The organism is Hymenobacter elongatus, from assembly GCF_004745955.1.
Taxonomy (GTDB): domain Bacteria; phylum Bacteroidota; class Bacteroidia; order Cytophagales; family Hymenobacteraceae; genus Hymenobacter; species Hymenobacter elongatus.
The window spans coordinates 57,672-115,342 of record NZ_SRLD01000009.1; the positions used below are offsets into that span (position 1 = coordinate 57,672).

Sequence of the window (57,671 nt, forward strand, 5' to 3'; positions counted from 1 at the left end):
TTAAGCTAGTAGCTTCGTCGTCACTCGACTAATGTCGATGAAATTGCACTGTGTAAACAGTACTGTAAAATATATTTTCACTAATATTGTTGTTAAATATTCGTAGCTTCATGGAGGGGAGACAGAATTGGATATAGGATTTTATATGTGTTGAAAACTGCCACTCACCATCGGGGCTCCTACATTGGAGGTTTTTAAACAAACTGGACTTTGCCGTCTTTGCTATCACATAATCATGTAGCAGCTGCTAAGTACTGGTCGTGCGAAGGCTAACCGACGAAATCAGGTCCGTATATTGGATCATAGTTACCTTAGCACCCACAAATGCCACTCTCTCTCTTACCTACCCTGATTGCACACCCCTCGCATTAAAGCTTTTTTGTATGAACCAGATGAATAGCCCACTGATAAGGATAGGCGTCTTCTACGACGGTAATTATTTCCTTAAGATCAGTGATTACTACTACTTTCAGCACGAGCGCAAGGCCCGTATCAGCCTAGAAGGCCTGCACGAGTATATCCGGCACCAGGTCGCTGAAGAAGAAGATGTAGACGTCCGCCTGAGTCAGATTACGGATTCGCACTTCTTCCGGGGCCGCCTCTCGGCTACCGAAGCCCGCGACAAAGACCGGCTTTTTCATGACCGCCTCCTCGATGACATTCTGATGAACCTGGGCGTTGCCACGCACTACATGCCGCTCAAAACGCGGGATGGACGGCTGCAGGAAAAAGGCATCGATGTCTGGTTGGCACTCGAAGCCCTGGAGCTGGCCCTGCACAAGAGCTTCGACGTTATCGTGCTCATCGCCGGCGACTCTGACTATGTACCCCTCATCAAGAAGCTCAACACCATCGGTACCCGTGTGATGCTGCTGAACTGGGACTTCAAGTATGTTGACTTCAAAGGCGAAAACCGCGTAACCCGCGCTTCGCAGCTATTGTTGGAGCACGTCACTTACCCGGTGGCCATGCACGAGGTTATCGATAATGGCCTTTCCAGCAGCGACGAGCTGATCGAGAGTCTGTTCGTGAGCCAGCCCGAGCCCGTAGCCTTTCCTTCCGTGAAGCCGATTCGCCCTTCGGGCCCGACGGCGGCTGGGCCGGTTGGTACGGTGGGCATTAGCACCATCAAAAACCTCAAGAACGGCTTTGGCTTCGTCGTGATGCCGCCAAACAACCTGTTTTTCAGCTACGCTGATATGGCCGAAGGCGACTTCAACGACCTGGCCGAGGGCGACTGGGTTGAGTTCACGGTGGGCCGCAACCACCGCGACGAAGACTGTGCCCGCAACGTGCGCAAAGTGCAGCCGCCCCAGGAAGGCGACGAGTACGAAGAGCACGAGCAGCACGAATCAGCTTCCTCTGACCTGGTGTAGGCCTCCCGCCTGACGACAGGTTACCTGAAAAAGCCGGATGCCCCACTGTTGGGAGCATCCGGCTTTCGTGTTTTGTAGTGCGGGTCGCTGCTGCTCTGGCGCACGGGGCTAGATATCGGCCGGAGCATCATCGGCATCGGGAAACAGCAGGCGGTGAAAGTCGCGCTTATCGGCCGGGTAGCGGTTGAAGGTGCCCATGCCCCGGGCTACCACCAGCTCGCGGGTGAGGCAGCTGATTTCGGCGCTGCTGACTATCAATGTCTTGCCCGAGTGGTCGACGCGGGCCCGCGCCACCAGGTAGTCGTTGAGCCGGACGGGGTGCAGGTAGTTGATCTTAAACTCGACCGTCGATACCAGCTCTCCGCTTTGGAAGGAAAGCGTGAGGGCCGCCGCGCCCAGCGCTGAATCCATGAGTCCGGCAATGACGCCGCCGTGGCAGGTGCCGGGCGAGGAGAGGTGCTCGGGCCGAACGGTCATGCTGTACTCGACCTGGCCGGGCGTGGCCACCGTGAGCTGCATGCCATTGGTGCGGCCGTAGTGGTTTATTTGGTTGTAGATGCCTACTAGCGTGGCAACGTCAAAGGATTGCTCCATAGAAAAAAGAGGCTGGACTGAGAAGCACTGGATATTGGCTGAAAAGTTAGGTTTCTTTACCCAATAACCCCACCGCCATGTCTGCCGCGCCTCTTTCCTTCGCCGATTTTTACCCGCGCTACCTGCGTGAGCACAGGAAGCGGGGTACGCGGGTGCTGCATTTTATCGGCACCACGCTATTCCTGGCAGCGGCCATACTCGCCCTTCTCTGGCAGCGGCCGGGCTTGCTGGCCGTGGGCATCGTGGCCGCCTACGGCTGTGCCTGGATTGGCCACTTCTTTGTGGAGCACAACCGGCCTGCCACGTTTCAGCATCCCTGGTTTTCGCTGCTCGGCGACTTCCGCCTGTATTTCGACCTGCTGCGCGGCCGGGAGCGTTTCTGACGTGCTGCCGCTGCGCCTGGTTTTTTACGCCTATCACCTGCAGCCACCAGCTGGTGCGGAAGTGGGCGGTGCTACAACTCTTTGCGCATGAGGAAGTGCGGAATACTGCCGAACAGCGTGTGCGACGAAGCCACAAGGTGGTAGCCCTGGCGCTGATAGAAGGCCACCGCCGACTCGCGGGCGTGCAGCACACACTCGGTGAGGCCCAACTGGCGGGCTGCCTGCTCCAGATAGTCCAGCAGCTGCCGCCCCACGCCCTGGCCCTGATACGTCGGATCGACGGCCATGTAGCGCACCTGGGCCTGGCCGGGAGCTGCCGGATGCAGGCGGGCCACCCCGGCTACCTGGCCATCGGGCGCGGTGAACAGGGCGTGAATGGTGGCCGGATGGTCGTCGTCGTCGGCACGCTCGGAGCCGGGCGGCTGCTGCCAGGGCTGGCGCAATACTTGGTAGCGCAGCTGGTAGTAGGCCGCAAAGTCGGTGGGGGAGTGGGGCGGGCGAACGGGCATAGCGCAAGGTACGCAACGAATAGCGCCGGGGAAGGCTGAAAATCTGCGCGGGTTGCGCCCGGCATTTGGTACTTTTGCCCTTCGCTCCCGTACGCATACGTCTACTCGTAGCCGTCGGCTCATCTGTGAGGCCAGTACCCCGCATGCGGCGCACACCATCTACCCCAACCCAACGCATATGCCTTCTTTCGACATCGTCAGCAAAGTAGACCCCCAAACTCTGGAAAACGCGGTGAATACCGCCATTAAGGAACTGCAGACGCGCTACGACCTGCGCGATACCAAGGGTGGTATCGAACTGGACAAGAAAGCCAATACCATCCAGCTCAGCTCCGAGAACTCTATGCGGGTGAAGGCGCTGGAGGATATTCTGCTGGGCCGGGTAGTGAAGCAGGGACTCGACGGAACCTGCCTCGACTTTTCGGCCGATGAGCAGGCGTCCGGGTCCTTGGTCAAAAAAACGGTGAAGGTGCGCGCCGGCATCGATAAGGATACGAGCCGCAAGATCATGAAGCTCATCAAGGACAGCAAAATCAAAGTTGATGCCCAGGGTCAGGATGAGCAGGTGCGGGTATCGGCCAAGAAAATCGATGACCTCCAGCAGATCATTGCCTTATTGCGGCAGAACGCCACCGACATTGGGCAGCCCCTGCAGTTCGTAAACATGAAATAAGCCGGCCCCGACAAGCTGGTTTTACTCAGCTTTGCTGGCCGCTCGCTCATTCCCGATTTCTCATCTTTACCCCCAGCTCTGTGTTCGATATTTCTGCCTTTTCCAGTCCGCAAACATGGATCAGTTTGCTCACGCTGACGTTCATGGAAATCGTGCTGGGCATTGACAACATCATCTTCATTTCCATCGTCGTCAACCGGCTGCCGCGCGAACAGCACAAGCGAGGCCGCACCATTGGCCTGATGCTGGCCTTGCTGTTCCGCATCGGGCTGTTGCTCAGTATTTCCTGGATTGTGAGCCTGAAAGAGCCGCTATTCACGCTGAATTTGCCCTTCCTGGAGCCCAATTTCGGTATATCGGGCCGGGACATTATTCTGCTGCTGGGGGGCTTGTTTCTGCTGGGCAAGAGCACCACTGAAATTCATACCAAGCTGCAAGGCGAAGAAGATGGCGGCGGCACCGGCAAGTACGACAGTCTGCTGCGCGTCATCGTGCAGATCATCATCATCGATATCGTCTTCTCCTTCGATTCCATTCTGACCGCCGTGGGCCTGGTCGATAACGTCCTGGTGATGATTCTGGCCGTTATTCTGGCTATGGGCGTCATGCTGGCTTTCTCGGGCTACATTGCCGACTTCGTCAACAAAAACCCGACAATCAAAATGCTGGCGCTGTCGTTCCTGATTATGATCGGTATTATGCTGGTAATGGAGGCTTTCCACAAGGAGATTCCGAAGGGCTACGTTTACTTCGCCATGTTCTTCTCCCTGCTCGTGGAAACCCTCAATATGCGCCTGCGCAAGAAGACGACCCCCGTACATCTGCGCGACTCTCAGTTCGACTAAACAAGTCCGATGGCTGGCCGCCAAAACGGCCAATGCTAGTAAAAAAAGCCTGCTTCCACTATCGGAAGCAGGCTTTTTTGTGGGTTCTTCGGGCCGCCCAGTTACTTTCAAAGCACAATGATGGCTACCAGCGCTCCGACCACCGTGGCTATGAGGGCGACATTGACGCGGGCGGCGTCGCTGAGCAATTGCCCCTGGGTGAGCCCGGCTAGCAGGAGCAGCAGGCCGGTAAGGACGAATAAGGTATGGTACCTGAACAGCACCGCTACCTCGGTGCCATCGGGTAGGCGCGCACTCCGGATAAAGCCAAAAAGCCGGGATACGTGCACGTATAGGGGCGAGGTAGTTAGCTCCTGCGGCGTCCGGAAGCGGCCCTCGCTAGTCACGATGGTATAGATGTCGTCGCGGGCATCATAGACGACTGCTCCACTGGTGAAAGTGGCTGTCGCTTCATGTTGAAATCCGTAGTAATCGAGCACTACCAGCACTGCCAGCAGCAGCAGCACCTTGCCCCAAAGTCTGATCGGAGCCTGATAGGGCCGAAAGTCGATGGCCGTAGCGCGCTGCCGCTGAAACGGGGCCCGCGCCTGGGGCCGCGGCGACACGGGCGGTAGTGGACTAGCTAGTACCGCCCGGCGCGGCGGGTTTCGAGTAGCCCAGAGCAGCGCATCGTAGCCCTGTCGCCGGGTGGGGTTGCTCAATACATCGTAGGCCTCGTTCACGACCAGAAACTGCTGGTGAGCCTGTGGGTCGGTGGTGCGGTCGGGGTGGGTGCGCAACACCAGCCGGCGGTAGGCTCGTCGAATCTCGTCGGCAGTAGCCTGCTCCCCTACGCCCAGCGCCTGGTAATGAGTGCGCATCATCAGGCGGGGCCGCCCGCCGTGGTCAGGATTTCAGCCAGCGCGGCCAGCTGGCTCTGTACGCGTTGGGTGGCCAGCTCCAGAATGCGGCGGTTCAACTCGGAGCGATGCTGCCGGTAAAAATCCTGCTCTGCCCGTGTGAACAGCCCCATGATGCTGCCTATAATGGTGTAGCGGAGCTTCACGTTGCGGCCCAGCAGTTCGGCCACCGTGCGGTGCTGCTCGGTCGCGTCGCGGGCAATGAAAGCCATGTGGTGTTCCTGTATAAAATCAGCCACTATGGTCAGCAGCAGCTCATTTTGCAGCTTAAGCACGGGCCGTAGCGTACGGTGCTGAAAGTCACCGGTGGTTGAGTCCGGCTCAGTCGGTAGCGGGGTTGTCAGGTGCGGGCGCAGGGCCAGTAGGGCTTCGTCGGGAGATGCGGACGTCATCATAGAAGGACAGGAGATAGTAAAGAACCGAAAAACCCGCCCGGCGCGGGGCCAGACGGGTTTTGTATACGCACGTAGCAAGAAGCAGGACTTAGTGCTGCACCATTACCTTTTTGGTAATTGTGCCTTCTGAGGTAGTCAGGCGCACCACGTAGATGCCGTTGGCCAGCTCGGTGGTGCTCAGGCGAATTCCTTCGGCCTGAATACGCGCCGCCGAAGCCGAGGCCGTCAGAACGGTGCGGCCGAGCAGCGTCAGCAGCTCCACCTTCACTGGCACAGAGCTGCTTACCTGCGTGCGCACGGTCAGCTGATTCTGAGCCGGGTTAGGATACACCTCTACCAGCTTTTCGTTCAGGGCTTTCTGCGTGCTTAGCACAGTTGGCAGCTGGAAGCCGGCGGCGTTGTCGGTGAGCGAGCTGCTGCTGCCCTGCACAGCGTTTGCGCCCATGCCCCGACGGGCAAATACCTGCCAGATCAGAGCGGAGTTAGCGGCCCCGTTGTTAATGGTATCGGCCTTTAGGATGGCGTTGCGGCCGTCCAGGAAGCCGGGACTGCACTTCTGCAGCTTGCAGCCGTCGAGCACCAGTTGCAGCGCAATGTTGTTGCCGCCGGTAGCCGCCGTCAGATCATTATTGTAGCCGTGGCGGTTGATGAGAGCCCAGTTCAGGTCCCACAGGGTGGAGGCCCATACATACCCGATGCTGTGTACCGCCGTGTAGCCCGTAGTGCCCACCAAGCCATACGTGGCCGGGTTGACGCTCATATCGGTGCTGTAGCGGGTAGGCCGGATGCCCCGGCCGGTAACGGGCTCGGAAGAAGCATAGGTGCCGATGCCCCGGCCGGTAGTGCCCACATCGCCGGGTTTAGTTGTCATCCACAGGCCAAAAAAGTCGCTCCAGCCTTCCCCCATCTGCTCGGCATTGCCGAGGCAGCTGGAGTTACCGGGGCCGCCAGTGAGGCGGATAGAGATGCCGTGGCCGTATTCGTGGGCAATAATGCCGTTGTCGAAGTCGCCGTCACGGTAGTACACAACTCCGGAAGCCGAAATCGATACCGTCTGGCCTCCGCGCGCGGCTGTTTTCAACCGCTCACCGTCCGCCTTCGTGACGAACACCGACGGAATACGCAGGCCCACAGTATCGGGAGCAGTACCGCTCATACGGATCAGCGTGGTAGTGTTCGGGACGCTGTCCATCATGATAACCATGCGGGCACCGGCATCTTGCGCATTCTTGATTTTACTGGCGAAGCCGCATTTGCCCCGCTCAATCAGCGCGATGCTGCCATTCACTGCGGCTGCATTCACCAGCGGTACGTTGCAGCCCCGCTCCGGCTTCGCCGAGCCATCATTTACCACCACCAGGTTGGCCGTGATGGGGCCGGTTGCCTGGAGCTTGCGGCCCAGTGAGCTTTCCAGCGCCGTTAGCGGGCCCGCCAGGGTAGCCGGTGCCGTTACGTTAATGGTCAGCTCCGACTTTTCCCACAGGTACATCTGCATGCGGGGAGCGGTGCCATCTACTGGGGCCGAGAAATTGGCGTTGTTCAGGTTTGGTACCGGCAACGCAGCACCATCCTGGGCCTCAGCCCGCACGGCGTCGTTGGCCAGGCCGGCGGTGCCGTAGTTTTTCAGCTGGAAATTCCCGCTCGCCTCGTTGAAGCCTTTCAGGCCCATTACGTCGTGAATCAGGTTGTTCCAGTAGAACAGATTCACCACGGCCGCGTTGAGGTTGCTGATGGGCAATGCCGCCTGAACCGCGTTGAAGGGGAAGTCAAATTCCAGGTTTGCCCCGCCGTCGGGGCTTACGCTGGTACCGGCCGTGTACACGTTCCGGTTCGAGCGGTCGTCGTAGGCGTGCACGTTGTTGCCGCGCGTGATGGTAAACTCCGCGCCGGCTACTCCATCGGTATCGTGCCAGCCGAAGGGCGAGGCCACGGCATTAGCCGGGTTCACTACCACTGCGCGGTTGCCATGGCTGGGGCTTTCTATCGTGAGGGGCCACACATTGTAGCTATTGGCTACGCTGGGGCGGCTACCCGTGCCGGTAGCAGGCTGGGCGCGCGCGGCGGCGGCCATCTGCGCCACCGGCTGCGTCAGCGCTGATATACCGAAGCTCTCACTGATCGTGTAATCGGTTTTATCGAGGAGTGCTCCATTGGCCGCATCCACGCGGGCGTTCCAGTAGTGCTCAGCCGATAGGGGAGCTATGGTCACGTCCCACACCAGGCGCAACGAACCATCGGGCAGGGGCAAATACATCAGCTTTACCTGAATGTTGTCCAGCGAGATACCACCATCGTTGAACTCGATTCCTTCGGCGGCCGCGCCGGCTTTCACCACCCGTAAGCTGCGCGGGGCGGGCATATTCAGGCCTCGGGCTGCTGCCGCTACGGCTTGCTCAGCCGTGAGGGTAGGAGCGGCAGTGCGGGCTATTTCCGTGACGTTGGGCAAGAAGCTGCTGTGCAGGCTGGCCAGCTTTCCGGCGCGGTCCACGTGCACGTCGGCTACGGCACCATATATTTCGACGCCTTGGTGGCGCTGGCGCAGATAACTATGCGTCACGCCGTTGTGCGCATCCGTGTACTGGCTCGTAACCGCCGGGTTCAGGAGGTCGGCCTCACTGAGACCCAAGCGGCTGCGCTGGGCGGTGAGTTGGCTAAGCGCCCGGTTGGATTGAGGACTCTGAGCCGAAGCCAGGGCTGGAATAGCCAATAAAGCGGCGGCGGCTAGTGCCCGTACCGCAGACGTAGTAGAAGTTGACTTCATAGAAAGAGGTTGGAGAAAAAAGGAAAAAGCTGCCAGATGTTACCAATCTTCTCAGCTTATGCTCAAATCTACACAGGTTTCGTTATAAAACCTTGCCTTCTGTTGTCAACTCTACTAGTTTAGCTGTTTTTGCCCACTGGAAGGAGTATTGGGGTATAAATGCTCAAATACTGTACTATTTATCAGCCCCTCGCCGTTTCCAGCTTGCTGATAAAGTCCCACAATACGACCCCCGCCGCTACCGATACATTCAACGAGTGTTTGGTTCCAAACTGCGGAATCTCCACCGCCGCGTCGCACAGGGCCAGCACCTCATCATCCACCCCGAATACTTCGTTGCCCATCACCAGCGCGTAGGGCTGGCCCGGTGCGGGCCGGAAGGCGGGCAGCAGCTGGCTGTCGTCGGTTTGCTCCACGGCCACCACCACGTAGCCGGCCGCTTTCAACTGCTGAATAGCCTCTACCGTGGTGGCCGCGTATTCCCACGCTACCGACTCGGTGCTGCCCAGGGCCGTCTTGGTGATTTCGCGCTGGGGCGGGCGGCCCGTGATGCCGCAGAGCCAGATTTTTTCGATGGCAAACGCGTCGGCGGTGCGGAAGGCGGAGCCCACGTTGTGCAGGCTGCGCACATTGTCGAGCACCAGGGTCAGGGGGAATTTTTGCGTACTTTTGAAGTCTGCCACCGAGAGCCGGTTCAGCTCTTCCATTGTTCTTTTGCGCATTGCCGACAAGGTATTTTGCCCAAAGGTAGCCCACCCCGCCCGTTGTGCCGCCGGCGTGGAACCGGGGCGGCGGCGACGGTTGTTGGCAGGTGTTTTTGTATTCACCGCTCACGCGCTTCCGGGTGCGTTCTATTCTCTTATCGAATATCCTTTGCGTACTGCCTCCACTCCGAAGAAGCCGGTGCCTATGCACGGCACGCTGGGGCCTGCCCCGGTGATTGATACGCCGCTGATGAAGCAGTATTATCAGCTCAAAGAGCAGCACCCCGGCGCGTTGCTGCTGTTCCGCGTCGGCGACTTCTACGAAACCTTCGGCGAGGATGCCGTGACCAGCTCCCGCATCCTGGATATCACGCTCACCAAGCGCGGGGCCGGCACCGCCTCCGAAACTCCGCTGGCCGGCTTCCCCCACCACGCCCTCGATACGTACCTGCCCAAGCTGGTGCGGGCCGGGCAGCGCGTCGCCATCTGCGACCAGCTCGAAGACCCCAAACAGGCCAAAGGTCTCGTCAAGCGTGGTATCACGGAGCTGGTTACGCCTGGCGTGTCGTTCAATGACAACGTGCTGGAGCGCCGCTCCAACAACTATCTGGCCGCTGTGCACTTCGGCAAGCAGGAGGCCGGCATTGCCTTCCTCGATATTAGCACCGGCGAGTTTCTGGTGGCCCAGGGCGACCATAACTACCTGGGCAAGCTGCTGCAGAATTTCTCGCCGGCCGAAGTACTGTTTTGCAAAAAGAGCCGCCAGGAGTTTGAGCAGCACTACGGCCCCGACTATTGCCACTATGCCTTGGACGAGTGGGTTTTTGGGGCCGACTACACCTACGAAACCCTGACGCGCCATTTCAACACGGCCTCGCTCAAAGGCTTTGGCATCGACGGGCTGCGCGAAGGCATCACGGCGGCGGGCTGCATCATGCACTACCTGGCCGAAACCAAGCACACCGATATTGGCCACATTGCCAGCATCGGGCGGCTGGAAGAGGATAAATACGTGTGGCTCGACCGGTTCACGGTCCGCAACCTGGAGTTGGTCCACGCCCAGCATCCCGGCGGCGTGCCGCTGATTGATATTCTGGACCAAACCGTGACGCCGATGGGCGCGCGCCTGCTACGCAAATGGGTGGTGCTGCCCCTCAAGGAGCCCGTCCAGATTCAGCGCCGCCTCGATACGGTGGAAGGCCTGCTCGATAACCCCGAATTGCTGGGCGAACTGGTGCAGCAGCTCAAGCAGATCAACGACCTGGAGCGCCTGATTTCTAAGGTGGCCGTGCGCCGTATCAATCCCCGGGAGTTGATTCAGCTGAGCCGGGCGCTAGACGCCGTCGGCCCGATCCGGGAGCTGCTGGCGGCTTCCGGCATGCGGGCCTTGCAGAAGCTGGCCGACCAGCTTAATCCCTGCGAAACGCTGCGGGAGGAAATCAAGACCAAAATCCGCCCCGACGCGCCCATTCTTACCAACCAGGGCAACGTGCTGAACGAAGGCATCGACGCGGAGTTGGATGAGCTGCGCAGCATTGCCTTTTCGGGCAAAGACTACCTGTTTCAACTCCAGCAGCGCGAAATTCAGAACACGGGTATTTCGTCGCTGAAAGTGGCTTACAACCGGGTTTTTGGTTACTATCTCGAAGTTACGAACTCCCACAAAGACAAGGTGCCCGCCACCTGGATTCGGAAGCAGACGCTGGTGAATGCGGAGCGCTACATTACGGAGGAGCTGAAAACCTACGAGGAAAAAATTCTGCACGCCGAGGAGCGCCTGTTCGTCATCGAGCAGAATCTGTATAACGAGCTGGTGCTGTCGGCCCTGGATTTCGTACCCCAGATTCAGCAGAATGCCCGCGCCATCGGCATCCTCGACTGCCTGGCCTCGTTTGCCGCCACGGCCCGGCAGCAGCGCTACGTGAAGCCGGTCGTAAACGACTCGACCCTGCTCGATATCCGCGCCGGCCGCCACCCCGTGATTGAGCGGCAGCTGCCCCCCGGCGAGTCCTACATTCCTAACGACATTCGTCTCGACCAGGACGACCAGCAAATCGTGGTCATCACTGGCCCCAACATGGCCGGCAAATCGGCGCTGCTACGCCAAACGGCCCTGATTGTGCTGCTGGCCCAAATCGGCTCCTTCGTGCCCGCCGACGCGGCCACCATCGGCGTCATCGACAAGATTTTCACCCGCGTAGGCGCTTCCGACAACCTCAGCAAGGGCGAAAGTACCTTCATGGTGGAAATGACCGAAACGGCCAGCATCCTCAACAACTTGTCGGATAGAAGCCTGGTGCTGATGGACGAAATCGGGCGCGGCACCAGCACCTACGACGGTATCAGCATTGCCTGGGCCATTGTAGAGCACCTGCACAACAACCCCAGGGCGCGGGCCAAAACGCTGTTTGCGACGCACTACCACGAGCTGAACCAGCTGGCCGACGACTGCCCGCGCGTGCGCAACTACAACGTAGCGGTGCGCGAGGCCGATGGCCGCATCCTTTTCATGCGCAAGCTGGTAGAAGGCGGCTCCGAGCACAGCTTCGGTATTCATGTGGCGCGCATGGCGGGTATGCCCACTGCCGTGGTGCTGCGGGCCAACGAAATCATGCACCATTTGGAGCAGGAGCGCGCTTCTACGGGTCTGGAAGGCGGGCCTACTGCGTTCGATGACGTGCTGGCCGGCCTGGAAAATACGCCCAACTCTCCGCCCGCTGCCGCTGCGCGCCGGGGCCCGGTGGCGCAGCCCGCCGCCGCCGTTGCCACCGCGCCCCGGCCCAGCCTGCAGCTCAGTATGTTCGAGCCCGTCGACCCGGCTTTGGAGCGCATCCGGGAGCTGCTCGCGCACTTGGATGTGAACACGCTTACGCCAATCGAAGCCCTGCTAAAGCTGAATGAGCTGAAGCTGATCTTGGGTGCCAAAAACAAATAGTGCGACCTTATTGAGGTCTTAAGGCAGTGGTTTTTGAAAATAATGTGCTTGAAAATGAGCTAGAAGCGCTTTTTCAAGCCGTAATTCGGAGGAAATATTTGGGGTAGGGCTTGCCTGAAAGAAAAACGGTAGTACCTTTGTCACACCAAAACGCCACTACGGTGGCTGACTCAAGCGAGAGTAGCTCAGTTGGTAGAGCGCGACCTTGCCAAGGTCGAGGTCGCGAGTTCGAACCTCGTCTCCCGCTCAAAAAAAAGGATGTTGCCCCCGCAGCATCCTTTTTTTACTTTAGTGCAGGTTGTTGCACTCGCCGGAGTGGTGGAACTGGTAGACACGAGGGACTTAAAATCCCTTGCTTTCACGAGCGTACGGGTTCGATTCCCGTCTCTGGTACAGAGTAAGCCTCTTTGCAGCTAGCGAAGGGGCTTTTTTGCGTCTTAAATACTACTGTTGGGGTAGAGCGCAACCGTTTCACCAGGTCACTAGCCAAAGTCACCGGCTTCGCTAGCAAGGCTACTGCTTCAGGGCAAATCAGCTGGCCTGAATAGAGGATTGTGAATAGCTTTGGAATCCAATGATTCATGACTGGTCCGTAACGAAAAGCCCCGGCGCGTTGCGCACCGGGGCTTTTCGTTTCTAGGGGATACAGGTGTTCGGGCGGAAAAACCAGCCGGAATACCAGAGGCTCTACAAGCTGCGGATTTTGAAGCTGCTATAGTATACTACGCCGCTATAATCGCTCATCTTTATATTCTTGCCCGTTATTGTAAAGGAGTCTCCGGTGGTTGATCCGATAACTTCTATGGTCTCATCGTTCGCACCAGACTCCGTGCTGTACCAGTACCGGAGACTTAGGGATACCTCGTCGGCGGCTAGCTTACTTAGGTAATACCCACCACGGACTACCTTGTATTTTTTGCCGCCCTGGGGCTTTTCGCCAAAGGCGAACGAGCAGCTGAACCCCTGCGCGGTACCGCTCAAATCACTCGTGTAAATCGAGTACTGGCAGCCGTCGGGGCGGAAGTTGTAGCCGCTGGTCATTTCAAAGTTCCTGAACTCGGGCGTAGTGGCATCCTTGGTAGTGCTATACTCATTCTTGGCATCCCGTATCGGCCGCTGCGTGACGTCGCACAAGGTGCCGGTGGTAAAGCTTACTTGGTCGCCGTAGGTTACGGCCCCGGTTTTGGCCTGGGCGAAGGCCTTGACGTAGTACTGCTTGGTTTGCTCTGGTAACGAGACGAAGTAGGAAAATTCACTGTCGCTACCAGAATCAGAAAGTGTGTATACGTCCGAAGACGAGGCGCCCAGCATGGGGTTCGGCTTTTGACTAAGCAGGAAGCCCCGGTTCTTCAGCTCCGGCGTGCCGGTTACAATAGCTTTTAACTCCGCGTCGAGCGGGAGGCTAAGAACCGGGGCCAGCGTTTTTACGACGGTTGGCGTCGGCTGGGCCACGAAGCTGACCGGTCCCCGCGTGAAGATGGGGCCGTTCTGGGTGCCATCAAACAGCGTAAACTCGTTGTCGTTCAGGTAGGCAATGACGCCCCGCAGGTTGTCATACCGGGTTTCCAACTCTCCGTAAGAAATGCCGACTTTCTGTAGCTCCGTCGGGAAGGCGCAGATGGTACAGTTGGAAAGCGGGCCAATGTAGGCGTTCGAAACGGCCCGGCTTACCTTGGAGCTCAGGTCCGTAAACTGCGCCTGGGCCTTGGCCCGCTGCCGAAACCAGCCCGCCCACAGCTCATACACCGTGTACATTTCGGACTGGTTGCCCTGCACGCCCTCGTGCACTACCTTTTTGGTGATGTCCGGTACCAGCAGCTGGATGCTATAGCCCTGCTTGTTGTTTTTGCAGATCCAGCCGCCGGAGAAATCATAAAAAACCTGGCTGCTTTCCCAGGGCCCTATGAAATTATCGGCTACCACGCGCCAGCGGCCAATGCCGGCCTTTACTGAGGTGAGCTTGGTACCACTAGCCGTCAGTACGGTGCCGTTTTCGGTTGCCACGGCCAGGTCTTCCTCGTGGCTGCTGAACTCTAGGTCGGTCTTGCCATTGACGACTTTGGGCGTGAGCCGGTACACGAGCCCGCGCACGGGGAGCGACTCCAGGCCGTTGGCGTTGAAGTACACCGGGAAGCGTCCCCAGCCCAGGTTCACACTGATAATTCCGGCCTTGCGGCCCGCCAGCAGCGAGTTGGTAGGCGAAACGACAATGACGTTGCCCTGGCCCCGCAAGGTGGTCTGGCCTACTTTGCAGGAAACGGTATAGGTGCCATCGGCCGGATAGTTAGCAGCTATGTTTCGAGCCTCCGTTAGCTCTTTATCGACGCCCCCGGAGTGGAAAATCAGCGTGTAGGGCAGCTTCAGCTTTTGCCCGAGCCGGTTGAGGATAGTCGGCTGCAAAATTTCGCTCTTTTCCTTGTTAAGCGTTATCAGAGGGCTGTCAAAGCTGACTGATACCGCATCAGCTGCTTTGGGCAGGTAGGACGCGGCTTGCACGTCCACCACGATGGATACCTTGTGACTCTTAGCATCCGTGGCGGTAATGACGGCGCTGCCATCGGCTTTGGCTTCTACGGCTCCCGCGGACGAAACGGCGGCTATCTGCGGATTGCTGCTGGTATATACCAGGCCTTGCGGCGTGGTGTCGCCGGGCGTGGCCGTCAGCTGACTAACCGTAATAGCAGTGTTTTCTCCCGGCGCCAGCAGCAAGGACGGCGTCGATGGATGGAGCAGTACTTCAGTCGCGGCCAGGCTCATTTTGCCAATGGCACCGGGCTTTTCAGGGGCGGGGGTGTTGGTAACGCTGGCCTCATCTTTTTTGCAGGACACTACTCCGCTCATGAGCAGCGCTATAAAGACGAGTGTCCTGGCTAGTTGCTTGGTAGAAAAAGGTGTCATGCAGTAGGCTTAAAGGTTTGAAAGTCAGGGATTTTGGTTGGCGAGGCAGCCGGCTTGGGTGCTGGGTGGTAGTTGGCTTTCCCAGCAGCTGAAGCAAAATAGACAGCAGCTCTTATGCGCTGACCGGTCGATTTAGTGGCTGCTCCAGCTTTCAAAGCTATGCCCCCGGTAGGCTCCCGACAATACCCACTTCTGGGTATTTTTTGAGGATACCGGGGCTAGCGGTTTGTTTGGCAGAGTCGGCGCGGCTTTGTTTGGCAGGTAACAGCTCTGGCGAGGCTCCCGGGCTAAGCAGCGCTAAGTAGGTCGGAGGAATTAGTACTCTACGCTACTAAAAAATGAGGGCATAAGAACGGAGCCGAGCGGCCTTTGGAGTTCCTGCACAGCCAAACCCGTTCCGCCCCGTGAAGCAACGTCTCAGTGCCAAAATGTCGACTGTTTTACAGCACCTGTCCGTGGTGCGTAATCTGGCCTGCCAAAAGTTTGTCAGCCAGTTTCTTATTGCCCTGCTCAAAAGCCGCAACGTGCAGTTCGTTCTGCGAAGTGGCTCAGCACCTGAACGACGCCGTGAAACCGGCTTCGAACGAGACCCGGATTCAAGATTTTTTCCGCGAAACCGACCTTAACTACTTCCTCTTGGCCCACTTGCTGCTCAGCTCACTGCCCGCTCAGGGCAAGCTGCGCTTGTGCCTGGACCGTACCGAGTGGGATTTTGGGCAGTGCCAGGCCAATAGCCTGCTCATCGCTTTTGGCCGCAGGCAGTTTCAACTGCCGCTCTACTGGGAACTGCCCGACAACCGTAGCGGTAATTCCAACGCCGCCGACCGCATCGCCCTGCTACAAGTCTGTGTGCAGGTCTTAGGCAAGGACCGCATCGGGCTGGTGCTGAGCGACCGTGAATTTGTGCGGCATAAGTGGATCAAGTGGCTCAAGGACAATGAGTTGAATTTTGCCAGGCGGCTGCCCAAACACCACCTGCTGACCTACCCCAACGGCCGCCGGCAAGCCGTGGCCGATCTGGGCCTGGCCGTGGGCCAGGTCCGCCGCTTTGCTCACTGCTAGGTGGATGGGGTCTGGGGCCAGCTGTGGGGCAAAGCGCTGGCCGACAATGCGTTTCTCTTCCTCTTTGCGACGGCTGGTTTGCGCCGGCTCAACCAGCTCTACGCAAAACGCTGGACCATTGAGCAGTGCTTTCAGAACCTGAAGGGGCGCGGATTCAACCTGGAGGCCAGTCACTTGTGCTGCCCGCAGAAGCTACGCAAGCTCGTGGCCCTGGTCAGCCTGGCCTACGCCTTTTGTCTGATTGTGGGCACGGTGGCACCCGAGAAAATCAAGCCCATTGCCCGCAAAAATCATGGCTACCTGGCCATGAGCCGCAGCCGCCACGGACTCAACATCCTGCGCCAACTTGCCCGGCCCCAGACGCCTGCCGATGAACCACTCGCCCGCACAATACTCGCCCTGCTCAACTGGTTTGTTCGACAAATTAGTGATTAGCAAACTACTAAAATAGTAGGTTAGAATAAGGAATTAGTTTGCACTAAGCGTTTGATTTGGGGTATGAGCCGCGTGAACATCCCGATTTTGGATGAATTGGCGCACGCCCGCTGTAGCTCACGCTACTCTCCCCAGAGCTGTTATAGGTGGGGAGTACCATGCCCGTTAACGCCCTTCCCCTACCGTCAGTAGGCGGTCGGTCGGGTGCAAACAAAACAAGGCAAAGCCGAATACCATACCTTTGAAGCAGGCGTTTGGTAGGGTGGCGCGCGTTTCGTTTCTGCCACCGTCGTGCCCCGGCAGCTTATCTTTTCTATGCATATTCAGTACGTAAGGCGTTTTCTACTGCTAGTGACCTGGCTGCTTTTGAGCGGTGTGGCTCTTTCGGCGCAAGCCCAGTACAGCTTCCGGGGCAAACCCAGCCAAGCGGTGTTGCGCAGCTTTCTGCAGCGGTCCATTACGATGGCGGGCGTCTGCAGCGACGTCTACGATGAAGCCGAGCGCACCCAGGATATTCAAGATCTGGACTCGGTACAGGCCAAATTCATTGGACGAGCCGCCTTTTGGTGGAACAGCACCTACGACACGCGGGAAGACTCCCTGCATTTTGTTCAAACTTACCGCAACACCAGTCGGATTCAGGCCAATGACTCGACGGTAATCGTGCAGGGGGCTGTGTTTGAGTTTATCCGTGACCGGGGGGCAGCTACCAGCAACGCCGATCTGATTCGAATTCCGCGCTGGGTACTGCAGGCCTGGGGCCAAAAAGCCGACACAGTTCGATACTTCGTAAGCGCCAAGATTGCCTACGCGCCCGGCGATACGCTGGACCCTACCATTCGGGATGGAGCCCAGCCGTTTGAGGTGCCGGATATTACTCGCTTGGAAGCGCGTATGTGGCTCTACTATCGGGCGTGCAGCTACATCGGCACCGGCATAGAGGCGCTGCACATGGGCCAGATGCGGCTGATAGCCAACAACGACCGCTATAATGACTACGCCGCTACGCGGGAGCTATTCGACCAGATCCGCTCCTTTGCCCAGCACGGTGCGCCCGGCTTTGTGCAGCCCAACGGCCTGCAGGGCGCGCGGCGGCAGTGGGTATTGCTCGACTGCCACTCCCGGCACCTACTGACATCCCGGGGCCAGGACCTGTTCGATTTCTACTCCATGCCCATCAGTGCCATGAAGCTTTATACTACTGCCAATACCAAGGGCTTCTACAGGGCCGGAGTGTATGGGACGGAGCTGTTGGTGAATACGTGCCAGGATCCGCAGCTTAATATTTTTCAGGACCACGAAGGGCCTGGCCTGTTTCTGGTGGAGTTTGATAACAGCCGCAGCCTGAGCCTGTCTCCCAGCATCCTGCCACAGTACACCATGTGGGGCTGGGACGAAATAACCTGGTTTGGCCAACAGCCTGCCGCCTACCGCGCCGACTGGCTCCGCTACGCCCACAATTGGCTGGCCCGCAACGATACTGCTGTATTGTTGCAGATGCCGGGCCGGCGCTATATGTCACTGGTTGATCGGAATGACCACGAAATCAAACCAATATACCGGTTCAATGACACCCAGCGGGAGAAGGAGCGAATCAGGGAAATATGGGATGGGGTCCACGATACTTTCCAGCCGACTTACACTGTGCCCGGCGCACTTGCGGCTGGTACCCGCCTGGCCATCGAAACGGATGGCGTTGTCTATTGGGTCGACTCTACTTCTCACACCATTGTCAGGGCCCGCTGGGATGCCGAAGCACCGGTGCCGGGCTGGGTTACCTCGGTGGTAGGCGACAGGCCCAACGCGGCCGGCGACCTGGTATTTGAGCTTGAAGGCTCCTTGTTTTACCGCACGCTGGCGCATCAGATTGAGTACTATAAGTACGCAGCCGAAACCGGGCGTTGGGTGCATTATTCTACAAATGGCCCGGCAGATGTAGCCGGCAATCTGGTTTTTGAAGGCGCGGGCTCCTTTTTGAATCGCAAAAACAGCCCCGTTCTGTATTACCGCAGCCTGGCGGGGCGGCTGGAATACCTACGCTACGTCGATAGCACGGCCACTTGGGCGCACGCGGTAGTCAGGCGCGTGCGGGTCGACGATACGCCGGGGGCCATTGTGTGTCCCACGACCGGTATGGTGGCTTGTATCTCCCGAAACAACATCAAGGTATTTCGTCTGACGGGGCAGCGCTGGGCCAATGTGTCGCCTCCGGACGGCAAGGGTGATGTGCGGAGCAGCTTAGTCTGGTTTAAGTTTCTGGAGGATGCGCAGCCGGATGGCACAACCGGCCGGTTTTATTACTGCTCCTTCACGAATGATATCGGCACCACCCGCTACGACTACAGGTCGGGCCAGTGGGATGCGGGCGGCTTCAGCTATGTCGGCGTCCGCAATGCAGGCGGCGATATTGTGTGCAAGGACAATTCGGAGCTGCTGTATCGCACCTCCGATTACCGCATTGCCTCGGTGCGCTGGGCCTGTCCGCAAGGTGTGGCCGGTCGGCAAGGCTGGTTGCAATCCACTTATCCGCAGGTGCAGAACTGCCACAGTGGCTTGGTCCGCCAGCGCGACAATAGCTTTTTTTACCTCGACTCTCGCCATACCGTGCAGTACTTGACCTGGGAAGCCATTAAGTACCTGTCGCCCCGCGACACGCTGGGCGCCGGTACCGTGCCCGGTACCAGCATTCGCGTAGCAGATGAGCAAAGGGTCCGGGTAAGCAGCACCAGTCCAGGCGCTGAGTAAGCCGCACGCGGGGAGCTACGGAAGAGAGTAAACGGGTTTTACGTTAGCTTGCAACTCGTACTGTTCCGTAGTAGTGGGCTGCTGGCAACTTCAGCCCAAAAAGAGATATGGGGATACGAATTTTGCTTTTGTAGCTATGGGACAACACCTTCTTTACGAGTCGCCTAAAATCAGCATCCGCTACGACTATAGCAACGAATGGCTCGACGTGGAATGGATTGGCGACCAGGACTATGAGTCGGTGCGGTCGGGGGCTACCAAAATGCTGGAATACCTCGGGCAGGAGCAGTGTCGCAGAGTGCTGAACGATAACACGCTGGTAACCAGTATGTGGGCCGATGCAGCCGAGTGGGGCGGCAAAGAATGGTTTCCGGCCATGCGCGATGCCGGCTGCGAGTACTTTGCCTGGGTATATTCGCCCAACGTCTATAGCCGTCTTTCTACCGACCTCACGCTACAATACACCGCCGCCGGCATCGTCATTCTGACCTTCGACGACATCAGCTCAGCCCGGGTATGGCTCCAGCAGGTGTAGGGCTAGGAGCCCGCTGGGCGGGCCAGGGGCAGGTGCCAGCGCAGCAGCGGAATAAGAATGATAACCGGCAGCGGCGACACGATGAAGTCGATGAGGCGCCGCCCGAGCTGGTAGGCCCAGCTGGCATCTCCCAGCAGCTTTCCCCCGAGTAGCAGCAGCGCACAGGCTCCGAAAACGGCGGCGTATAGCCCCAGCACCACCCGCATGCGGGCAACAGAGAACAAAGCCGCGTAGAGGAGCACCAGGCAGGCACCAGTGTACAGCAGCGCGTAGGTAATCACGGCCGGTAGGCTCCGCGTCGTGACCAGGCCACTGATGCCACTTTGTAAAGCCGCCGCGCGCTCAGCCAGACCTAATAGCAGAAAAATGCGTTGCCAGCCGCTGGTGAGGGTGTGGAAGACCAGCTCATCGTGCAGGCCCACCCAAAACAGGCCGGCGACGAGCGCAACAGCCACGATAGTTCGTAAGGCTACCAGGAAAAAATGGCGGCCTCTGGTGGAACGGGCGTAGAAATCAGGCATAGCTGGTAGCCAGAGGTGTACTCGGGCTGGCTAAGCGCCGGGCCCAGACCATCCAGAGAAAAAAGATGCACCCGTACACGACAAACGTGAAGGTGTAGTGATGGTTGAACTCAACGGTGTGATACGAATACAGATGGTTCAGGGCCAGGGCTCCGATGCGCACAACGTTGATGCCGTAAATAGCCAGCATGCCGACCGGAATAAACCACAGCTTCCGCCGCCAGGGGCCCGGAAAAGCCAGCACGAAACCCGCGAATAGCGCATAGAGCACCAAGCCATTGCACGGATGGCCTACCCGCACCACGGCTTGGCTGTTCAGCAGCACCAGATACGGGTCGAGACCGTGCACGCGGCTGTCGTAGCCCACGAAGCGCAGTGCCGCAGCGCTGGCCGCCGTGATGTTGGCGGAGAGGATGGCGTCGAGGCGGCCGTCGAGGGCCAACCATTGCTCGTAGCCGAAAAACCAGAGGCCGTAAAAGCCCACGGCCAGCAGCAGAAAACGTCGCAGCGCGTGCGGCGCGGGTGAGGAAACAGCAAGCATAGCGCAGCCACTAGGAATACAATGAAACGGCGAACCAATATACCGCATATCCGCCAAAACCGGTAGCCAGACGGCAGGCCGCCCCGATATGGGAGGGTAGCGGGCACCCAAATTGGCCGCGGCCTGGGGCAGGTCGCCGGGGTTTGCTACCTTTAACGTTGCCTACTCTTCCTGCCGCTTATGTCTTTGCCCTCTTCTGACCGCGTAGCCCCGTTGCAAGCATCTGACTATCAGCAGAAGATCAAGCAGGTATTCGCCGAGGTCGGCAAAGTGGTGGTGGGGCAGCAGTACATGGTTGGCCGCCTGCTCATCGGCTTGTGCACGGGGGGGCATATTCTGCTCGAGGGGGTGCCGGGTCTGGCCAAGACTTTGACCATCAGTACTCTTTCCAAGGTGCTGCACCTGCACTTCCAGCGCGTGCAGTTCACTCCCGATCTGCTGCCCTCCGACTTGGTGGGCACTATGATCTACAACCAGAACCAGTCGATATTCGAGGTGAAGAAGGGGCCTATTTTCGCTAATCTGGTGCTGGCTGACGAAATAAACCGCTCCCCGGCCAAGGTGCAGAGCGCCCTGCTCGAAGCTATGCAGGAAAAGCAGGTTACCATCGGCGAAACCACGTATCCGCTCGATTTGCCGTTTCTGGTGCTGGCTACCCAAAACCCGGTGGAGCAGGAAGGCACCTACCCGCTGCCTGAGGCGCAGGTCGACCGGTTTATGATGAAGGTGCACGTCGACTACCTCAAGAAGGCCGACGAGCTGGAAGTAATGCGCCGCATGGCCAACATGAGCTACGTAGGCGAGGTGAACCCCATTCTGACCAAGGAAGATATCTTCGGAATCCGCTCCATGATTAACCAGGTGCAGATATCGGAAACCCTGGAGAAATACATCATTGAGCTGGTATTTGCCACCCGCAAGCCAGCCGAATACGACCTAGCCGAGTTTGCGCAGTACGTGCAGTTTGGCGTGAGCCCACGGGCCAGCATCGCCCTGCACCGTGCGGCCAAAGCCGTGGCCTTTTTCGACGAGCGCGACTACGTGCTGCCCGAGGACATCAAGGAAGTGGCCGGCGACGTGCTCAACCACCGCATTTTACTCAACTACGAGGCTGAAGCCGATGGCATCCGCACCCAGGATTTCATCGACGCCATCCTGCGCAAAGTGCCCATTAGCTAATGCCCCGGCACCCAGGAGCACGCGACGCGGGGCGCATGAAAAACGGAATCAGACAGCTGCTCAGTCGGCTGCTGGCGGCGCGGCCGGAAATGCCGCTGAGCTTTTACGCCTTGGATGTGCTGTTTCGGCGGCTGCTGCGGCAAAATGCCGGTGTGCGCTGGGCAGTGCATCACACCAGCACCATTCGCAGCCCCGAGCGGCTCACGGCTGGTCGGGGCTCCTTTCCCGGCGACTCGCCCGGCGTGTATATCAATGCGGATAACGGTGTCAGTATCGGCGACTTCACCAACCTGGGGCCCCAGGTGGGGCTGATTTCGGCTAACCATGATGCGGTAGACAATGGCGTGGGCGTGGCAGCGCCGCCCCTGCGCGTGGGCAGCTTCTGCTGGCTGGGCATGGGCGCCGTTGTGCTGCCGGGCGTGGCGCTGGGCGATTTTACAATAGTGGGAGCCGGGGCCGTGGTCACCCGGAGCTTTCCGGAGGGCTACTGCGTGCTGGCCGGCAACCCGGCCCGAATTCTAAGACATCTGAACCGCGAAGAATGTGATGCGCAAGCCCGAAGCACCTACGAGCGGCACGCTGCTAGGAAATAGCGCGTATATCTTCCTGATTCGATTTTTTCCTACTCTGGCTACTGTCGTGGCACTCGTGTGGCTGTCGCGGCACATGAGTCCGGCCTGGTATGGGCGCTACCAGAGTTTTTGGGTGCAGTGGCAAGTGCTGCATGTCGTAGCCTGTCTGGGCCTACCGACGCTGGTGCTTACATACCCGGCGGCGCTGATAAACGGGCTGGTGCGGGGCACGAGCCGACGGCAGGCCGCAGTGGTGGCAGGCTGGTGGGTAGTGGTGGCAGGTGGGCTCATGGCTGTGCAGTGGCTGACGAATTCACTCTTTGCCCCTTGGCAGGCCGGCGCGTTCCTGTTGCTGAGCGTGCCGGTAGCGGTGCTCGAAGCGTATGCCTTGCTGGGGCGGCAGTTTCGGCCGGTAGCTTTGATCAGCGTGACGTACGCTGGCATTTTTGGCCTGAGCCATGCGTTGCTGGTGGGCGAGGTGCTGAGCAGCACGCAGCTGATGTACTGGCTGCTGCTAGGCAACGGGCTGCGGCTGGGCGCGCTGGCGCAGCTGGCCCGGCGGCAGTACCACGCCGCCGCCGGCCCCGTAGCCTGGCACACCGTGCGCAGCCTGTGGTTCCATACCGCCCTGAATGAAGTGGTGCAGGTGTTGTTCCGGTGGGTAGATAAGTTTGCTCTGAACTTCCTGCTGCCTGCCGCTCTTTTCGCGCTCTACTTCAATGGGACGCTCGACGTGCCGTTTCTGCCGCTGCTGCTGGGGGCGGCCGGCAGTGCGCTGTTGCTGCATTTTGGCCAGCCCGACCTGCCCGACGCCGCCCGGCTCGCCACCTTGAAAACGGCCGCTACGGTGCTCGGTCGCATTGTTTTTCCGCTGTTCTTTTTCCTGATTCTTTTCCGGGCTGAGCTGTTCGGAGTCGTTTTCGCGCATCGCTACGATGCGGCCGTGCCGCTCTTCCTGGTGTCGTCGCTCGTAATACCACTGCGGGCTTACAACTTCACGGCGCTGCTGCAGCACAAAGGCTGTGGACGCATTATTACCATCGGGGCAGTGCTTGATTTACTGCTGGCGCTGGGGCTCATGTATCCGCTGTACCGGCTGCTGGGACTGGCGGGTGTGGCGCTGGCCTTCGTGGTCAGCACCTACTGCCAGGCAGGTTTCTACGTAGTCCATACGGCCCGGCTCTTGGCCGTGCGGTGGTTCGACGTGCTACCCTGGCGCTCCTGGGCCGGGCAGTTTGCCGGCTTCGGGCTTGGGTTTCTGTTGCTGCACCTGCTGTTGAGTCGCTTCTTCACCGAGCAGGTAGTGCTGCTCTCGGCCGGTGTGGCTACTGGCTTGCTGATGGTGGTGTCGTTGTGGCGGCTGCGCCGTCAGCCGCCAGTATAGCGCCAATCCTTAACGGCTTTGCAACAAAAAGGCCTGCTCCAGATGTGGAGCAGGCCTCTATTCGCCTAGCTATATTTCCTTGTATAAGCAGCCAATAACATAAAGGCAAATTATTTAGCTACTACAAAACGCACTGTCTGGCTTACCTCGTTCGTCGTGACGGTGGCGATGTACACGCCGTTTTTCAGCGACGAAGGCAGTGCCAGCTGCTGCGGGCCAGCGCTCAGACGCCCAGCTTCGATTACGGCTACCTGCCGCCCCAAAGCATCGGCTACGCGCACCGTGGCCACATCAGCCCGCTGCAGCGTGAAAGACAGCAGCGCGGCTCCGGCAGTAGGGTTAGGCGCTACGCTCAGGCCCTGCACTTGCTCCGAAGCAGGCTTGGCCGCCAGCGTGACACCAGGACGGTTGTAGCAGGTGGTCTGGGGGTTGAAGTTAGACCAGCCGGCGGCCCAGTTGGTAGTTCCACCGAAGGCTCCCCGGAAGGTGCCGGTTTTTTCAAAAAAGGTATCGGCCAGCTTGGCATCGGCAAAGGAAGCGCCGGTATTCAGCACCGAGCCAGCCGGCAGCGCCAGGTCAGGCACGCAGGGCGCATTGCTGCAGGTACCCGTCACCCGGAAGTTATCGGCATTCAGCCCCAGGTCGCTGCTGGCCGGCAAAGTGGTGTTGCCACTGTTCAACCAGAAGCCCTGCACGTCGAAAGTGCCGCCGCTTTGCTGAGTATAGGGATTGCCCATACCCGCCATTACGTTGTTCTTGAGCACCAGCGTCCCGCCCGTGGCGTTGGCCTGCACGGCCGAGCCGTCCAGGGTCAGACCCTGGGGCCAGCCCGTCAGCACCGAGTTGAAAATGGAGATGCTGGTGTTGCGACGCAGGTGCATCGACCGTGTGAAGTTGGCCGTAACGCCGATGGGGTTTGGCAGAATAGCCGTGATGTTGGAGAAAATAGGCGCCGTACGGGGCGTCAGCGCCGAGCCGGCCGCGTCGTTGTCCGACTCAAAGGCCGTCGAGCCCGATACGTCGGCCGAGTTCGGCTCGCGCAGCACCAGACCGTACTGCACCTTGCCCTGGAAGCCGAAGTCAGTATCGAAGTCGTCGTCGGTAGCGGCAATGGCAATCAGGTGCTTGGCATTCACCGTGCCGCCGAACCACTCGAAGGAGTCGTCGCCGCAATAGGCTACCTGTACGTAATCAATAGTAGTGCCCGCGCCAACGCCGCCCATGGTCAGGCCGTTGATTTCGGAGTTAGGCTGGAAAGCAATACCGGGGAATTCGATGCGCACGTAGCGCAGCGTGCCCGAGTTGTCGTTCGGGTCGGTGCCGCCATATATCGCCCCTACGCCGCCTTCAATGGTAGGCGTGCCGGCCTGGTTTACCGGCGCCCGACCGCAGAGGATCAGTCCGCCCCAGTCGCCGCGGGCCCGGGAGCCGGCTGGCTGGTTGGAGGTGAAAACGATGGGCTGGGCCGCCGTGCCGTTGGCCTCAATGCGGCCGCCCTGCCTGATAATCAGCGCGCCTTTGCTGGCCTTATCGCCTTTGATGATGGTGCCGGGCTGAATGGTCAGGACCGCGCCGTTCTCCACGAATACAAAGCCATTCAACAGGTAGATGTTGTCGCTGGTCCAGGTCGTGTTGCTCGTAATCGCGCCCGATACGGCAACGGTAGCCGGGGCAGCCGGGCAGACGGTCTGGGCTGATACGGAAGCAACCGGGGTAGCGGTGGCTACAGCGCAGGCGAGTAGGGCAGGGAGTAGAAGCTTTTTCATGACAGTATGGATGGATGAAGGATGGTCAGATTTGCCGGGGCGAAGGTCCGAAACCAATACGCCCACCGGGTCAGGATGGGCGTTATGGTTTCGTTAGCGGGAGGTTACCTTATTGTGCCGGCGCTAGAAGTTGTAGGTCAGGCCCAGGGTGGAGTAAGTACCGCGGCGGTAGCTTACAAACGACACCCGGGGCTCGTCCTTGCTGATCTTGCCGTCCCGGTTCAGGTCGTAGTAGGTGCGGTAGCGCTGGTTAAGCAAGTCCTGGATGCCGGCTTTCAGCTGCAGATGCTTGCCGAGGCCCTTGGTTACGGCGAGGTCCACTACGTGGCGGGGCATCTCAATAGCGGAGAAGTTCTGAGTCTTATCGCCCACGAAGGAGATGCGCTGCCCTATCACGTTGTACTGGGCAGAAACCTGCCATTTGCGGTCGTCGTCCTGGAAAAATACGCCGGTGTTGACCACGAAGGGCGACTGGCCCTGCAGGGCCCGGTCGGTGAGGGCGAAACCCCGGTTCGCGTCATTATCGGGCAGCTGGACGCGGCTGCGGATAAACGAAGCGTTCAGCACTACTCCGAACTTCTGCAGAAAAGGATTCTCGGTGAGCTCCACGAAGCCTTTGCGGGCCTCCAGCTCGATGCCGACGTCGTAGGCCTTATCCGCGTTCTGGTACGTCAGGTAGAGCTGGGAGGTACCCACCGACTGGGTGGTCTGCTCAATAGCGTTGCGGAACTGCTTGTAGAATACCCCAATCGACAGCATTTCGGAGCGGGTCGGGTAGAACTCGTAGCGCAGGTCGGCGTTGTAGATAGTGGCCGTTTGCAGGCTGTCGTTGCCCGTGATGATGGCGTTGTTGCTGAAGTCGAAGTACGAGAACCCGGCAATTTCACGGAACTCCGGGCGGTTCACGCTCACACTACCGCCCAGGCGGAGCAGGCTGCGCTGGTTGAAGTTGTAGGTGGCGTTAAGCGAGGGGAGGGGAATGGTTTTGAGCTCCTGGTACTTGGGGTCTTCCCCGCCGTCGTCGAGGAAGCGCCGGTTGTGCTCCACGCGCAGGCCGCCCGACAAGCTGAGCTGGTCGGAGATGGGTGCTACCACCCCTACATAGCCCGCCAGCAGCGTGTTTTCAGCCTCGTACGATTCGTCCGGCTTGGTGCCTTCTTCCAGCTTGAAGCCGTCAACGGGGTCAATATTTTCCGGAGCGAAGATCCGGTCAATAGGGGAAGTCAGGATTTCGTCGCGGTCAGGCCGGTTGTTGAAGGCATCGAAGTTGCTGAACGTGTAAGAGAAGTAGCGCTGGTTGTACTGCCGGGTTTTGCGCTCCGTGTAGAAGCCCGCCCGGATCTTATACTCATTGGCTTTGGTCGTGTCGCGGCCCAGAAGGCGCTGCTCCCACTGGCCGGCGCCGGTGTAGGTGTTCTCCTTCAGCGACGAGAAAAAGCGGCTGGCATCGAAGGGGTTACCACCATTGGGGATTACCACAAAAAACTGGCGGTCGGAATCCTCGGGGCGCTGGGCCCGGTAGCGGCTGTAGTCGGGCTCGTCGCGGTATACGTAGTTGTAGCCGCCGGTCCAGGTTACGGTCGAGCGGCTGGCCGGGCCTACCTCGTGGGTGCCCTGCAGCTGGCCGGAATAGATCGTGCGGCTCTGGTAGTGCAGGGCATGGTCGTTGCGCTCCTGCTGTTCTACCTTGTCAACGCCGACGCGGTTTACCACTTCATCGGTACCGTACTGGTTCAGGAAGTTGCGGAATTCCACCCGGTTCCGGTCGTTGAGGCGCAGCTGCCAGTTATGAATCACGCCCAGCCGGACGGCCGTCAGCGCGCGGGTATCGTTGTAGTCGTACTGCAGCGGATACTTCTGATCAATCTCAACGAACTCGCCGGCCCGCTGGCGCGACTGTACATATTGTTCGCGGGTGTTGGAGTAGGAAACCGACGTCACGTTGCTCAGGTACATCGACCCGATTTCAAAACGGCGGTTGATGCCCAGCGAAGCCCGCAGGTCGGGCATGGCTTTAGCCAGACTCGGCAGCCAGGCCGTGCTCCGGAAGCTGCGGCTGATGGTGTTGAGCTGTGCCGCCGGTACGTTATCAGGACTTACCTGGCCGGCCGGTACGGCGGCTGGCAGATCCCGCCGGCCATTGTCGAACCCCAACCAGTCGGTACGGGTGCGGTTGCTGCTCATGTAGCCATTCTGGAACGTAGTGTTGTTACGCGCCCAGCCGGACAGGCTGAAGCTGGTCGTGTTTTCCAGCACCGAGTTTTTGGTGTACACCTTTACCACCCCGCCGCCAAATTCGCCCGGCAGCTCCGGCGAGCCCGACTTGAAAATCAGGATCCGGTCAATCACCGACGAGGGCAGGATATCGAACGAGAACGAGCGGGTATCTACTTCGGCCGAGGGCGTCAGCGCGTCGTTCAGCATCACCGTATTGTAGCGCTCGGCCAGACCACGGATAACGATGAAGTTGTTGTTTTGAATGGTTACCCCCGGAATCCGCTTCACCACTTCCGAAGCATCCCGGTCCAGGGTCTTCACGATCTGGTCGTTGCTCATACCGCTGACGACCATTTCGCTTTTCCGCAGATCCTGAATCAGGGCTACCTCGGTGCCCGTCTGCTTCTGGCCCGTCACCACCACCTCTTTCAGATTCTGGGTGTTTTCTTCCATCACGCCGTTGAGCGTCGTGTTGGCGTTGGCACTCACTACGATACCGGCAAACGTCATCGGCTTGTAGCCGATGTACGTCATCGTTATATTATAGGAGCCTGGCTCAAGCTTCAGCTCATATTTGCCGTCTACGTCTACCGGAGCGGCCTGCACGGTGCCCGTTACCAGTACGGTAGCCCCGATAACCCCTTCCCCCGTCTTTTTGTCAGTCACTTTTCCGCTGAGCGTGCCTTGCTGAGCGCGGGCGAAAGTGCTGATAATCAGCAAAATAAACAGTAGTCCTGAACGGCGCATACAACGGGTAGTTTGTTCGATGCACAAAGCTACCGCAGCCCTGTTATGCTAGTATTGTGGCAAGATTATCCTTGTGTTACTCTCGAAAGTATATATTCATATTCTGTTGGGAACCATTACTTTTGCAGCCGCTTTCCCCTGACCTCACTTTCTTCGCGCCACATGCTTTTGTCCATGACCGGCTACGGAATCGCGCATCGCGAAACCGACCGTTATTCGGCCACGGTCGAAATCAAGTCGCTCAACTCCAAAACCCTGGACTTGAGCTTGCGTCTGCCCCGTTTTTTGCAGGACAGAGAGCTGGAGCTTCGCAATCTTATTACCAAAGCCTTAGTGAGAGGGAAAGTAAACCTCAGCTTTGACTTTGTGCGGCCCCGTAACGCGGTGCGCCCTACAGCGGTGCTCAACCAGGAAATGCTGCTGGCAGCGTATCGGGAGCTGGAAAAAGCCGCTGAGCTCGTAGGGGCTCCCAAGGATCAGTTGTTTGCGTTGGCTCTGCACATGCCTGGTGTTCTGCAGCCAGCCGCCGAAGTTGCCGTCGAAGACGAGGAGGAAGTTAGCTGGGACGAATTGTTGCCTTTGGTAACAGAGGCCTTGGAGCGTGTCAATCAGTTTCGGCAAGATGAAGGCCATACGCTCACCGGTGAAATTGTGGGGTATGTAGAGCGCATCCAGCAGCAATTGTTGGAAGTCGAACGGCACGACCCAGCCCGGATTGAGCAAGTTCGGCAGCGCTTGCAGCAGCATTTAGCCGACCTCACTGCCCACGAGCAATTCAACCCTGTGCGGTTCGAGCAGGAGGTACTCTATTATATTGAGAAGCTTGACATTGCCGAGGAAAAGGTCCGTTTGACCAGTCATTTGCAGTACTTCATCGAAACTGTAGCCCTGCCAGAGCTCAATGGAAAGAAATTAGCCTTTATTTCGCAGGAAATTGGCCGCGAAATCAATACAATTGGTTCAAAGGCAAACGATTCAGTCGTTCAGCACTTGGTAGTAGGTATGAAGGAAGAACTCGAAAAGATCAAGGAGCAAATCAATAATATTCTTTGAGTCCAAGCCTTCACCATCACCCCACAGGTATATGTGTAATTGAACTTTTGACATAAAATTTGGCATAGTTGACCAGCTATGTTGATTGATGAGTTTTAATGTTGTCTGGGGCTACATCCGAAAATAGATATTTTCCGTAAATGGCCTCAGCAACCCTAGAAGCAAGTTTTCTTGGACTCTAAATGCTGTATCTGCTTGTGTTGCGAATTATTTCTTGAGTAAAATTTGCACCTTCAGATTTTCTGCGTAAATTGTGTTATCCGAACAGAGTGCCAACTCGCCTTTCGGAGTTTTACTTACCTTTGAATTCCACGTTTTTTTCAGCCACTACTATGAAAAAAGCCTTACTAGCTCCCGTTCTCTGCCTGACGCTTTTGCTGACGGCATTCCGCCCTTTTGCTGAGGTGGAAATGATTAAGAAGCGCGTACTCAGCGAGCGTGTTGAGATCTTGATTCCCAAGGGCTTCGAGGTAATGAGCGAGCAGCAGATGGACTTTAACTACGCGAAAGCGCAGAGCCGTCCAAGCGTTATTTACACGAACAGCAAAGAGGCCAGCATCGCCTTTACCTACACCGACAATACGGCTGATCAGGATATGATCAACATGTATGCAGACAACTTCTACAAGATGTACTCGAAGCAGTACAAGGAAGCGAAGTGGTTCAACAACGGCGTAAAAGAGATAAATGGTCGCAAAATTGGTTTCATGGAACTCATGAAACCAGAGCTCGGCCACGAGGTGTACAACTTGGTTTTCTTCACCGATGTGGAGGGTAAGTTGTTGATGTGCAACTTCACTTGCGCTGACCGTCAGAAGCCTGAGTGGGAAGCAGTAGCTAAGCAGATCATGGCTTCGTTCAAGTCAAACGGCTAGGCTTTCGGTTCTAGCTTACTTCGGTAGAGTATAAGAATCCCGAAATTTTCCCTCTTACGGCGGAAGATTTCGGGATTCTTGCGTTGTAGCGGGATATGCTTGTAAGGGAATTAGGCGGTGTCATCTTTCTCCTTATTAAAGCAGATGCCTTGATGGCTGTGAAGAATGACATTTAGGCGGTGGTATAAAAGGTGGTTTTTGCGTAGCTTGGCAGCTGATCCAGAACACGTTAAGCTGTGGCAAGTGCGGTAGCACGGCCCTGCGCAAGAACGGCAGCAATAAAGGCAAAGCCAAGTATACCTGTATGGGCTGTCGCCACCAGGCTGTCTTTACGCCAGCCGCGCCGATACGGGCGGTCCGCTACGCCCAGGTCGAAAGGCTGCTGCTCGAACGCGTCTCGCAGCGCGCCATCGTGCGCCCGAGCGGCGTGGCGCGCATGACGGTGGCCATGCTGGCAAAAAAAAGCCCGGACGCGGCCGAGTAGCGGCCCGGTGTCGCGGCGGGTGAAGGAACTGGAGCTGGACGAGTTGTGGACGTTTGTGGGCCGCAAACGGCGCAAGGTATGGCTCTGGCTGGCCGTGGAGCGCTATTCGCGCCGCCTCGTCGCCTGGGTGCTGGGCAGCCGTGGCCGCGCCACGGCCCGGCGTCTGTGGCAGGCGCTGCCCCCGCCCTACCGTACCGGTGCCTGGTACCACACGGATGAATGACAGGCCTACCGGGGCGTGCTGCCCGCGCGGGCCCACCAGGCCCATGCCAAAGGCAGCGGGCAGACCAGCCGCGTGGAAGCGGTTAAGTGCTCCTTACGCCAACGCTGCGGGGTACTGGTGCGCAAGTCCTACTCGTTTGGCCGCTTGCTGGCCATGCACCACGTGCGTATCCAACTCGTCATTGACGAGCATAATCGCCGATACACCACACATTAGACCACCGCCATATAACGCTCTAGAGAGCCAGAATACCACAAAGAGGCACTGTCCCCACACCCTAGAAACAGATAAATCTAGCGGCTCAGGGTATCGAAAAAAGTGATAACCAGCTGGGCTATGCCTGAAAAAGCTGTTAGTGGTAAGGCTTGGGCCTGGTCATTGACATCATGATAGGCCTTGCTGCCTCCGCGGGTATAGAGGAAAAAGGCGGGCACGCCTTGGTTGGAAAATGGGTAATGATCGGAATTGGCCGCCTGACCACGGGCCGCTATGCTCGCCACATAGCGGTGCTCTTTGTTGATCTGGTCAAGGAGCTTGAAAGGCTTTTCTAAAACCCGTCCATTTACAACTGTAATACCTTCTTGTCCTGTACCGGTCAAGTCGAGGTTCACTAAGAAGCGGATGCGGGGTAAGGCCACAAGCGGATGCCGAATGAAGTAGCGTGAGCCTAATAAACCCGCTTCTTCGGCTCCGAAGGCCATAAAGATGACGGAATAAGCGGGCTGGTGTTGAGGTTTGGCATAATACTCAGCCAGTTCGAGTAGTAAAGCTGTACCACTGGCATTGTCGTTGGCCCCAGGGAAGTAGGTGTTCTTGCCCATTCGACCCAGATGATCGTAGTGTGCCGACACCACTAAAAAAGAATCTGGTTGGATACGGCCTGGTACGTACCCAATGATGTTGCGGGCGCGGTAGTTAGCCACCAGAACGGCATCGATGCGCACTGCGGCCCGCTTGGCCTGCGTAGGCCAGCGCCTAGCGAGCAGCTGCAAGCGAGGCTGGGGTACCTGGTGGTCGGATAGGGAAGCCGTAAGCTTATCGGGAACCAGCGTCAGCAGCGCGGCTGCCTGATCCAGGTGACGGGCAAACGCATCGGGAAGTGTACGGATGCGTTCGGCGTCGCGCTGCCGTAGGACCAACACCTGGCCTTGTAGACTTTGACTTAAGAAACGTTGCCCGGCCGTCTCATCGTCGAATATGAGCGTGTCGAGTGCTATAACCGGACCCGTGAGGTCGCCGGGGCCAGACGTTGGGTCTAGGATGAAATCGACGCCAGGCTCCAGCGCTTTGCCATCAAGCAGCAGACTACAGCGCCCGGGAAAGGTGTTGATTGTTACGGGGAAAAACTGCGCGTATTTGGGGGTAAAGGCACGGAGTCCAGCCTGCCGAAAACGGCGACTGATGTATTCGGCGGCCCGCTGCTCGCCTTTTTTTACGTAGCCCCGGCCATGCATGTCTGGGGCCGCCAAGGCAGTGATAGTAGCGCGGGCTCGGCCCATGTCCTGGCTACAGGCGTAACGGGGCGCTGTGGTAGTGAGTAATAGCAGCAACCCCCAGCCCGAATGACTAGACAATAGGGACGGCAGAACACGGTGGAGCATACGCTACTGACTTTAGGCCCACCAGCGGCGAAGAGAATGGGCTACTAACAAACCAAGGGCAGTGCCGAGACCATCACTGATAACATCAGACCACTCGCCGTGTCGTCCCAGTCGCATCGTAATCTGGAGCAACTCAATGAGTGCGCCCAGCGCTATGCCTTCGGCAAATACCACGCTAAACGCCCAGCGCTGCCGCCAATGGTAGCGCCGTTGGCGGACGCTGGAAAAGTAGCTGAACGCTGCCAGCACGAAGAAAACGAAAGCATGGGCCGCCGTGTCGAAGGAGAGCAACTGCCACGGCGGTACGGTCGGCATGTTTTGGGCTGGCGTAAGCGTCAGGACCAAAACCAGCGCCGCCCACGCCAAGGGCAGGGCCACAAAGGCCCGGCGACGAGGCGGCGGCGGCGCTAGAGGCAACATACGGCGTTAGGCCCCGATCAGCTCGCCGTAGCTTTCGGACGTCAGCAAGGCGTCAATCTCAGCGGGGTTGGAGAGCTCCATTTTGATGATCCAGCCGTCGCCGTAAGGGTCGGAATTCACCGTTTCGGGGCTGCCGTCGAGCTTGGTATTGATTTCCACTACCGTACCCGAAACCGGGCTGAACAGATCAGAAACCGTTTTAACAGCTTCCACGGTACCGAATACGTCGTTTTGGGCTACCTCTTTGTCGAGCGTGTCAATGTCTACATATACAATATCACCAAGTTCCTTCTGGGCGTGGTCGGTGATACCGATGTAGGCAGTGTTGCCTTCCACACGAATCCATTCGTGCTCTTTGGTGTACTTCAGATTGGCGGGGAGATTCATACGGGGGTGTTTAGGAGGGAAGAATACCGACGCAAGGCGTCCGGTGCCAAAAGTACGTGTTGGCTTGCGAAATGGCTAAAGGCAACGCCAGGCAAATAAGCGCCGGAGCAAAAAAACAGCCACCGGCTTCGGCAGAAGCGCGGTGGCTGGTACTGAGCAAGCAAAGAAGGTGGGTGGAATCTACTGCGAGAGGCTATAACGGAGCTGAAGTCCTCCTTCGGTGGCGGAGTTTTTGAACGAGTTCTGCACCCGGGGCTCCGTGACGGTGCGGGAGAAGAACAGCTGTAGATTCAACCGCTGATTCAGAATATAGTCTATCGTTGGCCGCAGCTGCAGCTGCCGGGTTCCGTTGGTTGTCAGACCCTTGGGGCGGCCAGGGTTACCGGCGAGCTGCTGGCCGGCAGCATCGAAAATAGGGTCAACTACGTCTTCGATGGTGCGCTGAATAGTCGTATTGTCCCGAATCGATAGATCGAGGCGCGCCGTAAGCTCATTGCGCAACACGCGCTGCTCGCCCCCAATGCGGAAAGGAATCTTCAGGCGGTTGGTGGCATAGCCAAAGCCGATTACCAACTCCTGCGAATGAAGTTCCATTACCTGCGCGTTGGTCGTGTTCAGGGTAATACCCCGCTCGGTGCGCAGTTCCAGGCGGCCGGTTATTTTCTGCAGCGTCTGGAAGTTAACGCCAATCAACGGGGAAAGCCGTTCCGCAATGGTCACCTGCCCAATGATGTAGTACGGAATGAATTGCTTGTTTTCATTGACTAAATCGGGCAGGAAGCCGGGTGCGGAGCCGTATTGCGTGGAGGTGGTATAGCTAGCCACTGTGTAGGTGGAAGCATAGGCGTGGTTCAGGGTGATGGAGCGGAAATAGCGCTTCACGAACGGTAGCTCGGCCAGCCCATTATAGTCGATGCGCCAGTTCGGGATGGGCAGTAGCGCGAAAGGATTGAACTTCTTGGCTTTGTACCCATCGGACGAGCGGCCCTGATACGCGTCGATGAAGGAAGGAATCAACACATCCTGCGCATTGTAGCCGTACTGATGGTCTTTGTCGCTTCTGGGGTTGGCATCCTGCAGCCGCTGGCGTACCGTGGCCCGGTTGGCTACGAACCGGTCGAAGGCCTTGGATACTTCCCCATTCGCAGTCCGGTCGCCAAAGAGCGTTTGTACCGAGATGAAGGAGGTCGTAAAGGTACCCGTATTCAGGGGCAGCAAGGGAGCCAGGGAGCCGGGAGCAAAGTCGCCGACCCGGGCGTTATACGGTTCCAGCGTGGCGGTATCAACGGCCAGGCGGTAGAACGTTTCGCGGTTGCGCACCAGCTGCCGCCGGCCATCAAGCTGGATGTTGAAGTCACGGAAGGGTTCCAGGGCAGTGCGGAGGGTGAGGTTTTCGGTTAGCAACGAGCTGAGCGGCGTGTTCAGCAGGTCACTACGGTTGGTGTACCACCCCCGTGAATTCGCCCGGTCGTAGAGCTCTTGCAGGCTAGACTGCTGACCCAGGATGAAGGGCAGACCCGGTGCGGCAAAGTCGCTATCGAGGCCAAACAGCCGCGTGCCGGGCAGGTAGCCGGGCAGCAGCGTGCCCGTACTCCGCGAATAGGTGAAGTTCAGGGAGCGGGCCGTCATCAGGGAGCGGAGCACTGCTTTGAGCACGCGTAGCTCCGGGCCCTTGGCCGAATCCTGGGCGCTTGCCGGAGCCGGGGCCTTGTCCTGGAGCTGGCCCAGCGCTGGTGGCGGCACGGTGCCTTTACGACCAATGCTACGGTCTGGCGGGGCTGTCTGTGGCGCGTTGTTGATGATGTTGAGGAAGCGCACCTTGTTGTAGAGCTTCACCAGATCGATCTTACCATTGGCACTGAGTTCAGCATTGTTCTGGATGGTATTGCCCAGCCGCACGTCGATGGTTTCCAGGCTGTCGGGCTGAGTGGGGTACTTGGGCGCCCGCAAGGCCGTGGAGGCAGCTTGCCAGATATAGTTGGCCGAGTAGCGGGTATCGGCCGAAATCCAGTCGGTGAGCGGAAACTTATCCAGGGGCAACCGATACGTCAGGGCCACGGTCTGGGTGAAGTTGGTGGTACGGCCGCCGCGCCGGAACAGGTTGTCGCGCAGCTGCTGGCGGTTTGCCCTGGACACCGGGTCGTTGCCCAGCGTAGGACCGGCATCCTCATCAATCACCGAGCGGTTGTTGGCGGTGTAGTCGAAGATGAGACTTTTAGTCAAATCCCACTTCAGGTCATAAATCCGGTTGAAGAAGAAGCTCTTCTGATAAATCGGGGCGATACCGTCGATGGTCGGGACCTGCCCCGGCACCTGCGTGCGCTGCAGCTGCCGCTCGTTGTAGCGGCGGTCCAGATCGGCCCGGAAAGCGAAGCGACTCGGCAGGGGGGTGAAGTTCAGATCCTGTAAAATCTTGAAGTAAGGCGAATCCAGCGCCTTGATCTTTGCCAGCGGCGTGTAGTTTTTGGGCGTCATTTGGTACACGTAGGCCAGCGCCCCGGTGTAGGTTTTGGTGAAGTCCCGGTCGGTGCGGATGTCGGTGTGCAGCCGCTCGGTGAGGGCATAGCTCACCGCGAAGTTCTCGATGTCGTACGGGCGCACCTTCTTTTCGAGGTTAGTGCGCTCCTTCCGCACGTTGAGTAGGCTGATGCTCCGGCTACTGGTCTGGTCGATTACTTCCTTGCGGTAGGCCGTTTTTTCGGAGGCCGACTCAAACTTCTCCAACGACTGCTCTAAGCGGGTGTCGGGGTCCAGCGGGTCATACTTGGGGCTGCGGCTTTCCTGGCCGGCCTGCACCAGCACCGGGATGCGCAGGCCCAGCTTCTCGGGCAGCAGCTTGTCGGCGGCTACCGCCGCGTTCAGGTCGCCGCGCGTGATGTTGTCGAGGGAGCGTTGGGCCACCTTATCCTGCAGGCCGCCGAAGCCCACGGAAGTGAAGCTGCCGGTAGCCGTGATGTTAGCTAAGTCGGCGAGCTTGGTGTTGAAGCGGGCCGTAGCGGCCCAGCCGTTTTCGCGCTCAAAGTCAAACACCCGGAACTCATCGGCCCACAGGCACAAGGATTTGGTGCTGTTGTCGTCCAATGGATTGAGAATGCCAATCATTACACCTTGCACGGCACTGAAGTCGGGGTTGCCCACAATGGTAATGGTGGCCCCGTTGGGCAGCTGCTTCTCAAAGGGCGTCAGCAAGTCCTGGCCCAGCCGGTTGCGGGCGGCCTTGGCATCAATAAACTCCTGGAAAGAGATTTGTACCTCGTTTTCCAGCGGCCAGATGTCCCGCTCGTTGGTTGCGCCGGGCCGCGTAATGGTGAGCGGCAGCGAGTATTCGTAGTAGTTCTGGGTGTAGTCGGTGCCGATGCGGACGAAGGCCCGCACTTGGCCGGCCGGGCCGTTTCGCACGGCCGGGTCTTCGCTCTCGGCGTGCAAAAACAGCCGCAGCTGCTTGTAGCGCAGCATGCTGATGTTGATATTCTTGTAGGCTGCCTTGCCAATGCCATCGGCCAGGCCTTCCACGCAAAGGCGCAACGACTGCTCATTCTGCTCCCGGTTCACGGTGCTGGAGCCGTACTCTTTGTCGCGCTGAATGTTGGGCGGCAATACATACGGAATAGCATCGGTTCCGCTGACGCCGGCAATACCATTTTCCTCGATGCTAACGGTCGAGATGGTGAATGGCGTCTTGTCGTCGCCGCAGTTGAAGCAGGGCGCTCCCGGCTGCGAAATCGGGCTCAGGAAACGCCGCCACTGGTTGGCCACGAACTGGGGCTGCACCATGCGCAGCACCACCGGCTGCTCCCAGCCCGTGAGGTACATGCGTACGAAGCGAATTGACTTGTAGCCAAAGCTGACGTTGCCGGTAGTGCCGCGCACGTTGAGCGGCTGGCGAATTGGAATCCGGAACTGGTACCACGACACCTGGTCGCCATTAATGGAGTTGGTGGTTTTGTCGACGATGTAGTTCTGCCCCACTTCCAGCTGGCCGGGCTTGATGGACATGCGCCACTCGTAATAGCGTTCCGTGTCCGAAATAACGTTGTCGCGGTTCAGGTCTTCCTTATCCGGGAAGGCTGTTGAGCTGAGCTGGCTGTTCTCCTGCGAGTTACCCTGCATGCCGTTATATTGCTTGTAGCGGCCCAGAATCTTGGTGTTGCTGGCCGAGTAGAAGTCATCGAGGTGGTGCCGGAAGTTATCGGCCGATGGGTCTTCCACGGCCGTGTAGGCCCCCGCGAAGAAGCTGCGCTCCTCGTTGTCGTCCAATCCTTCCAAGCCGATATCCTGGCGGGCGCGGCCACCGGGCGCGGTGTTGAAGGCATCGGTCAGGAACTGCTGCCGGGTAACGCGGCCCCAGTCGGTGGGGCGGGTATCCTGGGCTATGTTGGCCGGATCGGTTGGCAGGCCGTTTTCGAACTCGTGCTGGTTGCTGTCGCGCAGCACGTCTTCCGACACGGAGCCCAGATTCAGGTACAGCTCCCCGCCGGTTTCGTTGTTGGTCGGCGTATTCTCGGAGTCATTCACCTGCCCGTTGGCACCCTTGATGAAAGGGTCCATGAGCCAGAACTCCATATACTCGACGTTGGCGTTGTCGAAATCGGTGTCGAAGGTGATTTCGCGGCTAATGCCGGCGTAATGCGACCGGGCATCCGACGTGAGCCGCTTGCCGTCGGTCGATACATCGGGAGTATAGTTGTACTGACCCCGCTCCTGCGGAAAATAGGCCAGGTCGAGCGAGTATTCAAATCCGTTGCCGGTAGCGCCCACGTCGCGGTTCGGAAATATCTCGGTGCGCTCGATGCCCCGGGTGTAGTGGTTTTTGAGGTCTCCGTCCCCAATGTTACCCGGCTTGCCGGGGCCGCCGGTGTAATAAATCTGGTCGACGGTGTACCAGGCGAGCTTGGCCCGATTGAAGGCGTAGCCGAGGTTGGGATTGATGTTCGGGCTAGGAGCCGGAATCAGGGGCAAGGGCGTGGCCGCCAGCCGCCAGGCGGTAGCGGCACTCACGCCGCCCAGGGAGTAGGGCGTGCGGGCGTTTTCGAAATCGTCGATATACGACACGCCATCTTCGCCGCGCCCGAGCTTCGACTTGCCCGGCAGCAGCTGCGCCACTTCCGCGCTGAAGGCCACCGACGACGGCTCTTTGGTCGAAATCAGCGGCAGCATATCCAGGTACTTGGTCAGCGCTCGCGACTCGCGCCGCATGTTCACGTCGAAACCGTAAATGGTATTGTTGCCGGGTTCGTCGCCGATGTTCACGCGGTTGATGCCCGGGGCCTGGTTTTCCAGCAAATGCAGCACCGTAGCGCCGAAATTAATATCCTGGTTCAGCCGGTAGTCGAAGCGGGCACCGACCAGCCTGCGCGGCTGCACCTGCACCAGGGCGTTTTTCTCGAATTCCACCTTCAGCTCATTGGCCGAGTTGAGGTAGCTCGGGTTCAGAATTTTCACCTTCGCCTGATCGTAGAAAACCTGGTAGTCGCGGCCTTCTTCGAGCAGCGTGCTGCCCGAGCGCACCCGCACCGAGCCTTCGGCAATGCCGATGCCGGGCAGCGAAATCTCGTCGGTGGCCGTGGCCTGAAAGCGACCCTTTAGGAAAAACTTATCCTTCTCCTGGCGCTGCTGGGCGTCGCTCTGGGTTTGGGTATATAGCTCCTGGTACACGTATTTGCGCGCCAGCTCCCGCTCGCGCTGGGCTAGGCCCAGGTCCATGCTAGCCGTGTCAAACTGGGCCCGCAGGAAGTTGCCGAAGGGCTCTACGACCGGGAAAATGATTTTGCCCAGATCAGGGTCGATGGTGGTGCCGGGGAAAAAGTCGAAGTTGCCGTCCGGGTTCTGGTCGTTGTTGGGGTTCACGTTATCAAGGTTCAGCACCTCGATAAGCGGCTTGTTGGCAATTTTCTGGCCTTCCTTCAGCGAGATAAGGTCTACGCCGGTCGCGTCGTCCTTATACACGATTTGAAGCTGAAAATTGTCGCGGTTGAGCTGGCTGGCGTTCAGGGGATAGACGTTTTTCATCATCAAATCCCAGGTCGGCAGGTTGCGCGTGCGCAGGTTCTCGTTCACCGGATTTACATTCGGATCGGCTAGCCCCACGCCGGGGTTGGTGGCCTTCAGCATCTTGAGGTAGATTACCTGATCCTGGCCAATCTGCGAGTAGTCGTTGGCTACCTCGCCCACCTTGTAGGTCTGCCCATTGTAGGTGTACTGGTACGATACGGCCAGCACTTGCTCGGGCAGCAGCGGCGTATTCAGCGACAAATAGCCCAGCTGGGCATTGAAGGTGTATTCCCGCGAATTCAGCAGCCGGGCGCGCACCCGTTCAAAGTCCACGGTTTTTACCAGTTGCTGGTCGCCGGAGTATCTGGTCTGGAGGTAGTTGTCGACCGACTCGTTGTTGCGGGCCAGCGTGCCACCGGCCGTTACGACTTCCGCAAACTCCCGGTTCGCCTGGTTGCTGGCCGGAATGCGGCGCTGGTCGGCGGGGCGCAGCTGAAACTGCGGCCGGTACACGCGCACCGGCTCGGCCACGTCCATCAGCGCCACCACGTTGCGCAGGTTGTCGCTCTGGCGGTTGTCGTTGGTGACGTAAACCTCGATGTAGTTGATTTCGATGCCCGACTGAATCGTGGGCAGATTGCGCAGCGTCAGATCGTACCGGTCGCGGAAGAATTGCGACAGGAAGAAGTGCCGGTCTCGCTCGTACTGGCTCGACTTGATTTCGAAGTTGCGGCTCTGGGCTCCGTTTTGCACCCGCACCTCATCGGCCGTGCCGCGCAGGGTGCTGGCCACGGCCGTCACGCCGAGCTTGCCGAACTGCAGCTGGGTTTTGATGCCGAACAGGTTTTGGCCGCCCTGAATCAGCGAGTTGCTCAGCGGCAGGCTCACGTTGCCGAGCTCGATCTTGCGGATGATTTCGGTTTCGTAGCCCGTATAATCGAGCTTCATGTTGTTCTCGAAATCAAAGGCCGCCTTAGTGTCGTAGTTGAACGAGAGCTTCAGCTTCTCCCCGATCTGGCCGGTGAGGTTGAGGTTCATGTTCTGCTCGTACTGAAAATCGCCCACGCGCTGCTGGCGCAGGGTCAGCGTCGGGTTCAGGTTGCGGTTGAAGCGGGCACCCATGCGCAGGGTCACGGCCCCGTTGGGCCGGATATCGACGTAGCTGCCGCCAAACAGGCGGTCGGCCATGGGGCCGAGGTAAATCTTGGGAATCAGGCGGCGCGCCTCGGGCGTGTTGGCGTCGCCGGCCACGCCACCCGCCGAGCGGGCCCGGAAATAGTTGCGGATGGCCTCGCGCTGCTGCCAGTCCGAGTATTCTTTGAACGAAAGACGGCTGGGGTCACGAAAATCGATGTCGCTGCCTACTTTTTCCCGCACGTCGTAGTATTCCAGGCTGTCGTCGGGGGTCACCTGCAGGTTCACGTTCGAGGGCAGATCCAGGAGCAGCGGCGACTGGCGACGCTGGGGACCGAACGGGGAGCCAGGCCGGTCTTCGGGCGCGACTTTGGGCCGCCGGCTAGAGCGGTAGCGGCTCGTGTCGGGCAGAGCCACGCGGGGCGTGTCGGGGGCCACTACCAGGCGCGCGAACCGGCCGGGCTTGGGGAGCCAGGCCCATAGCTGCCGCATGGCAAAGGGACCAGTGCCGGCCGGGGCCGCCTGCGACCACCAGGCCAGCAGCGAGGCAACAACAACGACCGTAATGGTGAGGGACTTCTTACCGGAGTTCAAGTGTAACAAGCAGACGCGGGCCAGGTAAAATTCTAATGAGACTTAAGAGCAAACTTAATTAATTCCTCCACGCTCAGCTCGTTGCCGTGCTTGTGCTGAATCTGGTCCAGGTTTTTCTCGGCGGCGGCGCGGGCGAAGCCCAAAGTCACTAATGCCGCTAACGCTTCGACCCGATTCGTATTGTGTGCCCGGGCCAGCGGCACGGTATCGACGCCGGCTTTGCTCAGCAGCTCATCTTTGCGCAGCTTGTCGCGCAGCTCCAGAATCACGCGCTGGGCCGTTTTGGGGCCGACGCCCTTAATGCTCTGAATCGAGCGAACATCCTCCTGCACGATGGCGTGGCGAATTTCGCCCACCGACATCGACGACACCATCATAATGCCCGTGCCCGGCCCGATGCCCGACACCGAAATCAGGTGCATGAACAGTGCCTTCTCGTTGGGGTCCAGGAAGCCGTAGAGAATGTTGGCGTCTTCCTTGATATGCTGGTAGGTATAGATCTTGGCCTTTTCGCCCTCCACCGGCAGCTTCGAGTAGGTGGCCAGGGAAATCTTAATCTCGTAGCCCACTCCATTCACGTCCAGAATGGCCATTGTGGGGTCTTTGTGGGCTAATTTTCCGTCAATGTAGGCAATCATGCGGGCAAGCTAAGGATGAAAAGCGGAACGCGGCCCGTCGGAAGCAACCTCCCAAACAGGGCTGTCCCGGTGTGCCGTAGGGAAGGGCCGCGCGGGGAGCAACACGAAGTTCCCGGTTTTATATCCCAAAAATACGGGCTTTTTCCACTAAAAAACGGGATGTTTCGGCCGCAGAGTCCCGGCAAAAACATCCCGTTTCTAGGATATTTACTAAAAAACGGCGAATAGTGCTCTACAGCGACTTGCTGCTGGTTTGGGCGTCGACCACGGCAATGGCGGTCATGTTCACTATTTCCCGCACCGAGGCGCCCAGCTGCAGAATGTGCACTGGCTTGCGCATGCCCATCAGCACCGGCCCGATTACCTCCGCGCCCCCGATTTCCTGGAGTACTTTGTAGGCAATGTTGCCCGACACCACATTGGGGAAAATCAGGGTGTTGGCCCCTTTCTCGGCCAGCTCGCTGAAGGGGTACTGCTCGCGCAGCAGCTCGGGGTTCAGGGCCGTGTTGGCCTGCATCTCACCGTCGAGCAGCAGGTCGGGGTAGCGCCGCTTGGCTTGCTCGGTGGCCTGGCGGGCCTTGTCGGGCAGCGGGCCGGGGTTCGAGCCGAAGTTGGAGTAGCTCAGCACCGCCACGCGCGGCTCGGTGTCGAAGAAGCGTACCGTGCGGGCTGCCAGGCCGATAATGTCCACCATTTCCTCGGCCGTGGGGTCGATGTTCACGGTGGTATCGGCAAAAAAGAACGGGCCTTTCTTGTGCTGAATGATGTACATGCCCGCCACGCGCTTCACCCCGTCTTCCACCCCGATTACCTGCAGGGCCGGCGTAATGCTCTTGCCGTAGTCTTTGGTGAGGCCCGTAATGAAGGCGTCGGCCTCGCCGGTTTCGAGCATCATGGCGGCGTAGTAGTTCCGCTCGCGCAGCAGGCGGCGGCCTTCGTAGAGCGTGGTGCCCCGGCGCTGCCGCTTCCGAAACAGCAGCTCGGCGTATTCGTCGCGCTTGGCATCCTCCTCCAGAATGTCGATGATCTGGCAGCCGTCCAGGTCGAGGCTGTTGACGCGGGCAATGGCTTCGAGCTTCTTGCGGTTGCCGAGCAGAATCGGAACGGCGATGCCCTCGTCGCTCACGATTTGGGCCGCCTTCAGAATCTTGTAGTTGTCGGCCTCCGCGAATACCACCCGCTTGGGGTTGGCCTTGGCGGCGCTGGTAATGCGGTTCATCAGCTTCTGGTTTACGCCCAGGCGGCTGCGTAGCTCGTCCTCGTAGGCCGGCCAGTCGGTGATGATGCGCCGGGCCACGCCGCTGGCAATAGCGGCTTTGGCCACGGCCACGCTCACGGTCGTTATCAGGCGCGGGTCGAGGGGCTTGGGGATGAGGTAGGCGCGGCCGAAGGTCAGCGTGTTGTCGCCGTAGGCCTTGTTCACCATTTCCGGCACGGGCTCCTTGGCCAGCTCGGCCAGAGCCTGCACGGCGGCCAGCTTCATGGCTTCGTTGATTTCGGTGGCCCGCACGTCCATGGCACCCCGGAAAATGTAGGGGAAGCCCAGCACGTTGTTCACCTGGTTGGGGTGGTCGGAGCGGCCGGTGGCCATCAGGATGTCGGGCCGGGTAGCCATGGCCAGCTCGTACACGATTTCCGGGTCGGGGTTGGCCAGGGCAAACACAATGGGGTTGTCGGCCATGCACAGCAGCAGGTCGGGCGGCAGCACGTTGGCCGCCGACAGCCCCAGAAACACGTCGGCTCCTTCCATGGCCTCGGCCAGGGTGCTGATGGTGCTGCTGGTGGCAAACTGCATCTGCAATTCGGCCAGGTCGGTGCGGTGCTGATTAATCACGCCATCCTTGTCGAACACCGTCACGTTGGCCACGTTCAGGCCCAGCTCGCGGTAGAGGCGCAGGCAGCTGATGGCCGCCGCGCCCGCCCCGCTCACCACCAGCTTGATGTCTTGGATATCCTTGCCCACCACTTCCAGCGCGTTCAGCAGGGCCGCCGACGAAATAATGGCCGTGCCGTGCTGGTCGTCGTGCATCAGGGGGATGGTCATCTGCTCGCGCAGGGCCTTCTCAATCACGAAGCACTCGGGGGCCTTGATATCCTCTAGGTTGATGCCGCCGAAGGTAGGCTCCAGCGACTTCACGATGCGGATAAACTCGTCGGGGTCGGTGCAGTCGATTTCGATGTCGAAGCAGTCGAGGCCCGCGAATTTCTTGAACAGCACGCCCTTGCCTTCCATCACGGGCTTGGCCGCGTCGGGGCCGATGTTGCCCAGGCCCAGCACGGCCGTGCCGTTGCTGATAACGCCCACCAGGTTGCCCTTGGCCGTGTATTTATACACGTCTTCCTTGTTGAGGGCAATGGCTTTGCAGGGCTCGGCCACGCCGGGCGAGTAGGCCAGGGCCAGGTCGAGCTGGGTGCTGACGGGCTTGGTGGGCACTACTTCGATCTTGCCGGCCGGACTCTGGGAGTGGTAATCGAGGGCTTCCTGTTTGTTGATCTTGAGCATAAGGGCGGCGCACTAAGTGAAGGGTTGCGACAAAGCAAGTAGGCAAGTTGGGGCGAAAACCGCCGGAATCAAAGCCGCCTCCCGCTTGCGCCGGCCCCCGCCACCCACCGCCCGGCGCATAAAATTCACAGCAGTGCCCATGAATTTTATGCGCCGTCGGATGATTTTCCTGCGGCTGCGCGTGAATTTCATAGAAGCTCCCGTGAAATTCATGGGCAGCCGCAGGAAAATCACGGAAGCTCCCGTGATTTTCGCGGCAGGTCGGATGAAGCTCACGCGGTGTTCCGTGAAATTCAAGGCAGGACGCACAAAAAACACGGGGCGTCGGATGAATTTCATCCGACGCCCCGTGACTGGAAGGAGGAACTGGGCAAAAAGCCCGTCATGTCGACCAACGGGAGACATCTCGCATATACTGTTATCTGATTACTGTAGCACGCGCGAGAGGTCTCCCGTTGGTCGATATGACGTTCTAAAAGCTCCTTACGCCTTGGGCGCGGCGGGCTTGGCTGCCTTGGCCCGGCTTTGCTCGAAGCGGGCTTTGAGGGTGGTGTGGGCATCCTGCGCGCCGGAAATACCCTGCTTGTGGGCCTGCTGCACCGAGTTGTAGAAAGCCAGGGCCGTGACGTAGGCCTCGCTGCCCAGCTTCACGTTGGTGCTGGCCAGGTTGGTGGCCAGGGGCTGCAGCCGCCGCCCAATGCTCTGCAGCTGCTGCCAGGCCTCCAGGTCGAGGCGCAGGCCGGCAATGTCGATGTAGCCGGGGGCGAACTGGGGCTGCTGCTCGGCCAGGTCGAGGGCCTGCTGGATGAAGGGCAGGGAGGCATCACTGGCTTTGGGCAGGCGCTGCACTTCCTTGCCCGTGAGGGTGATGAGCACCGGGGCCAGGGCGGCTTCCAGGGCGTCGAGGGCGGCGCTGATTTTCTGCAGATCAGCGGCGGCGAATGTAATGCGGAGGTTATCAGTAGACATAGAAAAAGGGGGTAAGAATGGAAAAAATAGAAAAGCGTGGGGACCGGCTGCTCACGGAGGGGCCTCACCCCCCGGCCCCCTCTCCGAAGAGGAGAGGGGGAGCCGGATGCCCACTACTCTGGGAGGGGCTCGGGGGGGTAGTGTGGCGGCAGAGATGCTTCGGCTGCGCGGATGCCAGATGAGTGGGACAGAAAGCAAACAGGACAGGAAAACAAACCCGCCGCTCCCGGGCCTAGTGCTGCACGCTGAGCTGGCGGCGCAGCACCTGGCTGCCCAGGCGCACCTGCACCTGGTAGAGGCCGGCGGGCAGCGTGGCCGTGGACAGCAGCACGCGCCCGGCGCTGGCCTCGGCCTGGCGCAGGGGGCGGCCCTGGCCGTTGTAGAGCGTGACCTGGAAGGCGGGGCCGCCGCGCCGGGCAGTGCCGTCGGGCTCGGTAACGGTGATTTCGACCTGCTCGGAGGCCGGGTTGGGGTAGAGCTGCAGGCTGGGCCCGATGGTGTTGCAGGGGAAGCCGTCGATCTGGCTGACGACCGTGACGTAGGCCGGGGAGGGCGTGGTTTGGCCGCCCGCGCACAGGTCTTCGGCCGTGGCCTCTACCCGCAGCGTACCCGCCTGGTCGGGCTGTACGGTGAGCGTGGCGTTGTCATTTCGCACGATCAGGCTGTTGCGCAGCTGGTCGTTGAGGTACACGTTCCAGCTGTAGTTGCCGTCGATGTTGCCGCCGCCGGCCGTGAAAACGACCTGCGACGAGGAGCACACCGGCACGTAGGGCCCCACGGCGGAGGTGTAGCCCCCGCCCACGTACACGGAGTAGCGGGTGGGGGCGCTGGGCTGAAACCCCGCCCGGGTGGCCGTGACAAACACCGAGGTGAAGCCCACGAAGCCCGGCTGCGCCTGCACCGTAGGCGTGGCCGTGCCCTGCCCGCTCACCACGCGTAGGCCCGGGTCGGCGGTGGTCCAGGAGTAAGTGACGGGAAACAGGGGCTGGCCGCTGGCCGCGAGGCGGGAGCATTCCGTCGGGATGCTGATCTGGGCCGAGCCACCGGGGCACAGAGCGGTGATGGTAGAAGACATAGCGGTGGCTTTGGTCACCATCGACAGCTCCTGGGCCAGAAAAGCCAGGCCCTCGCCATCGGGCTCTACGTGGTAGGTGTTGGTATGAGCCGGGCCGTAGTAGGCGTCAAACGGCGTTTCGCCGGAGCAGCTCAGGTCGCGGCCCAGCATGTTGGCGTAGGGCCGGGGCAAGCTCTGGGTAGTGCGGTAGCTGCTCAGCGTTTGGTACTGATAGGCAAGGGCACTAACAGTGGGAATGAAGCAGTGCTCGGCTACCACATTGTCGAATACGGCGTCGAAAGGTGCTAAGTCGTCGGCGGCTTCGGTTTTCTGACGTATCTGCTCCTGCGTGTTGTAGGAGCCACCAGGGGCCAGATCGTAGCTGCCGGCACTCCCGTTGAATACAAAAGTACGACGGCGAAGCGGGATGCTTTGGCCGCTGTACCCCGTTCCTCCCAACACCAGCGGGCTGATTTTGCCCTCGAATACCTGGCAACGCGTGTTCTGGCCGGGTGTGAAGTTAAGAGTAGCGGAAGAAAAAGAGTTGGTCGTGTTGATCCACAGGAAGTAGGTACGGCGGCGGCGTTTCTGGGCCCGATGCCGCAAAAAGATGTCGAGCTGGAGCGCGGTGCCGCAGGGGGTAATGTCGGGCCGTTGAATACCGTCGAGGCGTCCGTTGGCCAGGGCCACACGCCGCAGATTTACGGGGTAGCCGAAGGAGTTACTCAGGCCGTTGTCGCGCAGGGCCAGCATAAACTGGTTGCGGAAGCCGGGAGCTCCGGCTGGCAGTTCGCTGCCGGCCAGGTAATGATGCACCAGCATCTGCCGGGAGGCTGGCGAGTTGATGGACTCGTTCAGGGTTTGCTCGGCCACGTCGGAAAGGCCCTGGTAGTAGCGCAGAAACTCCTGGTCGGCCAGCGGGATATTAGCTCCCTGGTGGGGCGAATCGAGCGACACCCACAGGGCGGTGCGGTGGTCCCAGTAGGCTTGGTCGGCGGGGGTGGTGGCGGCCAGCTGCTCCTGTTCCATGCGGGCCAGGGCGTAGCGCGAAATCAGGCCGGCCATACTGGGGCCGATGATGGTGAACTTGTCGGCGGGGCCGGCCAGGCGGGGCTTCAGGTCGTTGAGCAGCTGCACCAGCACCAGGGCGTTGCGCTCGATGTAGTCGGTGCCGCCATCCACGTCGAAGTCCGTCCAGCCCCCGCCCACCTTGGGCCGCCGCGACTTGGGGAAGTTGAGAATAATCAAATCCCGCTCCTGCCGGTCAAACAAATCCAGAATGCCCTGCTCACGCAGGTCGTTGTAGATACTGTGGCTCTCGGGAGTGTTATAATAAAGTTGTCGGCCATCGTTCGCATCAAATCCATCAATAAAAATGATGGGATTACGCAGTTGGTAGCTGCCGGTAGCAGCAAGCTCTTGGGCCTGTGAAAGAGGATGATGCAATACAGTCAACGTTTGCCCCATGCCGTAGAGCGAGAGCTTGACCGGGGTGCTAAAAGACCCGTTGCTGGTGAAGGTGTAATCGGTGAAGCCTTTGGTAGCAATTACCTCCTCAAAATTGCTCGTGAGCGGCAGGGAAGCCCGGCTCAGAACCCCGTCCCGGACGTAGAGCCGGGCCAGGGCCGGGGCCTGTGTGCCATCGGCGAAGAAGACGGTGAAGCGCAGCACCTTAGCCCCAGGGGTGCCGTAGCTGACGGGCACGGCCTGGCCCGGCAGGCACTGCACGGGAGCCTGCTGGTTGTCGAAGTCGATGAGCAGGCTGCTCACGGTGCGGCCCCGGGTGCTGAGGGCCAGCTCGGGGCCGAAGTAGAAGCGGGTGGTGGGCGCGATGGTATCAGTGAGGGCGGCGGCCAGCACCAGGGCGCGGGCCACAAAGGGAGAGCGGGGGCGGCCGGCTACATCGTAGAGCAGGCCGTTTTGCTCCGTGAGCAGGTTATCGGCCCGGGCCAGGGTATCGAGCTGGTGAAAAGCGGCATCGAAGACGGCCAGGGGCACGGAGTCGCGGCGGGCGAGGTAGTCGGCGCGGGCGCGCAAGTAGGCCGGGCGCGGGCGGTTGCTGGGATTGTAGGCGGCGGTGTAGAGCTCCAGGTAGGCTTGGCGGAAGTGCGCGGCCGAAGAGGTATCGAGACTGGCACCGGCGTTGAAGGCATGCAGCCCGGCCAGGGGCATGACCCGGTCGTAGAGGATGCCGGAGGCGATGGGCGTACGGCTCAGGTGCTGGGTGAGGCTGTCGATGGTGGCAGTGAAGTGGTTGAGCGTAGCCGGCAAGGACGGGGGCGGATTGCCCGGCGCGGCAGCAGCGGCAGCCAGCGGACGTTGGGCATAGCTAGGCCGGGCAGCTCCGAGAAGGAGCAGCACCAATAGCAGGTAGCAATGTTTCATACAGGAATAGAAATAGGATAGTAGGAACGAGACGGATTAGAAGGGATAGTCGAAGCGGCCGTGGGTGATTTGGTGGGTTTCTGGGCCGGTTTCTTCTTTGACCGTCATCTCGAAGGTGCCCGAAACGATGTGAGCCACTGTGTCGAAGCGGGTGATGGTGAGCGTGCCGGTAGCCGTTGGGCCAGTCAAGAAGAGGCGCGGAATAGAGACGCTTTTGTTCATAGAAAACAGACCATAGGCTGGGTTTCGGTCGCCGAGCATAATGCTGGCTTGTTGGTCGAACTGAAAGGTGCCGGTTTTTCGCACGTCAGGCAGGTAGATGTTCAGCCCCGTCCTGTCACTATACTTGCTGAAAGTAAGCGAAAGAGAGCAGCCAGTTTTGGTGCGTCGCCATTTCGCCAGATACCCGCCGCCGCCGCTGCCGCCGATGTTAATGGTCTTACTGTCATCAGGCAGCCAGGCTTGGCCATCGAGCAGGAAGGCGCCGGCCCCGCTACCGGTCTGGGTGGCATCGGGCAGCTTTTCCAGCTCGGTTTTTTCTTTTTTGCAAGCGCTGGCCGTGAGCAGCAGGGCCAGCAGGCAGAGGTGGGGTTTCATAGCCATAGAGGTAAAGGCAGGAAGCAAGCTAAACAGGCAAGGGAGGAATAACCCATTTTACGGACCAACGCTGCGTTGGGCGGGGGCAGTACCAACGCTGGCGTGCAGGGCGGCCAGGCTGGCTACCCGGTCATACAGAACGCTGGTGTCCTGGCTGCCGGTGACGGGGGGGGGCGAGCGGGGCCAGCAGGCTATCGGCGCGGCGCTGCCAGCCGCTGAGGGGCTCGGGGGGCAGATTGAACATTGGGGGCCGTCTAATGCGGGTTGGCAGCGTAGGCTGGGCCAGAGCGGAACCGCCAAGCAGTAGCAGCAGCCAGAGTAAACCGGATTTCATAAGCAGAAAGGAGGGATAGAATAGATGATAAAGGGGCTGGTGTAGCTATTGCTTGCGGTCGAAGCGGCCGTTGGTGACAGTGATAGTCTTGGTGCGGTCAAACGTGCTAGCCGCCGTGAACTCGAAAGTGCCCGCTGAAAACGGCTTGTTCGCTAGTGTTAATACTATTTCCCCTGTATGCAGCGCATCGGTTACATACACCTCGCCGCCACCTTTATCGGCAGCAAACACGGCGTGGTTCAGAATATATTGTGGGCTACCCTGTGGGTAGTAGCGAGTTGATTGATTGAGCAGCTGCTTACCAACAGTGCGGGCTCGGAGAAATAGGGTAAGCGTCACGTTTTCGCCGTTGCGTTGCCCATACAGCTCCAGCATATACAGGCTATCAAAAGCAAATCCGCCGGTTAGTGGCGGAATGGCATTCGGCCCCAGCAGGCCACCACTAGGCAAGCCCGTAGCCACGAAGGCCTGCCCATCGATAAGGCAGCCGCCGGTATTCTGGCCCGTGCTGGTAGCGGCGGGCAGCTTGTCGAGTTCGGTTGCTTCTTTTTTGCAGGCGCTGGCCGTGAGCAGCAGAGCCAAGAGTAGCAATGGGAGATGTTTCATAGCCTGGAGGTAAAGGGAGGAGGCAAGCTAAACAGGCAAGGGAGGAATAACCCATTTTACGGACCAACGCGGCGTTGGGCGGTACCAACGCCGGAGCCAGCGGCATCGAAGACGGCCAGGGGCACGGAGTCGCGGCGGGCGAGGTAGTCGGCGCGGGCGCGCAGGTAGGCCGGGTGCGGGCGGTTGCTGGGGTTGTAGGCGGCGGTGTAGAGCTCCAGGTAGGCTTGGCGAAAGTGGGCGGCCGAGGAGGTGTCGAGACTGGCTCCGGTATTGAAGGCATGCAGGGCGGCCAGGGGCATAACCCTATCGTAGAGGATGCCGGAGGAGATGGGCGCGCGGCTCAGGTGCTGGGTGAGGCTGTCGATGGTGGCGGTGAAGTGGTTGAGCGCCGCCAGCGGCGCGGGAGGCGGGTTGCCAGGGGCGGCGGCGGCGGCCAGCATGCGTTGGGCATGGACCGGCCGGGCGGCTCCGAGCAGGAGCAGCAGCAGCAGATAGCAGTGTTTCATACAGGAATAGAAATAAGGATAAGGAATGAGACGGATTAGAAGGGATAGTCAAATCGACCATGAGTAAGCTGGTGGGTTTCCGGGCTTTTATCCTCTTTGACAGTCATCTCGAAGGTGCCTGAAACGATGTGGGCCACTGTGTCGAAGCGGGTGATAGTGAGCGTGCCCGTAGCCGTCGGGCCGGTTAGGAAGCTTCGCGGTATAGATAGGCTTTTGGTCATGAAATAAACACCATAAGCTGGGTTTCGGTCGCCAAGCATGATACTGGCTTGTTGGTCGAACTGAAAGGTGCCAATTTTTCGGACGTCGGGTAAGTAGATATTTAGACCAGTCCCGTCACTGTACTTGCCGAAGGTGAGTTCAAGAGCGCGGCCAGTCTTGGTGCGCCGCCACCGGGCCAGGAACCCGCCGCCGCCGCCGCCGATGTTAATGGTCTTGCTGTTATCAGGCAGCCAGGCTTGGCCATCCAGCAGGAAGGCTCCGGCCCCACTACCGGTCTGGGTGGCATCGGGCAGCTTTTCTAGCTCGGTCTTCTCTTTTTTACAGGCGCTGGCCGTGAGCAGCAGGGTCAGGAGTAGCAGTGGGAGATGGTTCATAGTCGTAGGGGTAAAGGGAGCAAGCAAGCTACGCAGGCGGGCGAGTACACCCTTATTTTACAGACCAACGCCGCGTTGGGCAGGACCAATGCCTGCCCGAAGGCATCGAGGCGGGCGACCGGGAAGACCCGGTCGTAGAGGATGCCGGAGGGTACCTGATTTTTGTCGAGGGCCGTGAGCAGACTGTCGAGGCCGAAGCGGTAGCTGCCCGGCAGCGGGGCGGGAGCTCCGGTCGGGGCAGAGAGCTGGCCAGCCAGTTGGGGTTGGACCTTTTGCGCCCAGCCTAGGCGGGCCGTTAGCAACAGGGCGAATACGACTAAAGTTATGCGCATATAATATAGCGTAAGAAGGAATGGCAAGAGCTTATTTCAGGCGCACGTCAAAGCGGCCCTGGGTGATGGTGATGGTTTTGCCGCTGCGGTAGTCAGAGGCCGTGAACTGGAAAGTGCCGGCGGCTATTTTGGCCACTGTGTCAATGCGCGTGAGTGTGACTGTGCCGGGATAGTCTAGGTTGGTATCGTACCTGGCGCCACTCACTGCGTGAGATCCATAGCTTCCAGAACTGGTTTCGCCTAGGGTATAGGTGCCGGGCTTGAAGGCATTGCGCAAGGCAAACTCCACATAGCCCCCACCCATGGCCGAGACAAGTAAATCGGTGCGGTAGATGTAAGCTTCCAGCGGGGCGCGGCGGGTAATGGAGGTAGCCTGCGCGGTTTTAGGCACAAAGGCTTTGCCGTCGACGAGGCAGCCGAAGGTGTGCTGGCCCTCCTGGGTGGCTTTGGGCAGGGCATCGGCTTCGGTTTCCTTCTCGCAGGCGGTGCTGAGTAAGCTCAAGGGCAGGAGCAGCAGAAGCGGTAGTTTCATAGAAAGAGCCATAGGCCCGGCAACAAATAGTGAGTAATAGGAGATAGAGCAGTAACCGGTGGCAAGAATAGCGGAATACGAGCGCAACCCCGCCGAAGCGCCGAAAAGAAGCAGCGACAATCAGACTTTATACACAACGGCTTATAAGGAAGAAAATGCCGTTTCACCGCGCTCAGCACAATCCAGACGCTTGGCTTCGGGGACTTTCCGGACTGAGTCTGAGCGGTCCGCCGTGGTCGTCCGGTGCCGGTTGCGAGGCGTCTCTGTCGCCCTGTAAGCAGGCCCGATGCTCTAGTGGCAGGCATGGTGCATGTTGGGGGCGTGCTGGGCTGGCCGGCGCGGTAGTCCGAGCGGGGCAGTGGGCTGGCAAGGATGGCAAGGGCGCGGAGATACGTACTACACCGTTCACGCCATCGGATACCAGTGGCCGCCCCGTAAGCCGCCCGGGTAGCGCCCCGCCGAAGAACTGGGGGTATGTATCCCCACGTTCATAAAAAGCCGGTCCGGTCATGCTGAGCTTGTCGAAGCATCTCTCCCGCCGTGGTAACTACTTACTGTGGCGGTAGCGATGCTTCGACAAGCTCAGCATGACGGCCAATGGGATACGCTGGTACGCTCACCGGATGCGTAGCTGCTCGGCGGGACGCTCAAAACAGGTAAAACACCGCCCTAACTCTACTGTCTACTTCGGAAGGTCACAAAAAAAGCACATCCGCCAGCGGATGTGCTTTTTTTGACGTCGTGCGCCGAATCCGGCGGCTACCCCTGCACCAGCAGCTTCTGGCCCGGTTTCACCTCGTCCGATTTGAGGTGGTTGAGCTTGCGCAGCTGCTCCACCGTGACGCCTTGGTAGCGGCGCGAAATATTGTAGAGCGTGTCGCCGGGCTGCACCAAGTGTACGCGGGGAGCCGGCAGCATTTCGGTCCGGCTCGTCGTCGCGGCCTGGTTCGCAGGGGTTTTCACGGCCACAGCGGCGGCTTCCGCTTCCGTCGGGGCGCGGAAAAGGAGCTTCTGCCCCGGCACTACCGCCTCCGATTCCAGATTATTCCAGGCCATAAGCTGCGCCACGCTGACGCCCGCGTTGCGGGCCAGCTTGGTCAGGTAGTCGCCCCGGCGCACGATGTATTCGGCGGGTAGACTGTCGTGGGTGAGCGGCGCGGCCGTTTTTGCCACGGTAGGCTTTGGTTCGGGGGGCGCTGTTCCGCGTGCGACTCTAGGGCTTCGGCTCGAAGCGGTGGCCACTCGGGCGGGTTCAGCGGCTGGCTCCGTAGTAGCTTCTGGCGCGGGCACTGGCCGGGTAGTAGCCACGGCGGCTTCCGCATCGGCTGGAGGCACGGCCACCGGTAGCCGGGCCGGTACGGTAGGCTTGCGAGTAGCTACGGCTACGGCTGGCGTTTCCGCCGCTTCCCGGGGCACGAACAGTACCAGTTGCTGCTTGGCTACCAGGGCTTTGCCGCGCCGCAGCTTGTTCCAGCGCAGCACCTGCGCCTGGCTCACCTCATACCGCTCGGCTACATCGGCCACGCTTTCCCCGCGCCGCACCGAGTGCCGAACGCGGCGGTACTTCGGCTGCTCTGCTTCCGGCTTTTCGGCTGCGGCAATGGCGGTGCTGGTCGAGTCGGTGCCGAGCAGGGTAGGAGCTATGGGAACAATAGGGCGCGGCGGGGGCACCACTACTTTGCAGAAATCCAGCACCGTGTTGCGGTCCAGCACGGCCAGCTCGGTACGCACGCAGGCGGGCACCGTGAGGCGGTAGTTGCGCACGGTTTCGGGCAGGAAGGGCTTCCGGATTTCGGGGTTGTACTTGGAAATAGCCGCTGAATCGAGTCCGAACTGAGCCGAGAATTTGCGCAGGTCCAGGCTGCGGCCCGAAATCATCAGCGTATCGGTGGCTTCCGGGTATTGGTAGTGCAGCGAGTCATTATGCAGGTCGTGCTCCTTAGCGTACTGCAGCGTGTACATAGCCGCCGTAAACGTGGGCACGTAGTTGCGCGTTTCCTTGGGCAGCTGGGGGTACAAATCCCAGAAAGTACGCTTGCCGGTGCGCTTCATGGCCCGCTGCACGTTGCCGCCGCCCCAGTTGTAGGCGGCCAGCACCAGCTCCCAGTCGCCAAACATGCGGTATAGGTCGCGCAGGTAGCGGCAGGCGGCCTCCGTCGACTTCTCGGGGTTCATCCGCTCGTCGATGTACTCGTTCTGCACCAGGCGCATATCGCGCCCGGTGGGGCCCATAAACTGCCACAAGCCCACGGCACCCACCCGGGAGCGGGCCGTAGGCAGCAGCGCCGACTCTACCACCGCCAGGTATTTCAGATCCTGGGGCAACTGGTATTTGGCCAGATACTTCTCAAACAGCGGAAAATACAGATTCTGCCGCTCCAGAATGCGCTGCGTATAGCCCCGATTCCGGACCGTGAAGTAGTTCACGAAGCTCATCACCGTGCCGTTGAACACATGCGGCATCTCGGTGTCGAGGCAGCTCACCCGGTCCCCGACCAGGTCGCGCAGCTCGGGGGGCGTTTGCAGCCACACCAAGCGGGCCGAGTCGAGGGCCAGCGTGGGCTCGGCCACCAACGAATCGGGTGGCAGCGTAAGCTGAACGCGGGTTGTATCGTCGGAGCGGTTGCCGGCCGGGGTCAGTTCGGGTTGTATCTGCGCCACCCCGGAATGGGCAGCAGCAGCCAACAGCAGAAAAGGGGCAGCAACACGCAGCAACGACTTTTTCATCAGGGAGTGGCTGGAGTGAGGGATTCCGTGAGCGAACCAGCGAAGGCCAGCAGATGCTCTTCGCGGAACGCGCCGCTCAGCACCTGCAAGCCAATCGGGAGGCCCGCCGAATCGACACCGGCCGGCACCGAAATGGCCGGTACGCCCGCCAGCGAAGCCTGCACCGTAAAGATATCCGCCAGATACATAGCTAAGGTATCCTTCTTGTTTTCACCGATGCGGAAAGCCGTGGTGGGCGTAGTGGGCAGCACCAGAAAATCGTACTGGCGCAGCAGCTCGTCGGTTTTCTCCTTAATCAGGCGCCGCACGCGCTGGGCTTTGGTGTAATACGCGTCGTAGTAGTCGGCCGACAGTACGAAGGTGCCGAGCAGAATGCGGCGCTGTACTTCCGGCCCGAAACCCTGGGCGCGGGTTTTCTTGTAGAGCGACTCCAGGTCGGTGGCATCGGGGGCGCGGTAGCCGAACTTCACGCCGTCGAAGCGGCTCAGGTTGGAGCTGGCCTCAGCCGTGGTCAGAATATAGTAGGTCGGCACCATGAAGTCCAGATAGGGGAAATCCACGGCATCCACTACGTGACCCTGGCCACGCAGCGTGTCGAGCACTTCTTCCACGGCCGCCTTTATTTCCGGGTTCAGGCCGGGGCGCTCCATCGTGTCGCGGATGTAGCCGATGCGGTAGTGCGGAGCGGGCGCGAGCAATTCGCTGTAGGCCGGCACGGGCTGCTGACTAACGGTACTGTCGAAATCGTCGGGGCCGGCCATGACTTCCAGCAGCAGGGCCGCGTCTTCTACCGAGCGGGTCAGCGTACCAATCTGGTCGAAGGACGAAGCATAAGCCACCAGCCCGTAGCGCGAGATGCGGGAATAGGTCGGCTTGAAGCCCACGATGCCACAAAACGCGGCGGGCTGCCGCACCGAGCCGCCCGTGTCGGAGCCGATGGAAGCCAAGCACAAATCGGCTTGCACGGCGACGGCCGAGCCGCCCGAGGAACCGCCCGAAACCCGCTCGTTATCTACCTCATTGCGAACAGGGCCGAAATAAGACGTTTCGTTGGAAGCGCCCATCGCAAACTCGTCGCAGTTCTGGCGGCCAATGATGATGACATCCGCATCGAGCAGCCGCTGCACGGCCGAGCCGGTGTAGAGCGACGTGAAGCCGTCCAGAATATGACTGCTGCTTTGCAGAGCGTGGTCTTTGTAGGCCAGCACGTCCTTGAGCCCGATAACCATACCGGCCAGCTTACCGGCGGTGCCGACGGCCAGCTTGGCATCTACGGCGTCGGCCTGGGCGCGGGCTTCGTCGGCAAATACTTCCAGAAAAGCGTTCAGGTGGCTTTTCCGCTGGATATTATCCAGATAATACTCCACGAGCTGACGGCAGGTCGTGGTGCCTGCCGTCAGCTCGTTTCGAACTTCCGTAAGAGAGGTAAAGCGTCTCAAGGGGGTGATATCAGTTGGTCGTTTGATCGAGGCGGGGCCGCTCCTGCGTAACCACGGCTGGGGGCGTGAGGCCTCCGTCCATCGGGGGCGCCAGAGGCGCAGCAGGGGCAGTATAGGTTTCGGCCGGGGCGGGCTGCACCGGGGCTACCGGGGGCGCAGGCGGCGTCTGATAGCTAGTGGTAGGCTGGGTGGTGCTGGCGTTTTCAAATTCGCTCCGGATTTCACGGGACGCGTCTTTAAACTCGCGAATACCTTTGCCCAGGCCTTTGGCCAGCTCCGGAATTTTGTTGGCTCCGAAGAAGATCAGGATGACGACCATGATCAGCATGATTTCGCCGCCGCCGAGGTCGCCTAAGAAAAGAAGGATGGGAGTCTGCATACTACTTGGGCGTTACAGACGGGGCTGGGTCGGGTCGCTCGGGTTCACCGGACGGTCGTGAAATTCGGGCTTCTCATCTTTGGAAGCGTCTTTGAACTCGCGGATTCCTTTGCCCAGGCCTTTGGCCAGCTCCGGAATACGCTTGGCCCCGAAGAGCAGAATAACAACAAAAAGAATCAGCAAAATCTCGGTGGTACCGAAGTTGCCGATCAGAAAAAGGGAGGCGAGTGTCATAACAAAGGGCTTGAGGCCGGTTTGGGGGTGGCAAAGCTTATTGTACGCGAATAAGCGCCGCTTAGGATTGGTAAAAGTACCCGATAATTTCCAAATGTCTTCAGCGGGTAGGTAATCCGGGTGGATAGATAGGGTGGCGAGTCCGCAATTCCGCAATTCCACCCCGCCGCCCCGCGCCCGACCAACTCCCGGATTGGAACACAGGCTTCGTTGCTGTCGTACTCACTTGTGGTCGTGCCATGAAATCTCCCATACAAGAGGTAAGGTGCTTTGTTGCTAAGCATTTTGCTGCTGCCACTGTTATGCTACCTACTGCAACTTTGCTCATTTTTCTGCCTGTCCAATGCCAGTAAAACTGCCCTCTACCACTTCTGCCGACACCTTAGCACCCCTTTACCAGCG

47 protein-coding genes and 2 tRNA genes (1 of these 49 only partly in view) are annotated in these 57,671 nt (G+C 59.4%); 20 read left to right on the plus strand and 29 right to left on the minus strand.

The window, feature by feature from the left end:
• The first annotated feature begins 383 nt into the window (after positions 1–383).
• Positions 384–1,376, plus strand: a complete 993-nt coding sequence (locus tag E5J99_RS06340) for an NYN domain-containing protein (RefSeq protein ID WP_135496885.1) — start codon at positions 384–386, stop codon at positions 1,374–1,376.
• A 108-nt stretch (positions 1,377–1,484) separates the two neighbouring features.
• Here the strand turns inward: E5J99_RS06340 and E5J99_RS06345 are convergent, their stop codons facing one another.
• Positions 1,485–1,970 carry a PaaI family thioesterase gene (locus tag E5J99_RS06345; protein WP_135496886.1) on the minus strand — a complete coding sequence of 162 codons (486 nt, stop codon included), beginning with the start codon at positions 1,968–1,970 and terminating at the stop codon, positions 1,485–1,487.
• A gap of 77 nt (positions 1,971–2,047) precedes the next feature.
• Here E5J99_RS06345 and E5J99_RS06350 point away from each other — a divergent pair, with 77 nt between their 5' ends.
• Positions 2,048–2,353, plus strand: a complete 306-nt coding sequence (locus E5J99_RS06350) for a DUF962 domain-containing protein (RefSeq protein ID WP_135496887.1) — start codon at positions 2,048–2,050, stop codon at positions 2,351–2,353.
• A gap of 71 nt (positions 2,354–2,424) precedes the next feature.
• Here E5J99_RS06350 and E5J99_RS06355 read toward each other — a convergent pair whose 3' ends face one another.
• Positions 2,425–2,862 carry a GNAT family N-acetyltransferase gene (locus tag E5J99_RS06355; protein ID WP_135496888.1) on the minus strand — a complete coding sequence of 146 codons (438 nt, stop codon included), beginning with the start codon at positions 2,860–2,862 and terminating at the stop codon, positions 2,425–2,427.
• Positions 2,863–3,040: 178 nt separating this feature from the next.
• Between E5J99_RS06355 and E5J99_RS06360 the strand changes: the two genes are divergently transcribed.
• Together E5J99_RS06360 and E5J99_RS06365 are read left to right on the plus strand one after the other, a co-directional pair.
• Positions 3,041–3,535: a YajQ family cyclic di-GMP-binding protein gene (locus E5J99_RS06360; protein ID WP_135496889.1), complete on the plus strand. Its 495-nt coding sequence runs from the start codon at positions 3,041–3,043 to the stop codon at positions 3,533–3,535.
• 80 nt (positions 3,536–3,615) lie between these two features.
• On the plus strand, positions 3,616–4,380 hold the full coding sequence (locus tag E5J99_RS06365) for a TerC family protein (RefSeq protein WP_245318743.1): 765 nt from the start codon (positions 3,616–3,618) through the stop codon (positions 4,378–4,380).
• 107 nt (positions 4,381–4,487) lie between these two features.
• Here E5J99_RS06365 and E5J99_RS06370 read toward each other — a convergent pair whose 3' ends face one another.
• The 4 genes from E5J99_RS06370 to E5J99_RS06385 all read right to left on the minus strand — a co-directional run bounded on the left by E5J99_RS06370 (position 4,488) and on the right by E5J99_RS06385 (position 9,157).
• Positions 4,488–5,243, minus strand: a complete 756-nt coding sequence (locus tag E5J99_RS06370; RefSeq protein ID WP_135496890.1) for a J domain-containing protein — start codon at positions 5,241–5,243, stop codon at positions 4,488–4,490.
• Positions 5,243–5,674, minus strand: a complete 432-nt coding sequence (locus E5J99_RS06375) for a hypothetical protein (RefSeq protein ID WP_135496891.1) — start codon at positions 5,672–5,674, stop codon at positions 5,243–5,245. Before E5J99_RS06375 ends, E5J99_RS06370 begins: the two co-directional genes overlap by 1 nt.
• Positions 5,675–5,762: 88 nt before the next feature.
• Positions 5,763–8,435, minus strand: a complete 2,673-nt coding sequence (locus tag E5J99_RS06380; RefSeq protein ID WP_135496892.1) for a T9SS-dependent M36 family metallopeptidase — start codon at positions 8,433–8,435, stop codon at positions 5,763–5,765.
• 182 nt (positions 8,436–8,617) lie between these two features.
• The gene (locus E5J99_RS06385; protein WP_135496893.1) at positions 8,618–9,157 is read right to left on the minus strand and encodes an RNA methyltransferase; all 540 of its coding nucleotides are present in this window, start codon (positions 9,155–9,157) and stop codon (positions 8,618–8,620) included.
• A gap of 187 nt (positions 9,158–9,344) precedes the next feature.
• Between E5J99_RS06385 and mutS the strand changes: the two genes are divergently transcribed.
• From mutS to E5J99_RS06400, 3 genes are all read left to right on the plus strand, one after another.
• The gene (gene mutS, locus E5J99_RS06390) at positions 9,345–12,074 is read left to right on the plus strand and encodes a DNA mismatch repair protein MutS (RefSeq protein WP_135496936.1); all 2,730 of its coding nucleotides are present in this window, start codon (positions 9,345–9,347) and stop codon (positions 12,072–12,074) included.
• A gap of 174 nt (positions 12,075–12,248) precedes the next feature.
• Positions 12,249–12,321: transfer RNA gene (locus tag E5J99_RS06395), tRNA-Gly, on the plus strand.
• A gap of 62 nt (positions 12,322–12,383) precedes the next feature.
• Positions 12,384–12,467: transfer RNA gene (locus E5J99_RS06400), tRNA-Leu, on the plus strand.
• Between the two features lie 294 nt (positions 12,468–12,761).
• On the opposite strand, the gene E5J99_RS06405 is transcribed toward E5J99_RS06400, so the two are convergent.
• Positions 12,762–14,972 carry an Ig-like domain-containing protein gene (locus E5J99_RS06405; protein ID WP_135496894.1) on the minus strand — a complete coding sequence of 737 codons (2,211 nt, stop codon included), beginning with the start codon at positions 14,970–14,972 and terminating at the stop codon, positions 12,762–12,764.
• Positions 14,973–15,515: 543 nt separating this feature from the next.
• Between E5J99_RS06405 and E5J99_RS06410 the strand changes: the two genes are divergently transcribed.
• The 4 genes from E5J99_RS06410 to E5J99_RS06425 all read left to right on the plus strand — a co-directional run bounded on the left by E5J99_RS06410 (position 15,516) and on the right by E5J99_RS06425 (position 19,749).
• On the plus strand, positions 15,516–16,034 hold the full coding sequence (locus tag E5J99_RS06410; protein WP_135496895.1) for a hypothetical protein: 519 nt from the start codon (positions 15,516–15,518) through the stop codon (positions 16,032–16,034).
• Entirely contained in the window at positions 16,035–16,469 is a 435-nt protein-coding gene (locus tag E5J99_RS06415; RefSeq protein WP_135496896.1) for a transposase, read from the plus strand.
• A 351-nt stretch (positions 16,470–16,820) separates the two neighbouring features.
• Positions 16,821–19,214: a hypothetical protein gene (locus E5J99_RS06420; RefSeq protein WP_135496897.1), complete on the plus strand. Its 2,394-nt coding sequence runs from the start codon at positions 16,821–16,823 to the stop codon at positions 19,212–19,214.
• 136 nt (positions 19,215–19,350) lie between these two features.
• A complete protein-coding gene (locus E5J99_RS06425) occupies positions 19,351–19,749 on the plus strand; it encodes a hypothetical protein (protein WP_135496898.1) in 399 nt (132 codons plus the stop codon).
• 2 nt (positions 19,750–19,751) lie between these two features.
• Here the strand turns inward: E5J99_RS06425 and E5J99_RS06430 are convergent, their stop codons facing one another.
• Together E5J99_RS06430 and xrtX are read right to left on the minus strand one after the other, a co-directional pair.
• On the minus strand, positions 19,752–20,270 hold the full coding sequence (locus tag E5J99_RS06430) for an XrtX-associated membrane protein (protein ID WP_135496899.1): 519 nt from the start codon (positions 20,268–20,270) through the stop codon (positions 19,752–19,754).
• Entirely contained in the window at positions 20,263–20,811 is a 549-nt protein-coding gene (gene xrtX / locus E5J99_RS06435; RefSeq protein WP_135496900.1) for an exosortase X, read from the minus strand. The genes E5J99_RS06430 and xrtX overlap by 8 nt, the downstream gene beginning before the upstream one ends.
• A 180-nt stretch (positions 20,812–20,991) precedes the next feature.
• On the opposite strand from xrtX, the gene E5J99_RS06440 reads away from it, so the two are divergent.
• From E5J99_RS06440 to E5J99_RS06450, 3 genes are read left to right on the plus strand one after another with little or no spacing between them, the layout of a single operon-like run.
• A complete protein-coding gene (locus E5J99_RS06440) occupies positions 20,992–21,990 on the plus strand; it encodes an AAA family ATPase (protein ID WP_135496901.1) in 999 nt (332 codons plus the stop codon).
• 35 nt (positions 21,991–22,025) lie between these two features.
• Complete coding sequence (locus tag E5J99_RS06445; RefSeq protein ID WP_245318744.1) at positions 22,026–22,583, plus strand: acyltransferase; 558 nt, start codon at positions 22,026–22,028, stop codon at positions 22,581–22,583.
• Entirely contained in the window at positions 22,537–23,946 is a 1,410-nt protein-coding gene (locus tag E5J99_RS06450; protein ID WP_135496903.1) for a polysaccharide biosynthesis protein, read from the plus strand. Before E5J99_RS06445 ends, E5J99_RS06450 begins: the two co-directional genes overlap by 47 nt.
• Positions 23,947–24,056: 110 nt before the next feature.
• Here E5J99_RS06450 and E5J99_RS06455 read toward each other — a convergent pair whose 3' ends face one another.
• Positions 24,057–25,712, minus strand: a complete 1,656-nt coding sequence (locus E5J99_RS06455) for a T9SS type A sorting domain-containing protein (protein WP_135496904.1) — start codon at positions 25,710–25,712, stop codon at positions 24,057–24,059.
• A 123-nt stretch (positions 25,713–25,835) separates the two neighbouring features.
• Complete coding sequence (locus tag E5J99_RS06460; protein ID WP_135496905.1) at positions 25,836–28,676, minus strand: TonB-dependent receptor domain-containing protein; 2,841 nt, start codon at positions 28,674–28,676, stop codon at positions 25,836–25,838.
• Positions 28,677–28,838: 162 nt separating this feature from the next.
• Between E5J99_RS06460 and E5J99_RS06465 the strand changes: the two genes are divergently transcribed.
• The 5 genes from E5J99_RS06465 (at position 28,839) to E5J99_RS06485 (ending at position 31,527) form a co-directional block, all read left to right on the plus strand.
• Positions 28,839–29,729: a YicC/YloC family endoribonuclease gene (locus E5J99_RS06465; protein ID WP_135496937.1), complete on the plus strand. Its 891-nt coding sequence runs from the start codon at positions 28,839–28,841 to the stop codon at positions 29,727–29,729.
• A 332-nt stretch (positions 29,730–30,061) separates the two neighbouring features.
• A complete protein-coding gene (locus tag E5J99_RS06470) occupies positions 30,062–30,604 on the plus strand; it encodes a hypothetical protein (RefSeq protein ID WP_135496906.1) in 543 nt (180 codons plus the stop codon).
• A 259-nt stretch (positions 30,605–30,863) separates the two neighbouring features.
• Positions 30,864–31,088, plus strand: a complete 225-nt coding sequence (locus tag E5J99_RS06475) for a hypothetical protein (protein ID WP_245318749.1) — start codon at positions 30,864–30,866, stop codon at positions 31,086–31,088.
• A 19-nt stretch (positions 31,089–31,107) separates the two neighbouring features.
• Positions 31,108–31,311, plus strand: a complete 204-nt coding sequence (locus E5J99_RS06480; RefSeq protein ID WP_167852019.1) for an IS1 family transposase — start codon at positions 31,108–31,110, stop codon at positions 31,309–31,311.
• Between the two features lie 15 nt (positions 31,312–31,326).
• The gene (locus E5J99_RS06485; protein ID WP_135496909.1) at positions 31,327–31,527 is read left to right on the plus strand and encodes a hypothetical protein; all 201 of its coding nucleotides are present in this window, start codon (positions 31,327–31,329) and stop codon (positions 31,525–31,527) included.
• 77 nt (positions 31,528–31,604) lie between these two features.
• On the opposite strand, the gene E5J99_RS06490 is transcribed toward E5J99_RS06485, so the two are convergent.
• From E5J99_RS06490 to E5J99_RS06575, 18 genes are all read right to left on the minus strand, one after another.
• Complete coding sequence (locus E5J99_RS06490) at positions 31,605–32,810, minus strand: M28 family metallopeptidase (RefSeq protein ID WP_167852020.1); 1,206 nt, start codon at positions 32,808–32,810, stop codon at positions 31,605–31,607.
• A 114-nt stretch (positions 32,811–32,924) separates the two neighbouring features.
• Entirely contained in the window at positions 32,925–33,332 is a 408-nt protein-coding gene (locus E5J99_RS06495; protein WP_135496911.1) for a VanZ family protein, read from the minus strand.
• Between the two features lie 6 nt (positions 33,333–33,338).
• Positions 33,339–33,719: a glycine cleavage system protein GcvH gene (gcvH, locus tag E5J99_RS06500; protein WP_135496912.1), complete on the minus strand. Its 381-nt coding sequence runs from the start codon at positions 33,717–33,719 to the stop codon at positions 33,339–33,341.
• A gap of 180 nt (positions 33,720–33,899) precedes the next feature.
• Positions 33,900–41,438, minus strand: a complete 7,539-nt coding sequence (gene sov, locus E5J99_RS06505) for a T9SS outer membrane translocon Sov/SprA (RefSeq protein WP_245318746.1) — start codon at positions 41,436–41,438, stop codon at positions 33,900–33,902.
• A gap of 32 nt (positions 41,439–41,470) precedes the next feature.
• Positions 41,471–42,076 carry a Holliday junction branch migration protein RuvA gene (ruvA, locus tag E5J99_RS06510; RefSeq protein ID WP_135496913.1) on the minus strand — a complete coding sequence of 202 codons (606 nt, stop codon included), beginning with the start codon at positions 42,074–42,076 and terminating at the stop codon, positions 41,471–41,473.
• A gap of 232 nt (positions 42,077–42,308) precedes the next feature.
• On the minus strand, positions 42,309–44,579 hold the full coding sequence (locus tag E5J99_RS06515; protein WP_135496914.1) for an NADP-dependent malic enzyme: 2,271 nt from the start codon (positions 44,577–44,579) through the stop codon (positions 42,309–42,311).
• A gap of 483 nt (positions 44,580–45,062) precedes the next feature.
• Positions 45,063–45,548, minus strand: a complete 486-nt coding sequence (locus E5J99_RS06520) for a hypothetical protein (protein ID WP_135496915.1) — start codon at positions 45,546–45,548, stop codon at positions 45,063–45,065.
• 232 nt (positions 45,549–45,780) lie between these two features.
• Positions 45,781–48,987, minus strand: a complete 3,207-nt coding sequence (locus E5J99_RS06525) for a T9SS type A sorting domain-containing protein (protein ID WP_135496916.1) — start codon at positions 48,985–48,987, stop codon at positions 45,781–45,783.
• Between the two features lie 36 nt (positions 48,988–49,023).
• Positions 49,024–49,584: a hypothetical protein gene (locus tag E5J99_RS06530; protein WP_135496917.1), complete on the minus strand. Its 561-nt coding sequence runs from the start codon at positions 49,582–49,584 to the stop codon at positions 49,024–49,026.
• A 379-nt stretch (positions 49,585–49,963) separates the two neighbouring features.
• Positions 49,964–50,524: a DUF6252 family protein gene (locus E5J99_RS06535; protein ID WP_135496918.1), complete on the minus strand. Its 561-nt coding sequence runs from the start codon at positions 50,522–50,524 to the stop codon at positions 49,964–49,966.
• Positions 50,525–50,580: 56 nt separating this feature from the next.
• Complete coding sequence (locus tag E5J99_RS06540) at positions 50,581–51,030, minus strand: hypothetical protein (protein ID WP_135496919.1); 450 nt, start codon at positions 51,028–51,030, stop codon at positions 50,581–50,583.
• Between the two features lie 35 nt (positions 51,031–51,065).
• Positions 51,066–51,626, minus strand: coding sequence for a hypothetical protein (locus E5J99_RS06545; protein WP_135496920.1), 561 nt, complete (start codon positions 51,624–51,626; stop codon positions 51,066–51,068).
• Positions 51,623–51,958, minus strand: coding sequence for a hypothetical protein (locus E5J99_RS06550; RefSeq protein WP_135496921.1), 336 nt, complete (start codon positions 51,956–51,958; stop codon positions 51,623–51,625). Before E5J99_RS06550 ends, E5J99_RS06545 begins: the two co-directional genes overlap by 4 nt.
• Before the next feature lie 31 nt (positions 51,959–51,989).
• Positions 51,990–52,490 (minus strand): DUF6252 family protein, encoded by a 501-nt coding sequence (locus E5J99_RS06555; RefSeq protein WP_135496922.1) that lies wholly within the window; start codon positions 52,488–52,490, stop codon positions 51,990–51,992.
• A 759-nt stretch (positions 52,491–53,249) separates the two neighbouring features.
• Positions 53,250–55,217: a LysM peptidoglycan-binding domain-containing protein gene (locus tag E5J99_RS06560; RefSeq protein ID WP_135496923.1), complete on the minus strand. Its 1,968-nt coding sequence runs from the start codon at positions 55,215–55,217 to the stop codon at positions 53,250–53,252.
• Entirely contained in the window at positions 55,217–56,656 is a 1,440-nt protein-coding gene (gatA, locus tag E5J99_RS06565) for an Asp-tRNA(Asn)/Glu-tRNA(Gln) amidotransferase subunit GatA (protein WP_135496924.1), read from the minus strand. Before gatA ends, E5J99_RS06560 begins: the two co-directional genes overlap by 1 nt.
• A gap of 10 nt (positions 56,657–56,666) precedes the next feature.
• Entirely contained in the window at positions 56,667–57,035 is a 369-nt protein-coding gene (locus tag E5J99_RS22140) for a Sec-independent protein translocase subunit TatA/TatB (RefSeq protein WP_135496925.1), read from the minus strand.
• Positions 57,036–57,047: 12 nt separating this feature from the next.
• Positions 57,048–57,269 (minus strand): Sec-independent protein translocase subunit TatA/TatB, encoded by a 222-nt coding sequence (locus tag E5J99_RS06575; RefSeq protein WP_135496926.1) that lies wholly within the window; start codon positions 57,267–57,269, stop codon positions 57,048–57,050.
• A 343-nt stretch (positions 57,270–57,612) separates the two neighbouring features.
• Here E5J99_RS06575 and E5J99_RS06580 point away from each other — a divergent pair, with 343 nt between their 5' ends.
• Positions 57,613–57,671: the 5' portion of a GAF domain-containing DNA-binding protein gene (locus tag E5J99_RS06580; RefSeq protein ID WP_135496927.1), read on the plus strand. 910 nt of this gene lie beyond the right edge of the window; only the first 59 of its 969 coding nucleotides appear in the window; the start codon lies at positions 57,613–57,615; its stop codon lies off the right edge, out of view.

Excerpts from the sequence above, each read along its gene's own strand:
- E5J99_RS06460 (WP_135496905.1), bottom strand. The coding sequence starts at position 28,676 with ATGCGCCGTTCAGGACTACTGTTTATTTTGCTGATTATCAGCACTTTC.
- E5J99_RS06340 (WP_135496885.1), top strand. The coding sequence starts at position 384 with ATGAACCAGATGAATAGCCCACTGATAAGGATAGGCGTCTTCTACGAC.
- ruvA (WP_135496913.1), bottom strand. The coding sequence starts at position 42,076 with ATGATTGCCTACATTGACGGAAAATTAGCCCACAAAGACCCCACAATG.
- E5J99_RS06380 (WP_135496892.1), bottom strand. The coding sequence starts at position 8,435 with ATGAAGTCAACTTCTACTACGTCTGCGGTACGGGCACTAGCCGCCGCC.
- E5J99_RS06495 (WP_135496911.1), bottom strand. The coding sequence starts at position 33,332 with ATGTTGCCTCTAGCGCCGCCGCCGCCTCGTCGCCGGGCCTTTGTGGCC.
- E5J99_RS06540 (WP_135496919.1), bottom strand. The coding sequence starts at position 51,030 with ATGAAACACTGCTATCTGCTGCTGCTGCTCCTGCTCGGAGCCGCCCGG.
- E5J99_RS06560 (WP_135496923.1), bottom strand. The coding sequence starts at position 55,217 with ATGAAAAAGTCGTTGCTGCGTGTTGCTGCCCCTTTTCTGCTGTTGGCT.
- xrtX (WP_135496900.1), bottom strand. The coding sequence starts at position 20,811 with ATGCTTGCTGTTTCCTCACCCGCGCCGCACGCGCTGCGACGTTTTCTG.
- E5J99_RS06545 (WP_135496920.1), bottom strand. The coding sequence starts at position 51,626 with ATGAACCATCTCCCACTGCTACTCCTGACCCTGCTGCTCACGGCCAGC.
- E5J99_RS06555 (WP_135496922.1), bottom strand. The coding sequence starts at position 52,490 with ATGAAACTACCGCTTCTGCTGCTCCTGCCCTTGAGCTTACTCAGCACC.
- E5J99_RS06470 (WP_135496906.1), top strand. The coding sequence starts at position 30,062 with ATGAAAAAAGCCTTACTAGCTCCCGTTCTCTGCCTGACGCTTTTGCTG.
- E5J99_RS06430 (WP_135496899.1), bottom strand. The coding sequence starts at position 20,270 with ATGCCTGATTTCTACGCCCGTTCCACCAGAGGCCGCCATTTTTTCCTG.
- E5J99_RS06515 (WP_135496914.1), bottom strand. The coding sequence starts at position 44,579 with ATGCTCAAGATCAACAAACAGGAAGCCCTCGATTACCACTCCCAGAGT.
- E5J99_RS06425 (WP_135496898.1), top strand. The coding sequence starts at position 19,351 with ATGGGACAACACCTTCTTTACGAGTCGCCTAAAATCAGCATCCGCTAC.
- E5J99_RS06550 (WP_135496921.1), bottom strand. The coding sequence starts at position 51,958 with ATGCGCATAACTTTAGTCGTATTCGCCCTGTTGCTAACGGCCCGCCTA.
- E5J99_RS06525 (WP_135496916.1), bottom strand. The coding sequence starts at position 48,987 with ATGAAACATTGCTACCTGCTATTGGTGCTGCTCCTTCTCGGAGCTGCC.
- E5J99_RS06455 (WP_135496904.1), bottom strand. The coding sequence starts at position 25,712 with ATGAAAAAGCTTCTACTCCCTGCCCTACTCGCCTGCGCTGTAGCCACC.
- E5J99_RS06350 (WP_135496887.1), top strand. The coding sequence starts at position 2,048 with ATGTCTGCCGCGCCTCTTTCCTTCGCCGATTTTTACCCGCGCTACCTG.
- E5J99_RS06375 (WP_135496891.1), bottom strand. The coding sequence starts at position 5,674 with ATGATGACGTCCGCATCTCCCGACGAAGCCCTACTGGCCCTGCGCCCG.
- E5J99_RS06530 (WP_135496917.1), bottom strand. The coding sequence starts at position 49,584 with ATGAAACCCCACCTCTGCCTGCTGGCCCTGCTGCTCACGGCCAGCGCT.
- E5J99_RS06450 (WP_135496903.1), top strand. The coding sequence starts at position 22,537 with ATGCGCAAGCCCGAAGCACCTACGAGCGGCACGCTGCTAGGAAATAGC.
- E5J99_RS06345 (WP_135496886.1), bottom strand. The coding sequence starts at position 1,970 with ATGGAGCAATCCTTTGACGTTGCCACGCTAGTAGGCATCTACAACCAA.
- E5J99_RS06355 (WP_135496888.1), bottom strand. The coding sequence starts at position 2,862 with ATGCCCGTTCGCCCGCCCCACTCCCCCACCGACTTTGCGGCCTACTAC.
- E5J99_RS06535 (WP_135496918.1), bottom strand. The coding sequence starts at position 50,524 with ATGAAACATCTCCCATTGCTACTCTTGGCTCTGCTGCTCACGGCCAGC.
- E5J99_RS06445 (WP_245318744.1), top strand. The coding sequence starts at position 22,026 with ATGAAAAACGGAATCAGACAGCTGCTCAGTCGGCTGCTGGCGGCGCGG.
- mutS (WP_135496936.1), top strand. The coding sequence starts at position 9,345 with ATGCACGGCACGCTGGGGCCTGCCCCGGTGATTGATACGCCGCTGATG.
- E5J99_RS22140 (WP_135496925.1), bottom strand. The coding sequence starts at position 57,035 with ATGCAGACTCCCATCCTTCTTTTCTTAGGCGACCTCGGCGGCGGCGAA.
- gcvH (WP_135496912.1), bottom strand. The coding sequence starts at position 33,719 with ATGAATCTCCCCGCCAATCTGAAGTACACCAAAGAGCACGAATGGATT.
- E5J99_RS06440 (WP_135496901.1), top strand. The coding sequence starts at position 20,992 with ATGTCTTTGCCCTCTTCTGACCGCGTAGCCCCGTTGCAAGCATCTGAC.
- E5J99_RS06465 (WP_135496937.1), top strand. The coding sequence starts at position 28,839 with ATGCTTTTGTCCATGACCGGCTACGGAATCGCGCATCGCGAAACCGAC.
- E5J99_RS06520 (WP_135496915.1), bottom strand. The coding sequence starts at position 45,548 with ATGTCTACTGATAACCTCCGCATTACATTCGCCGCCGCTGATCTGCAG.
- E5J99_RS06405 (WP_135496894.1), bottom strand. The coding sequence starts at position 14,972 with ATGACACCTTTTTCTACCAAGCAACTAGCCAGGACACTCGTCTTTATA.
- E5J99_RS06370 (WP_135496890.1), bottom strand. The coding sequence starts at position 5,243 with ATGATGCGCACTCATTACCAGGCGCTGGGCGTAGGGGAGCAGGCTACT.
- E5J99_RS06490 (WP_167852020.1), bottom strand. The coding sequence starts at position 32,810 with ATGGGCCGAGCCCGCGCTACTATCACTGCCTTGGCGGCCCCAGACATG.
- E5J99_RS06575 (WP_135496926.1), bottom strand. The coding sequence starts at position 57,269 with ATGACACTCGCCTCCCTTTTTCTGATCGGCAACTTCGGTACCACCGAG.
- E5J99_RS06385 (WP_135496893.1), bottom strand. The coding sequence starts at position 9,157 with ATGCGCAAAAGAACAATGGAAGAGCTGAACCGGCTCTCGGTGGCAGAC.
- E5J99_RS06360 (WP_135496889.1), top strand. The coding sequence starts at position 3,041 with ATGCCTTCTTTCGACATCGTCAGCAAAGTAGACCCCCAAACTCTGGAA.